This window comes from Arthrobacter oryzae (assembly GCF_030812315.1).
GTDB lineage: Bacteria > Actinomycetota > Actinomycetes > Actinomycetales > Micrococcaceae > Arthrobacter > Arthrobacter oryzae_B.
On sequence record NZ_JAUSSM010000008.1, the window covers coordinates 227,947 to 285,617 of the forward strand.

A 57,671-nucleotide genomic window follows, 5' to 3' on the forward strand; every position below is an offset into this window, starting at 1 on the left:
GGCGGGGACTGCGATGACGCGGACAAACCAGTCGGTTGAATACGTGCAGTCGGGAGTGAACCGCAAGGAGCGGAAGGAACGGCGGCGGGCGGCTGCCGCTGGCGGCCGACCGTGGGCTGCCGCTATAAACCGGGCTGGCGAGATGGTCGGCACCCGGCTGGACACCGCCGAGCACGGCGGAGACTGGGGGAGCAGGGAACCTGTCTCGCTGCGTGGTCCGCATCGCCTACGGCCGGCACCACACCGCGCGTCCACCCTGACCTTCGCCGCGGCTTATCCATTCATCACAGAATCGGGGCTCGGCCACGAAGGCACCTACATCGGCACAGACGTCTTCGGCTCGGGCGCGTTCTCCTACGATCCGTGGATTCTCTACGATAAGGGCGTCATCAGCGGACCCTCGATCGTTGTCATCGGCACTGTGGGGACCGGAAAATCCATGTGCGGGAAGTCCCTGGTGGCCAGATCCATCACGCTGGGGCGGAAGGCCGCCGTCGCCTCCGACCCCAAGGGCGAATGGGTTGCCGTTGCGAACGCGGTTGGCGGCAAGGTCATCTCCGTGGGCCCTGGCCGCGCTGCCCGGGTCAATCCGCTCGACGCCGGGCCTCGGTCCAGCGCACTGAGCGAGGCGCAATGGCAGGCTGTGGTGCGGCAGCGCCGTCGCTATCTGTTGGTGGCGCTGGTTTCCCTGATGCGGCAGGGCATGCCGCTCCGCCCAGTCGAGCACACTGCCTTGGACATGGCTCTCATGGAGACGGTGGCCGAGAACTCGAATCCGACGCTGCCGATGGTTCTGGACCATCTCCTGAATCCGTCGAAGGAAACTATCGGACTGGTGGGTAAGGATGGGGGACTGGCCGTCAGCCACTCTCTCCGTCGGACGGTTTCCGGTGACCTGGAAGGCATGTTCGACGCTCCCTCGACAGTCGCCTTCGACGCCGATGCGCCCATGATGGTGATGGACACATCTGCCCTGATCGGCGCCTCGGAGCAGGCGCTGTCCCTGGCGGCTGCGTGCGGTGCCACCTGGCTGGAGGCCGCCGTCACCAATCCCGACGGCGGCAAACGGCTGGTGGTCTACGACGAAGGCTGGCGCATGCTTGCCGACCCGTACATGCTCGCCAAGATGAGCGAACAGTGGCGGCTGGCCCGCACCTACGGCATCGCCAACCTGCTCATCATGCACAAAGTCGCCGACCTCAACGAGATCGGCGACAGCACCAGTGGGCACCGTCAGAAGGCCCTTGGTCTGCTGACCGAGGCGGACACCAGGATCATCTACAGGCAAAAGCACGACGCCATGCGCCTGACCAAGGAAGCCCTAGGGCTGTCGGAGGCCGAATGCGAGCACGTGGAGAACCTCCCCAAAGGTGTTGGCCTCTGGAAAGTCGGGAACCGATCCTTCATCGTCGCGAACCGGGTCACGACCGATGAACTTGAAGTCTTCGGCACCGACGACCGGATGATCTGAATGCGACCGATGAATTCGCGGCGAGGCTCCGACAGCCCGTTGGTCACGGCGGGGCTTATTGCCGTTGCCGGCTACGTCTCCCTCTGCTTCCTGGTCCAGGGCGCAGCGAACATGGTGGTGACTTGGCGCTGCGGCGGCAGTCCGCCGTCGCCGTTCAACCCGGCTGCCGCCGTCGGACTTTTTATTGGCCGGATGGATTGGATTGTGCGCAAACCGCAGGGCTGCGACGCCGGCGCCGGCAGTATCTGGTGGATCGTCGGACCGGTCCTCTTTCTGGCAGCTGCGCTCGCCGTCGGGTCTGTCTTTGCCTGGAGGAGGTGGAAGCAGTCCGGCGCCTGGCTTCGCCAGGACATTCTGAGCCGCGAGGGCATCGCGCGCCGTACGGAAGTCCTCCAGGATTTCGGGGCCCGGGCCGTCCTGAAGCGCGGCAAGTTCACACGGCCAGGCTTGGCGAAACCACGGATCCAGGACGTGGCGTGGACATTGGGCCGCTCCCGCGGTGTCACGGTTCATGTCTCAACGGAGGAATCGATGGTCATCCAAGGTGCTCCGCGATCCGGCAAGGGCCTCTACGTGGTCATCAACGCCATCCTCGATGCGCCGGGCGCAGTTGTCACGACGTCCACCCGAGCCGACAACCTGGTGGTCACCATGAAAGCCCGCGCAACGCGTGGCAGACCTGTCACCGTGTTCGACCCGCAAGGCATGTCCGGATTGCCATCAACACTTCGCTGGTCTCCTGTCCGCGGCTGCGAGGACCCGGACATCGCCACGCGCCGCGCTCTCGTCATCACCGCGGACACGGAAATGAAGGGAGAGAACGCTGCGTGGCAAAAGCGCTCGCTGATCATCCTGCAGTGCCTCCTCCACGCCGCAGCCTTGTCCGGAGAGGGCGTCCGCGCGTTCCGTCGCTGGTCTTCGAGCCCGGTCCTGGCGCGCGAGGCGCTGGAGGTCCTGAGCCAACCGGCGGCCGCGCTGGGATGGCAGGCGGATCTGATGGGCATTCTTGAGGATGACCCCCGGAATACGTCCAACTCATGGATCGGTGTCTCTGCTGCCGTCGCGCCGCTGTCGTCGCCTAGGGTGCTCGCCGCGCTGGATCCCCGGGACGAGTCTGAGGAGTTCGATCCGAAGAGGTTCATCCGGAACTGCGGGACCCTGTATCTGATCGGCACCCGTGCGGGTGCGGCTGCAGCCGGGCCGTATCTGTCAGCGCTGATCGACGACATCGACAACGCCGCTCGCGAAATGGCGTTTGTCTCTCCGGGAGGAAGGCTGGATCCGCCGTTGTCCCTCATCCTGGATGAGATTGCCAATCTGGCACCGTGGCCGGGTCTGCCCATCGCCCTCTCGGACGGCGGTGGCATCGGCATATCAACCCTGGTGGTTCTCCAATCCCTGTCCCAGGCCCGTACCGGCTGGTCCATCGAGGAGGCAGCCACGATCTGGGACTCGGCCATCATCAAAGTGATCTTCGGCGGCGGCTCCGACGAACGCGACCTGCGCTCGCTGGCCGGGCTGCTGGGGGAGCGGAGTTTGACCCTGAATACCCGTTCCTGGTCTGCGCAGGGCAGGCAGGACGGCGAACAGATCAGGGAGAGCCCGGTCCTGCCACTTGATGAGATCAGGCGCTTGCCCGCGGGCACGGCCCTGATGCTGGGACGAAGAACGCGGCCCACTCTGTTGGATCTGCGCGAATGGCACAAACGAAAAGACGCAGCCGAGCTCGGTCGGTCAAAGCTGGAGCTCGAACGGGCCTTGGCTGATGGGCACCGTCTGAGACAGGCAGCAACTGAGGAGCCGGCCGATGGCGAGCCATGACGACGTCGAACGCTTTGAGATCCCGTCAGCCGGAGCGGACGACGACGAGCTGACGGCTGAGCTCTTCCGCTCTGCATTCCGGCCACCGGGGCGGGCATCCGGCGTGACGTACCGTTGGCGGGACATGACTTCTGAGCAGGCCGGAAGTGTGTGGCGTTCTTTGGCGGCTTGGGTCCGCTGGCTTGTCGCGACGTACCAGCTGACGACGTCGGTGGTTCCGGATTGCTGGTGGCGCCACACCGAGATCGTCGCCGAGCTCTATGCCCTGCAGCGTGCGGAACTGGCCTCCTACGCCAGCGACGACCCCGGGTTCGGACCCCTGGCTTTTCACGAACGGCTGCCGCACGCCGTCGAGCGTCTGCGGATCCATACCCGGATGGCTGGGTGTGTCGGCCTACAGGCGCACAAGGAGTCCGCAATGAGAACACTCCGGTTTGACGCGCCCGAGTTCGTTGAGTGGCAGGCGGCTTCCCACCAGCTCGGGGACTAATTCTGAAGTCATGCTGTTGGCCCTTCCTTAGGACATGAACAAGTATCCGCGGAGTGGTTCCGGCGGGACTACAAAGAAGCATGGAGGCGGCTGTCGTGGCCCCTGAATCTGAAGACGTATCGAGTGCTGTGCCGGCAGATGCCTCACCAAGCAGGGGTGAATCGGGCAATTCCCGCATGACGCCCGAGGAGCGCATCTCTGCCTTGACGGATGGCCTCCATCAGATCCTGGAAAGTGCTGTTGAATCTCCGTCGCAGTGGCAAGTGCTGTTGGATGCGTCGGCAACGTTGTGGCGTTACTCGGGCGGCAATGTTGCGCTACTCATGATGCAGATGGCCCAGCGCGGTACCGACGAACCCACTCTGGTGGCCGGGTACAAGGAATGGGCCCGCCACGGCCGTACGGTGCTGAGAGGTGAGCATGCACTCTGGGTGATAGCTCCCCGCACAGCCCGACTCCAGCAGGTCACGCTTCCTGACGGTACCCGGCAACGGATCCCTGCGGGTGAGCGTGTGCCCCATGGCGCCGTCGACGATGGAAAGAAGACGGTCATCACGGGCTGGCGCGGCCAGGCAGTCTTCGACGTCTCTCAAACGCAGGGCACACCGCTGCTCGTTCCCCGCGGCGGCGCCGAGTCTGTGTTGGACGTAGCTGAGCTGTGCGAATCTCTTGCCACGGTGGCGGGCAGCCACGGCTTCAACGTTGACGTGACAGACGCCCAGTATGGGCTGACGAGCGGCTTTACGGATTTCACCCACCGCCGAGTCCAGGTCGGGGCTTGGCTCAGTCCGGAAGAGCGTGCAACTGTCCTGGCACATGAACTTGGACATGTGCTGCTTCACGGCCCGGACGATGCGGTCGGCCGACTGTATGGCAGCAGCGCAGACCATCGGGGACTGGCTGAGGTAGAGGCAGAATCAGTCGCCTACACGGTGCTGAAGGCCCACGGGATCGACCGCGGACCTCAATCCGCGACCTATCTCGCCGGATGGGCTGACGCCGTCATTGACGCGGAGAAAGACGCGATGGCCCACGACGCCGGCAGTCGGCTCCCGGCGTCCCGTGCGGATATTGCGAAGTCAGTACTAGGACGGGTCACTGCTGCTAGCAGGGGAATTCTCGAAATCACACACCCGCCGGGATTCGGCGGCAAGATCACCAGCTTCGATGTAGACCCACGTGTGAGTCCGTCCGCGGCATATGTGGGCGTGGAACAACCTTTGCGGTCGGTCGACGGACCCGTAATGGCCGGCCCGTGAGCTCGACTGGTATCAATTTGTCCGGCGGGAGAGTCCCGCCGGCTTTGGAAAGGACAAGAACCATGGGCACTAAAATCCCGATCAGCATCGCCGGCAACCTGGTTGCCGACCCCGAACTCAGCGTAGGCGAAAGCGGAGTGGCTCACGCTAAGCTCCGGGTCGCCGTCAACCAGCGAATCCAGGGCGCGGACGGCACTTGGCAGGACGGAGAGCCTGTCTTCCACAATGTCTCTGCATTCCGTGCGCTGGCCGAGAACTCGGCGAGTTCACTGCGAAAGGGCGACCCGGTCACCGTTGCGGGCGAGCTGGAATTTCGCTCGTACGAGAGGGACGGCGAACGCCGCGAAGCCCGGCGCATCGTCGCCGACACCATCGGACCGGATCTTCGGTTCGGGACTGCGGTCTACCAGCGCGTGTCTCATGCCCAGCTTGCGGCGCCGGAGGCTGAAGTGCGTGCAGGCGTTGAGGCGCCCGTCGCGGCAGAGGCTGCTACGCCGGCTTACAACGTCACGGCAAAGAGCCCAGTGGTGGTGCCCCCTTTCGCGGCCGCAGCAGGGAATGAAATGAGTTTCTGAAGCAGGGGGCGTTCGGATGACGGACGGAAGCGGGTTGGTGAGCACACCAACCCGCTTTCCTTTGCGGCGAGCGCCGGCGTGCCTTGGCCACTTCGTTTGAGAAAGTTCACGCTAGCAGCACGGCTGTCGTCGTCGCCGAGGGTGCGTGCACGGTAACTCCACCGTCGAAGTGGTGAGTTAATCATGACGTGTACTCAGGGCAGCACCCGCCACAAGCATCCGCGCACAGAGAACCAGCATGAACGCTCAACGAGAAGGCGCCGGTGCGCGCGCCGCCATCTACACCCGCATCTCCAAGGATCTCCAGCTTGAAGGGCTCGGCGTTGCACGCCAGCTGAAGGACTGCCGCGTCCTCGCAGCGAAACACAACTGGGAGGTCGTCGCAGAATTCGAGGACAACGACATCTTCGCCTCAGGTGGGAAAGTACGGCCGGATTATGATCGGCTCAAGGCGCTGATGGAGATGCGGCCGGTGGATGTCGTTGTCGTTTATTCGATGGACCGGCTCCACCGAAATTCGCGTGAGCTCGAGGACTGGATCGACTTGACTAAGGCGACGGGCATTGGCATCCACTCGTCGACCAACGGACTCATCGACATCAGCACTCCAGACGGACTGACCCTCGCCCGAGTCGTAACGGCCTTCGCCGGCGGGGAAGTGGCGAAGACACGCATGAGGCTCATCCGGAAGCATCTCGAACTCGCCGAGTCCGGCGCATGGCCCGTTTTTTGGTTGTTCTTTGTCGCACGAGCGCCCATAAGGGGATCACTCAATGCAACAGCATCATGGCGCCGCTCAGTTTTCACGTCAGCTCGGTCGCACAGCCGACGGCGGCCCCTAGCGCCGGCGCGTGCTTCCAGGAGTACAGTTGGGACGCTAAAGCGGACGTTGCCACCTTTCGGCTGTCGCGCATCAGATTCTTATCGAGCTCCCGCGCTCCATTTCAGTGGAGACTGTCCGTGGATTCCCTAGAGTTGGACCACTTCACATTACTTAGCCGGAGGAAGATACTGGACGCAAGTCGGGCTACAGAGGAAGTCCGGGTCTTCCTGCCATTCGGCCCGCGGCGTCTGGAGTGCATCAGGTTGGAACTTAGTCAGGATGCGGCGACAGTATTAATAACGTTCGTGCTGGGTTATGTCCTCAGTAGCCTTGATAGGTGGCGTGAATCCTTGAGGAAGCTGCGCAACCTGAAAAGCGTTCTATACGCTGAACTGGTAAGCAACTACGAAGACGTTATCCAGATAGTCCCCGGCGAGGATGGCCTCAAGACAAGCCCATATGCACTGGCGCGCAGTTCTCGACGCCTCTCCCTAGACGTCTACGAAGCGTATTTAGCACGAATGGACTCTCTCGACGGAGCCACGATGCTCGCTGTCTTTGATGCCTACAATGAAATCCGGCTACTCCAGCGCAAATCTGAAGAGTTGCTAAATGCTCCCGAGCCTACCGACGAGAATCGATGGAGGATTGTTGCGGCTCTCGGATCAAACGTCCAGTCGGCAGCAGAGAGAAGCTGCGACGCGACCCGTAGGGCTATTGAGCGGTTCCCGACTGGCCGTGCACGTGTTGCAGCTTCCGAGTCCAGACGAGGCTTTATTCCGCAACAAGAGAAAGTTCTGAGGGAACGAATGAATGTGAACGATTCAAGCAAACGGAAGCCCCTCATGCCCACTGCTTCCGAAAAGGGGAACGCTATCAAGCTTGGATATCTCATCGGAACACTTGAAGTGTTACTTCGCACAGATGAATATCTCCAACGCCCCGCGCCTCAGTCCTTACTCCTAAACATTCGGGCACTCGCGGATCAACTTGGAATCTCATTTATGCCTGAAAGCATGCAATTGTCCGTGGCAGAACTTCGCGATGATGTAAGGGCAACTTGGGAGGTTGGCTACGGCGTTGGGCGCTTCTACGGTTTAGGGTTTGCCTTCATCGCTAATGGACTCGTCCAGGGCGAGACTGTCACTGAGATTCTCGAAGATGCCGAACGACGCCTCCCTGATGCTGGCTTATCACCAGATCTATTGGGACCGGTGAGGCGCCATTGGGAGAGTCTCTCTGAATCGATTCGCTCATCGGGCGCACTTGATGCTAAGGCAATAATCGATGCGCAGTCTGAAGCTGATCGAATCATTGACACGCTGGGATCCCAGATCACTTCTTAATAGGGCCGACGCGGCAGCTCTTTGCTGCCTAGCGTGTTGAAAAACAAAAGCTTTTCAAGACACTGTTATGGACCTGAGGAGGGGTTAGCGGCCGGCTGTGATGCCCGAAGATTTGCCAGGCCATCAACAAGGCAGCGAGAGTCAATACAATGTCCCGGAAAAGGCTCCAATGCCAGCCTTGGCGGGAGGGATGGCCCAAAGAACTCGGCGCCGGCCTCCGCAGAGTGCGAGGCTTCCCCGCTCTAAACTGAGCGATTTTCCGGGAACCTTGTCGAGTCACATCTTGCTTCATTTCAGAAACTCTATGGGAGGTCAACCACTCCAATTTTCCATTCCCAGTGGCAGCTGCAACTTTCGTTCGCCAGACCTCTATCCAGGAGTTGCCCCGGTGGCTCGTCCTCAATCAGCGGGCGTCAATAACGACCGTTTTTGACCGGCCAGCGGCCAGCCTCCAAAAAATTTTGTGAACCGCAGTGATAAATGGCGGCATTTTAGTAACGCTAAATGTCGCCCCTAGTGCCCCGTAACCGATTCCTTAGCGTGCTTCGGAGCAACTTCGGACATCGACATCTGACGTCACGCAGACTTGAGCTGTGAGGCTACCGACTCACGCATCCTCGGCACTTCAACGTCGCGTGCGGGAAGCCTAGTCAGGTCGGCAGCTGTCAGAACGTTCCCTAGCTGTAGGTAGTCCGGGCATTCCTTCCAGCGTGCCCTCGCCTAGGTGATGCCGGAGGTGTATTCCTGAAATACACCCAGAGAGACGAATCGGCGGCTCGTGGGCCTATGCTCAGCCGTCCGTGGCGGTGTATTCGGTTCTCGTCAGCCCGGTTCGCCACTTCCCACGCCCAGGTAGCGGCACGGTGGCCCGACTGGCCCGATGATTTTCCCCACGTCGGCCGGCGTGAGCCCCTGGGCTTTCAGGGTCACGGGCGGCTGTTGTCTCCCGCCGTCCAGCCTTTCGCCCGGCACCGATCAGGAGAGGCTTCCCATCGCCTCGCATCAGAAGAATCAGGCCGTTCACAGCCTGCAATCTCCCTTTCTAGAGGTACCCACCTTCTCGAGCGGCTTCTGGAGACAGATGAACCGGGTGAAGGGCTTGACCCGCGCTAGGAGCGGGGAGCACTCTGAATGCCACGTCCACAAGACGGGGCAAAAGAATGGACAAAAAATATCGGTTGAGACGTACCCGCCCACCAAATGGGCGGGGGGCGGCCACGATGGCGTTGCTGTCGCGGCCAGCCAGAACGCGCGTCAACGCTTCATCGACCATTGATCAGTTGAGGAGGAGCGCATCTGGAGCCAGAGCCGATGGAGGCTGGACGCTATTGATGCACTTATCTCGAGGGCCCAGCGCCCATGGACGGACAATCCACAGGAAGGACGACCCAATATGGAAGCCAATCGTGTGGTGATGATCCTTTATATGAATATGGATGAGCCTACGGTCGGGTCCGGCTTGCGGATCGGAGGCAACAAGATCCTGACGTCCGATCTGGTGGCAACTGGGACGCAGCATAAAGTGTTGTTGGCCTCTAAGGAGGTGTCAGCCACAATCCTAACCAAATCCAACGATCCCATGGTGGATCTGGCGATCCTTGAAATCTCCGGCGTGGAGGAGTTGCCTTGGCTGGATTGCGCCCGCGTAGACCGAGAAACAGTTGCCACAGTGGGATGTCGTGCTGTTGGATTCCCGAGCTTTGGCAGACTAGCAGACAAACGCCACAGCGCCATCCAAGTCGAAGGGTTCATCCCGACGGTCGATGGGGTATCGGCGCGCTATCTGACACTGAAAATCACTGGCCCTGGAATCAAGGATTGGCCGCCGACGGCCGGCAGCGTCCAGGGAGGATCCCCGTGGGCGGGCATGTCCGGGGCAGTCGTAGTATCCGAAATGGATCAGATACTGGGTGTCATCTCCCGCCACAATCCCACAGAGGGCAACGGAGCCCTGCAACTAACGCCGATTGATTCCATCGATTCATTGCCCACTCGTGTCAGAAGCATGTTTTGGGCGGCCCTCGGAGTCACCGATCCCTTGGATCTGCCCCTGCTTCCGAAGTCGCGGGACTCAAAGCGGCTAGTTGGCATCACATCTTCCAATACCACCTCGGTGACTACGCCCCCCACGTGGGAACTGAGGCTGCTGGCTTCGTGGACCCCCGCGTCAGAGATTAGATGCTTTGAGTTGATATCTCTGAACAATCTTCTGGTTTTGGCAACAGGGGACTCGGATGGAACGGTCCTTTTACATGACGTACTTCTCGCCGGTCCTGGTGATCTTCTCTCTGTCCGCGGGAACCCTCTTCTCGGACATACAGGTCCCATACTCTCTCTAGCAGGGGGGCAATTGGGGGATACACCGGTCGTTGCATCGGGCGGGGCAGATGGGACGGTCCGGATCTGGGACCTGGCTACTGGAACCCTCCGCACCACTTTCACGGGCCATAGCGCAGCAGTTAATGCACTGGCAATGGGGCAGGTGGGCGGTGCGCCGCCGGACGCCATCTCGGGCGGGGCCGACGGTACGGTCCGGATCTGGAATCTGGCTACTGGAAATCTCCGCGCCATTTTGACTGGCCATACTGACGCGATTAATGCACTGGCAGTCGGGCAGGTGGACGGTACGCCGGTGGTCATCTCGGGCGGGGCAGACAGGACGGTCCGGATCTGGGACCTGGCTACTGGAACCCTCCGCACCACTTGGACTGGCCATAGCGAAGCAGTTAATGCACTGGCAATGGGACAGGCGGACGGTACGCCGGTGGTCATCTCGGGCGGGGCGGACGGGACGGTCGGGATCTGGGACCTGGTCACCGGACGCACCCTCAACCCAGTCGCATCTCCACCACAAGAAGGTCCCCTAACGGTGCAAGCAGTCGGGCAGGTCGGCGATACACCAGTCGCGGCAATTAGCAGTCCGGACGGAACAACACGGGTGTGGCGTATTCAGGACTGGAAACAGTTAGCGGAATCTCAGGGCTACAAAACTAGCACTTCACGGGCTTTCGATTTTGTTCGCTTCACTCCCCATTCAGAAAACGAATCTCTGCTGGTCTGGGTGGATTCAGAGGGGCATATTCGCGTCGGCGTCCTCGGTGAGCAGACTCTTTCCGATCAGGTGGAGTGGGTCACTGATGCTCCCGCTCAAGCTGATCTGCTACGCAGGCGGCCCTTGGCCAAGGCCCTGGCTACACGATTGAAGAGAATGAATTCAACGGAACCAGAAACGTCTTTTTTGGTACAAATTGACGGACCTTGGGGTACTGGGAAGAGCACGCTGGTCTCTTATCTTCGCGAGGAGCTAGCAGATGATTGGTTACCAGTCGAGTTCAACGCTTGGAGGCAGGCGGGCATCGGGCCACCTTGGTGGGCTCTTTTGGTGGCTCTCAGGACCTCGTTTGTGCGGAACATCCCTTTTCATAAGCGTCTGTGGCTGCGCATATCGGAGTCATGGGCTCGGCTAAAAAGATTGGGCGGACCCTTCATTGTGGCGGCGTCGATCATGATCGGGTTAGCCGTTTCCCTTTTCTGGATGTTTATGCCCTCAGACTTTAAAATGGCTGGCTCTGGCGAAGTTGCCAAGACCATTACGGCGGTTTTAGCAGCGGTCGGGACCCTGTGGACAATCTCGCTTCTAGCCGGTCGGTTTTTATTCTGGGACTCGGCCCGAGGGGCGCGGAACTTCGAACAAACCAGCAAAAATCCCATGCAGGAAGTCGCCGAGCACATTGCCTGGCTCATTGACAGAATACAGCGGCCTGTGGTGTTCTTTATAGACGATTTGGACCGTTGCGGTCATTCGTACGTTGTCGATCTAATGGAAGCAATTCAAACCCTCATACGCGATCCCGGGACTGAGCAGACGAAGATCCTTAGGAGGAGCAGCCGACGTCCCGCGCCGGCAGTGTACTTTGTTGTTGCCGCAGATGGGGCTTGGATTCGGCGCAGCTATGAAACAGTTTACGAGAAATTCAGCACTGCTATCGCCGATCCTGGTCGACCCTTGGGTTATCTTTTCCTAGACAAGCTATTCCAATTGCGTGTGATGGTGCCCAATTTTGATGCGCCGCGAGGCGACCAATATCTCAGGCATTTGCTGCGGCCAACGGGCGTTGCTGAAAGCAAAGATCAAGTCAGCGCCGAAGTAAAGGCCGTTCGCGCTCGGTTGGCAACCAGCACATCGGAATCTGAAATCATGGATGCGTATCGTTCTGCAAGCCCTGAAGCCCGCGATCGGGTGTCTGAGGAGACGGTGGAGAGGCTCACTGCGCCAGAAATTGAAAGGGAGACCGAACACAACCTGCAACGTTTTGCGCCGCTGCTCCAGTCCAATCCACGCAGCACCAAGAGATTCCTAAATAACTACGCTATGCATCGGTCCGTCAGCGTTCTCGAAGGGAACCCTCTGGCCAGTGAAACGCTGGCCTTGTGGATCATTCTGGAGACACGGTGGCCAAGCTTGGCAGACTATCTGCGTGAAAGTCCAGAGACAATAGCCTTAGCGGACGGTGACAATGGTCCTGATAGTAAACTCCCACCCGAAATCAAACTTCTTCTGGCAGAGCCGGCCGTGCGTCAGCTGATTAGCTTCGAATACGGTGGGCCGCTGACTCCTGACCTTGTTCGATCGTGTTGTGGAGGATAGTATCCTCAGGCGAACTTATTCGACGCGTGCGCTCCTGAACGTGCGTTAAATAGCTGCCTGACCAAACGCGAGTCCTCAGCAAACGCCTGTCTTAGAAAATAAAAGCTTTTCAAGACACTGTTCCGGACCTGAGGAGGGGTTAGCGTGTGAATGGCAGTCGTATTTGGCCTGTTTTTCCCGGCACTAAATCGCCTGGACGGGGAAGAAACTTTACCCCAGTGTCCATCGGCGCTCAGTCAACAGCCGATCGACGATGCAGGCCGCGATGGTGGCGCCGGACAGGATGACCCAGGGTCCAAGGGCACCCGCAATCTCCTACCACTCAGCAGGAGCTGTTTGGACGATGATGCGGATAGGCTCACGTGCCGGTGTGGAGCTCATGACGTCAGCCTCTGCCGCGCTCAGCGTGTTTTGGATGACATCAGGAGTGTCTAGGGAGCAGGTGCCGAAGCTTTGCCGCTCCACCCGGTAACCTCTAAGTCGACCCAGTCGTGCATTTCGTGCAGATGGGTCTTTTGGCGTACTTCACCTAGTTAGGCTCAAACATGTCCGCGCACCCTTCAGGCGATGCTCCTAACTCGAAAGAGTTGGCCATGGTTCGCGCCACCATTTATCCGCGCCTTCGGTACATGGGATCAAAATACAAGCTGGCGCCGACCCTGGCAGGGGTGTTCAGCGAGCTCGGGGGAGAGTCCCTACTGGACGCTTTCAGCGGAAGCGGATTTGTTGGCTACCTGGCGAAGAGCATGGGGTACGCCGTGACGAGCAACGACTACCTCCATTTTCCGTCCGTCATATCGAGTGCGGTCATGGTTAACGACTCCGTCGTGCTCTCGGATGAACTGATCGCGAAGATCACGGGGCCCGCGGCAGACGACCGGGATTTTATCCGGCGCACGTTCAAGGATGTCTTCTTCACTGACGACGACCGTGCCTTTCTTGATTCGGCCTGGTCTCACATTGCCTCGCTTGATGGTTTCGAGCGCGACATCGCCCTGTCGGCTTTGATCCTTTCGGCTGCCCGCAAGCAGCCTCGAGGCGTGTTCACCATCTCCGGTGATCTGGAGAATTACAACGATGGCCGGCGAGACCTTCGCATCTCATTGAGAGAGCACTTTCGTGAGAGGGTCGCAGAGTACAACCAGGCAGTGTTCGCGTCGGCGAAACCTGCGCAGGCCCTGACCGGCGACGTCTTTGACCTGGAGAAGACTGATTACGACGTTGTATATCTTGATCCGCCGTATGCGCCGCCGAGCGATGATGCGGATTACACGAAGCGATACCACTTCCTCGAGGGCTTATCCGATTATTGGATTGGCCGAGAGATCATGCATGAAACCAAGACGAAGAAGATCCCCAAGAAGCACAGCCTTTTCGCAAGCCGGTTCTCCATTGAAGATGCCTTGGAACGAACTTTCGACAAATTCAAGGATGCTGGTGCCATCGTGATGAGCTACTCCAGTAATGCGGTTCCGGACGATGCCCGGATCAAGGAGCTGCTTGGCGCGGTCAAGCCGAACGTTGAGATTCGGCAGATCAGCCACCAATATCACTTTGGGACGCACACGACCGCCACCCGTCGTGCCGCGCAAGAGTACATTTTCATCGGAAGAGACTGACGCTTTGCACACGAACATACCGAGCTATGAGGAGTACAAAGAGCTCCTCAGTGCTCCGGCTTCACCTGTCGATCCAACACTCGAATCAGCAGAGGGAGTTGCTCTCAGCGCGGCCGCGAAGTCGCTGAAGGGCCTGGATCATTTCACTGTCGAGACTCTCGACGCTTGGCTGGCAAAGCACCCGACTGCGATCAATGTGAGAGCCCTGGCACTGGCCGTTGGCCTGACCCAGGAGAAGATGAATGCTTCTTTTAAGCGGGACTTGAAGACCATAGGCCTCCTGACCTTGGCCCGTACTCGCTCGAAGGAACTGATCGAGTACATGAATGATCAGTTCAACCTGGCAAAGCTGCTGGAAGTCCAGTTCAACCGCGACTACGACTTCGGAGACATCCTCGTCACACGAGCCGGTTCGAGAGCCTTTGCGGTAAGGGCTGGTGAAGCGGGTCGAAAGTTAGAAGACCACATCGAGGACGTGGCGAAATCTCTGGGCGTTCAATATCAGCTCAGAACCAAATTTGTAGGTAGGAACGGCCTTGAGGCCCCTTGCGATCTCGCAATCCCCGCGGGTCTTGACCAGGCACAAATCGTAGTGGCCGCGAAGAATTTCGACTCAGGCGGTAGCAAGCTCAGCGACACGGTACGGGAGGTTGCCGACATGGCTGCCGTGAGGAAACCCACCCAGTTCGTTTTTGCCGTTATTGACGGCAATGGCTGGCTGCAGCGCGAGTCCGATCTGCGACGCCTATATGAGATGTGGAAGACAGGTCAGATTGACGGGATGTACACGCTGGCAACTCTCGGGCAATTTCAAGAGGACCTAGCTGAGGCCGTCAAGATGCGCGGCATCCCCAGCACTTCCGTCACCTGACGAAGCAGTAAGGGGCGTCATGTGGAAAAGTGACACCTATGTTCAGAGGTCCCGCATAGGGACTTCCATGAACGAAGATGCGAGTGTACTTGAATGGGTGCGGGCCACCAGGGCTGCACAGGGAATGCCGCCGGTAATTGAGAATCAGGCGTCAGCGGCTCGCGTGCTGGCTGCCGTCGACAACATGAGAGGCCGGCAGGCAGCCTAGTGGCGCCCATGCGGATCCCAAGCGTCCCGGATCAAATACCTTTCGCCGCTACCTGCATGTCGGGCCACGCTGCCTTCAGCTCAGCACCGGTGGTTCTAATCCGCTTTGCCTTGACCCGAGGCTCTGGAAAATGGCGGCACGAGTCTTCACTTGTCTGCTTAGGTGCACGTCATGAAAGTGCCGTTTGTACGCGCCGTAACTCGCACACGACTGCGGTTTTGCTCAGGCTTGCGTGGGAAGACCGTCCGCGGTTTCGACTTTGCGGCATCCGCTCGATGAACTGAGCCATCGGCCCTCCCAGACGTCCGAAAATTCCAACTCGACGAGATCCGGAATCATTGACTCCCCGGAGTGGGTCGGCAGATTGACGGTGGCTCTCCCCTCGGCTGTTCCTCCCGCCAAGATCACCGGCATGGAGATCGACTTCAATGGCGGAGCAGGTGTCGTGGAGGATAACGTCGAAACATCGCGAACTCTTACTACGGGATTGAATAGGGGATAGGGGCTGCCATTTTGCACGGTGAAGGTGACCTTTCCATCCCATGGGCCTTCGTACGAGTCCAGGTGAACTCGTTCCTCAACTGACGGCAGGCCAGTGTGTTCCCGCCAGCCCTTCCATGCGTCCTGGTGCGCCTCCCAGAAAAGGGGGTCCCGCTCCAGAACCATATGAGAGGTGATGCCCACTCGCCTCGCCTGGGCGAGTCGTTCAGCGTCTTCATCATCGCGGCGCGCTTTTTCATTGTGCCAAAGCGTCGCAATAGCGATGGTAAAACCCAAGATTGTGCCGCCAGCTCCAACCCACGTGGCGACGTCACCCCATTCAGTCTTAAGGGGGGCCAACTGTCGACTCCAGCCGACGGCGCAGACCACCGTTGAAGCCACAAGCGCAACGATGATGCTGATGTAGGCAAAATGGAAGGGAGTTATCTTCATCTTCTTGTTGCTCCTGGGTGTGCCCATAGCTGCTGGTTCCTATTTAGAGTGTTCTCAGTCGGCTAGGCATGTGGGCGTACTGACCGCCAAATTTTAGCTGGTCGAACGTCGTACTTTTCACACTCCGTTGCGCCCGCTAAGAAGACCCAGACCCAACTCCAGAGGTCTGCCCTATGGGACGGATGCTTCGCTCTCCAGCACGATACCTTGGTTCCATGACGCCAGCCGAAATCGCCAACCTGACCGTGGCCCTGATTGCACTACTAGTTGCTGTGGCAAGTTTGCTTTACGCGTGGAGAGCATTTGCTCTGCAGCGCCATTCGAGCTCGTCCTCGGGTCTGCACTTTCTTCATGTCGAGCGTGCTGAGAAACGGAGAGAGGAATCACCACCAGGGCTGGAGTACCACACGGCTCGGCCGTACTTCGTTTCACAGATCCTCTCTCGTGGGCCTGGGCTGCGCTACGGGGCGAGAGGGGCGGTCTGGGGTGACGGGGAATTCAAGGTCATTACCCCACAGGTCCAAGTCTGGGGTCCGGGCGACCCAGGCATCGAGTTCGACTTGAAGCCAGGGCAGGACGACCAGTGGAAAGACGTCTACTGCGGTGTTATATGGGAATCACCAAGAATGTTCAGAAAGGGATTCGAGACGCACGGTTACCGCGTGAAGTTGGAGCTCCCCGGCAGCGGCGGCAAAGACCTCGTTACCGAACAGTGGATCGCAAGAAAGAAGGCATGGCGCTCTTTGAAAGTGGGGGGAGTCGTCGAGGACGATCCAATTGCGTCCGCGGCTAAGAAAGGTGCGTCTTTTAGTCAGCAGCTTGGCGAACGTCATCCTGATTTTGACTTGCTCGCAGACTTGAAGCGCGTGATGTCGGCTGGCGGCGAGTAACCGTACTCCAACAGAAACAACACAAAATCGAACATCTGCCGCGTGTATCGCTGCAAAATAGCGAATGCTTGGGTACACGCTTTTCTGTACGCGCCACTGATGGTGTCACGAATGTCTGCACCCTCTCACTTTCGGCCGTTCACGCCATATCCTGCCCATGCATCCAGTGCGCTTGGCTAACCGGGACCTCAGTCCTGAGCTCGAGGAGAATCCTGACAACTAAGCCGTCGCCCGCCCCAAGGGTGGGGCTCCGCCTTGATCAAACCTCGCTGGCCGGCGCCCAGGCCAGGGAATCTGAAGCCCGAATGTAATAGGTTCCCGGCCACGGTACGCCAGGCCTGACTTGTGCCGGATCCGGTGAGATAAGCAAAACCGATCCAGGCCAGATCGGTTCCGGCAGAGCCTCGATCCATGCGCGCTGAACGTGGTCGAAGCGGTTCCATTTGATGGTGATCCACGACCCTGTGGGCTCGAGGGCGTCGACGCTCACGACGGTGATCTCTGCCGTCGTGCCACTGCTTTGCTTCATGTCGTTGAAGTGATCCCACTTTTCGTGAGCGCCAGCCATCCATGAACGCCGCCGGCGTGCTCGGAGCAACCAGACCGCCCCGATGACTGCGGCAGCGACGAGTGCCATGGCAGCGGTTAGTAGCAAGGACAACTTAGCCGACGCGTTGGCAGCCGCGGTCCCGACGAGGTAGACGACACACACAGCGGTTGCCACGCTGCTCAGGATCAAAGCAGGTGTTGCAAGCTTCGGCTTCAGGACTGGGTTCGCATCCATGCATTACCTTCCCGACCAGTTTAGAGTTGCCACCCGACATTGATAAGGCGGTCTTCCCAAGTCACCGGGTCATCAGCCCGCGTCGGAGCGTCTACAGGGCTGTGGGAGGAGACACCTGCTTGCTCAACGAGTCGATCGATATATGCACGCTGCTCCTTCTGCTCCCACTCATAAGCCTCAGGAACTGGCCCCAGAGGAAGGGGCGAATTTTCTATGCCCCACCGATCCCGATAGATGGCAGTTCGGCGAAGCACCCCAGTTGCCTCTTCGGGGGTGACGTAGGGTCGCAAGGCCTCAAGGAGGTTCCGTTTCCACTCGGCGTCACCCACCATCACGGCCAGGGTGACGTGGTCCATCCTCTGCTGCATCCGCTCCCGTACCTGGGTGATCATGTTGGCAAGGTCGGGACGAACGGTGCGGAGTTCCTCGGTCAGGGGATCAATGTCTGCGGCGGGCATCGCGGAAAGGAACTTCCGGAGCCGGGAGTGGACGACTGCCGCTGTGTCTCGGGCGGCTGCGCTTGGTTCCACGGCGGCGACAACAACGCGTTCCGCGCTCGGCCGGCTGACGCCAACTGATCTGCGCCACGCAGCTACAGCTGCACCCCACGAAGGCGATTGCTGAAGCTCGGAGACCCTGCTTAGTGAGTGCGCCTCAAGGAACTCCCTCAGATCCTCAGCCGCTGCCAGTTGTGCGAGGTAATCGTACTCAGCACTGAGGCGCGCCAAGCTATCCGCCTTCGACTGCTCGGCATCACGGACTTCGTGAGCCGTTCGTTCGGCGCCTTCGGCGGCAAGGATCTCGCCGAGGATCTGGCGCCACGAGGCTTGCATAGCGGGATCCATGGGCTCGTCATCCAAAGGATCATTCTCGCTAACGTACGCGTGGTTCCCTGCGCGTCCCCGCGTCATGCTCACGTACAACAGCTCACGCGTCAGCCTGCCTTGTGTCACGACTGTGTGGCCGGTGTCCACGGTGATGCCCTGCGAGCGGTGGGCCGTCGTCGCATAACCCAGCTCAACGGAAGCCTCAACGTAGTCACGGCTCAAGCTAATCGTTGCGCCGGTGTCCCGGCGAACCGCGGTCAGCGAGCCATTGCGCCTGCCAGTGCGGACGACGTCGAGCATGGTTCCGTTCCGGATGAAGTCACCGCTGCTATCGGTTACGGCCCGGACATTCTGGCGGGCAATGACCGTGTCGCCAGTGCCGGCATGAAGTCCGTCGCTGAGCGGTACCGAGTCTTCCGCATCCACGGCACCTTGGACCACCCGATCGGCCTGGGCGCGCTGGTTGAGCATGCCAACCGTGTCATTGTCCGCTGCGATGAGAATAGACGACTTGCCGGCGTGAATGTCGGTCTGCCATCTGAGGTACGCCTGGTCGACCATGTCGAGGTGCACCCCGTGTTGAATGCGCCCGTGGCTGTTGTAGTCAGCAATGGCACCGAAGTCCCCAGCACGAAGCTTCAGCGATGCGTCTTGCTCCCAGGCCTCCTTGAACCGCCAAATCGTGCTTAGCCGCACCGTCTTGCCTTGCCGGTCCAGCCAGCCGAGGACACCGCCGGCGTCGATGGCGTCCAGTTGCCCCGGGTCTCCCACCAGGAGCACCTTGGCTCCGGCATCCCGTACCTGCTGTACCAGTGCAGACAGCTGCAGGGTGGACACCATGGAGGCTTCGTCGACGATGACCAGCTGGTTGGGGTGAAAACGCCACCTGTCCTGTTCGGCGGCAAGCCGCGCGGCCTTCTGGGCGAGGCGAGTGGCGTGCGGTCCCATGGCTGCCACCTGCTTTTTAAGCCGCTGCTCGGTGTCGAAGAACTGCGCGGCCCGGTTGCCGCCACCCTGACCGACAGATTCGTAGAGCCACTTGGCTACGTTCTCCGTGGTCAGTGCAAGCTCCCGCCCAAGAACTTCGGCGCTCGCCGCCGCCGGAGCCAATCCGACCACGGTACCGGCACCAAAGGCGGCTTCCCAGGCCGCCTTGACCGCGCCGAGGGTTGTCGTCTTGCCGGTTCCGGCAGGACCGACGATGGCGTCGAGCCTGTTGCCGCTGAGCAGAACGTTGGCTGCCGCCGCTCGTTGGTCGGAGTGCAGATCTAGCCGACCACGGTGTTTGTAGTTGGCGAGTGACTCCATGGCGACGGCCGCGCTCACGGCCGGGCCGCCGTTGTCGTTCCGTGCTCCCAGGACGACATCCTCGTTGGCGAGGGTACCCGCGTCCGTGTAGAGGCGGGAGCCGTGGAAATCGAAGATGCTGTGGTCTCCGAAGCGGAGATCGGCCTGCGCGTCCGCAGGGAGGGTGTACCGGTACTCATTGAGTGGGACGGACTGGGCTTCTGCGGCGGTGGCTACGATGTCGATCATGGTGTGACGGTCCGCCGGTGTGTGGCACCGAATTTCGGCGCAGACACGTTCGGCTTCTGCGAGGAGGTTCCACCGATTCCAGGTGGCGCGCTTCGTGGCGACGAGCACGCGGGTCAGGGAGCCCACCGCGTCCACCCAGTCGGGTGTGAAGTCGCAGGTGTGGAAGGGCGCTGTCCGGGAGCGCCGAATGGTGTCGGCGAGCACTTCTCGGGATTCGAAGCCCTTGGCGGTCGCCCTTGCTCGCCACTGGGCGGAGAGCCGGTGGAGCGGGATGGCTGTTTCCGGTTTGGCAGTCCGGGTCGCGAGAGTTGCCTGCTGTCGGAGTTTGATGGTGGCTGTCGCGGTTGGGGGAGCGCCGTGACTGGCTGTCCATTCGGCCACGAGCCGGTCTGTTTCGAGATCGATCAGGCGCGAGCGGTTGGAGAATTCGCGGATCAGCGCATCGTCAACGCCGGTCAATTGCTGGCTGGGGTTGTGGATGTTCGCGGCCGGCTGGCGGACCTCCGTGTCGGTGCCGAGGTTACGGTGGAGGGCGTCGAAAAGGAGGCCGTTGTAGTGCTCGCTGGCAGCCACCGCCGCCTTGTAAAGAGTCCGCGAATCGAGCGTGACCCATGCGCCGTCGGTGATGCGCTGGATGCGGTTGGCTATGACCATGTGGGTATGGAGCTGCGGATCCCCGGCCCGCGACTCCCAGTGGTCGAAGGCAGCAGCGATAGCTCCACATGTGCCAAGGTGGGCGACACCGTTGCGGCCGGCCCTCGTGTGGATGACGTAAGTTTGGAGCCACTCGAGGGTGGCGTTGACCGCCTGGTGGTGGGTCTCGAGGATTTGGTCTTGGAGTGTGCGGGGGCTCAGCGCCCAAAGGACGGAGACGGATTTGGGGACGCTGAAAGTGAGGTCAAAGCCGACGACGGCGTGCCGCGTCTCTGCGCGGCCCTGGCTGTTTTGCACGATGGTGGGTTGGCCGTGGGGGCGGCCCAGGGGAGCGAAGGTGTCCGGGTGAGTGGCGTGATCGAAGATAGCCTTGGCGTCCGATTCCGTGACGACGTCTCCAGCGGTCCGGTTGATGCCTCGCACGCCGGACCCGAGCCAGCGGCCCTGCGGTGTTCCGGCTTTCATGTAGTACGTGGTCGCGTCGGCGGGGGTGATTGTCAGATCGTCCATCATGGTGGTCTTGAAGAGATACTTCAGGCCCGACTTAGCGGAGAGCCGGGCGATGGACATGGTCATTGGCTTTGGGTTTCTGGGTTCCGTTTGGTGGCCGTCCAGCCTCGACGGCGGAAGAGTGCCTTGGTGCCGCTGTGGAGCTCGACGCCGGTAGCCTGGGTCAGGGCCAGCAGCTTGCCGCCGAGGTGAACCAGGTCGTGGGAATCGGTCTGCTGGATATTTTGGAGCCGTGCCAGGTCGGCACGGAGATTCCTGATGACGTCACGCTGCTCGGTGTTCTCGGCTTCGAGCCGGTCGATGTCTACAGCTTGCGATCGGAGTTGGTTGCGGAGGGATTCTTGGTGTTGCACGCTGCCAGCGAGAGCGGCAGCCAGCTTGGCCCTCGACTTGCAGTGGGCGACGACCGGGCCGGACTCGGCAACGGTATCCCGGAGTTGAACGGTCGTGGCGGGATTCGGGCGTAACGCGGATACTAGGTGCCGCCGTCGTCGGTCGCGTTGTCTGTTGGCGCAGCGCGTGGAACAGAAGCGCTGTGATGAGCGCGAAGGCGCGAAGCTCCCGCCACATTCCCCACAAATCTTCCCGGTCACGTTGGTTCATCTTTGATGGCTCTGGTTACGACATGACTTGCCGTGAGTCCGCGCCTCACGGTGAATGCCTTGGATGCCAGAGGTGTGAGGTGCTTGGCCGCTAGCTGCCGTCCGAGGTGTGAGTCGCCGGGAACCGCATGCCGGGGAATCGATGGTTCTGATCGGCTCTGGACATGTCCAGAGCCTGAGCGTTCAATGGAAGTGTTGCGACTATTGACGGTCCTAGGAAGACGGGGCCGTTGGATCAAACGGCGACTTGGCGGCACATGCCGGCGGCCGCGGGATGGGGTTCCGATGGACGGCACAGCTTCCGCCAACTATCCGCCAGCGCGGTGCGCTGCAGAAGGTTTCCTCGCACTCAATTTGCCGAGCCATCTTTCGTTGGAACGGCTGATATCGATTGTTGAGATCCTTCGGCACAGGCGGATTGAGGTCGACGTTTCCGAGTCCCTAAACGGAGGATCGGTCTGCGGGCTGTGGCTGTCCACGGACAGCACGGAGATAATCCTGCACGCACCGACGCCGTCGGCACTTCATCGCCAGCAGTTCATCCTTCACGAACTGGGCCATATGGTGCTCCGCCACGATGAGCTGGTGGTGTCCTCAAACTATGCGGAGACCTTGTTTCCGAACCTCTCCGGCGAGAAGGTGTCGCGGATCCTGGGGCGCAGTGACTTCGTGGACCATATCGAGGCCGCTGCCGAAACCCTGGCGGATCTCTTTGCCGCTGCAATCCGGGACAGCAGCCTGGAGCCGCGGTCGTTTGAACGGATCTTCGGATGATTCAGGCGATTGCCGCAGCCGTGATCTGGTGCCTGGCGCTCTGCCTTCTGCCGGATCTGAAGCGGCGCAAGGACCAGAGCATCCTCGTGGCGGCCGTTACCATCGCCACTGCACTGACGCTCAACGTTGACGGAATTTACCGTGCGGGGGATTCCCTTCTCGGGAACCGCAATCTGCTGGACCTTGTGGCCAATGTCTTTATGGTTGTCGGCATCTACTTCCTGTCCCGTGCGATCCTTCGCGCCGCCAATGTCAGTGACACGGTGGACATCCACAACAGAACCGGGCAATCGGTTCTCGGGATGGTCGTTGTGGCCTTGATCGTCAGTTTCAGCCTGGTTGATGCCCCGCAGACGTCGACCTCCTTTATGAAGGACTTTGGAAGCCAGTGGCCGGCCGCCGCGTACTCGGCTGTTCAGTTCCTGTACATCGGCGCGGTGGTGGCCATCACCGGCGTTACCTGCTTCAAGTTCCGCGGCGAGATGGCAAGGCCGTACTTTCGCGTCGCTTTTGTGTTCATCGGCCTGGGCTGCGCCCTGGCTGTGGTGTTGGTCCTTGCCGTGTTGGGGATGGACGTTCTACATCTCATGGGTGAGCGTGAGGCAATGACGCGCCTCTCCTACGTCTACGACGCGGCGTTCCTGGGCGCGATGGTTTTCCTTTGCGTGGGTCTGGCCTTGCCGCCTGTCGCGCGTCGGCTGGAACGCAGGTCCGATGCCCGGGCCGCGGATGTCCTCGTGGAAAGACTGTCCGAGCCGTGGGACCGAATCACGTCGGGGCGCTCCGAGATCCGACTCAACGTGGTTCCAACTGCGATTGACCGCCAGGATGCCCCCAAGCGCCGGCTGCACCGGATGCTGGTAGAGATCCAGGACGCCCTATTCGTGGACCCGAACCTTGCCCAATCGCTGAGCCAGAATGACGTTGACGTTCTGCGAGCAGCGGAGCGGCATCTCGGAGCCCGGTCAACAGGAGATCGACGGACGAGGCGCCAGGGAAAGGAGGCATGAATCCGTGACCGACATCGACGGCGGGACACCCGAGCAGCCCCAGGCGAAACTCGCGCGGAAGCTGAATCTCCTCCTGGATCTCTTTGAGGCCCAGGGGTCGTCGCCCCTGACGTATCCGCAGATAAGCCAGCACATGTCGGACCGGGGAACGCCCTTGTCACGTTCGCGTTGGGCCTACATGCGTGCGGGGGACGGTCCCATGGCGACGGATCCGGCACTCCTGCAGAACCTTGCCGAGTTCTTCGGCGTTGACCCCAGATACCTTTTGGACGACGACGGCGACGTTCCCGACTTGGTGGACGCACAGCTCCAACTGCTGCGAACTCTGCGGGAAAACCGCGTCAAGAACTTCGCGGCACGGCAACTTCAGGGGATTTCCCCGGAGACGCTGGTGCGCCTTCGTCAGGCCATCGACGAACGCCTGAAGGCTCCCGAGGACGACGCCGATGCGTAGGGCTGTCCTAGGTGTCGCCATCGGTTGTGGTTTGGTCAGCGCCGCGGCGTTTCTTGGGGCGGCCTATTTTGCTCGGGAAGTTGTAGTGCCGAAGACGTGGCGGAGAGAGGATCTGCAGATCCGTCGGGTGTTCCGCGATGCAGACGAATCGCCGCTGGTAGAGCTGCCGGCGTCGGCACGGACCACGGTTCCAGGCCGTTACAGCATCTGGTTTGCCAACGGCACGGGCCACGCATGCATTGGAGAGATCGTGTCCAGGGACGCAAGTGCCGGCACCGTAACCCGACTTGTTGAACGGGTTGATTCGGGGGATCTGCTGACAGCCAGGGCAGGCATCTGGAGCGGGTACGTCTATCCGACGCCGGTTCCGTTGGGGCTGCCCTATTCGGACGTCGATATTCCAACCGATAACGGCATGGCTCCGGCGTGGAAGTTCGCGCCCACCCGTGCGTCCGGGGATTCCTCCACCTGGGCCATCCACATCCATGGCCTGGGTGGGTCCAAGGCCGGCGCACTGCGGGGTGTCCCCGTTGCCGACCGGTTGGGGTACACGTCCCTGGTCGTTTCATTCCGGAACGACCGGGATGCGCCTGCATCCGCGGACAGGCGGTACCACCTGGGGGAGACCGAATGGCACGATGTTGAAGCTGCGGTCTCACATGCTGTGAGTCAGGGTGCACACAAGGTTGTGCTTTTCGGCTGGTCCCTCGGTGCATCCATCGCCCTTCAACTGGCGGCATCATCGGAGTTTCGCGACCGTATTTCCCGGCTGGTGCTCAACGCACCCGTTATTGATTGGCGAAGCACGTTGTTGGCGAACGCCCGATCCAGCAGGCTTCCAGGTTGGGCTGCGCAGCTTGGGCTGCAGATACTTGAATCGCCGGGCGCGCGCTGGATCAGTGGTCTGGGCACTCCCTTGAGCTTTCATACCCTGGACTTCTTGGCCCGAGCGGACGAACTCAGTGTCCCGACACTTGTCATCCACAGTGAAGCAGACCGGTCAACGCCCTTTGCCATTTCCCGCGAGTTCGTCACGCGTCGCCCCAACCTGGCAACGCTGCTCACCTTCCCGTCCGCGGAGCATACGCAGGAGTGGAATGCCGACCCGGACGGGTGGGACGCGGCGGTGTTCGACTGGCTGCGGAACGGCCCGCCGTCGTCCACCGCCGTATCCCAAATGACTGCCGGCTTATGAGGCTTCGAGGCCCCGGGGCCGGAAGGCCCGGTCTTTGTCCATGTTCCAGCCGGCGACCATTCCGGAGCCGATCATCATGTCGCTAAGCCTGGCCAACCGGTAGGCGGGGTCGGCTTCAAGGGCGAGCTGCAGGAACTGGTGGGCCTTGCTGCCCCTGCCTTCCCACCAGTTGACGTAGGCGATCGCGGTGAGGATGGGGGCGGAGTGGTCGGTGCTGCTGTGGGTGTAGGCGTGGAGCAGCAGCTGCTGCGCCCACTCAACCCGGGACCACTGCGGTTTGCCGTCGGTTTGGGCGAGGAGGACCCGGTCCATGGGTTCGTCGATTCCCGGGATATCGGCCATGAGCTGATCCCGGACGGCGGGGACCTGGAAGTTGGCAATCAGACTGATGGTCTGATCATCGTCCGGGTAACTGATCGCCTCGAGCATGCCGGCCCACAATGCCCTGCCTTGCTCGAGCGCCTCGCTGCCGTTCATCCGGAGGATGGTTTTCACCCGGTCATCGACGGCGTCCGCGGTTCGGGTCTCTTTCTTGGAGGTCGGGAGGGTGATGCAGTTGGTCGGTTCGATGGTGCTGCCGCGGTAGACGAATTCTGCGTTGATCTGGCTGGACTGCGTGGCGCTCAACGGAAGAGTCACGCTGACACGGGGGTCGCCGTCGTACGGTGAAACGGTGTCGTCTCCGACGAGGAGTCCGTCGCGGAGGGTCATGCCGCGTTCGGCCAGCGCTCCGGTGAGTGCTGCGATGGTGGCGGCGTGCGGCCTGGGCTGGCCGGGTTTCTGAGGCTCGGAGGTGTACACGGCGAAAAGGACGCTGGCGGCGCTGGTGTCGTGGGCGAGGTAGTCAGCGACGGTGCGGGCATAACTAAGCCCGCCTGCTCGGGTGGGGAGATCGACCCTGAGGGTCGCTCCGACGCGGTTGGCGTCCAGGGTGATGCACACGAGGCTCTCCTGGGGCCAGAACCCGAGCGTGTGCCCGACGAAACTGAGGACGTCGGCGGGGGTTTTGATGGTGAGCGGTTCCATGATTCCTTCTCCTTCAGCAGCTGGCGGGCACCGGGGTGTGTCTGTCAGAGTTGTGCGTCGTTCTGATAGAGGAGTCACCGCTGGGTGTGAGGGTCCGGAGTGCAACTTGGGGAACCGGGAACGGTCCGGAATTTCGGGAGGGAATAAGAGACGGAGGAGCGCCGAACGAAATTACGGGCCGTGAGCGGCGCATGCCGCCCTGGTTGCGCGGAGGACCCGCCCAGCGATGATGGGCATCAGAATGACAAACAGCGAAGTTGCTTCTGCTGGTTCATGGACGCGGGGGAGTGCGGCGGCATGACGAAGGGTCGCGGGCCCGGAGGTTTACCAACTGTTGAAAGAGCTCTGGACAAGTGGGAAGAGACTGCAATACCGCCGTTAGGGCCACCGGAGCTGGCGGCGATGGCCGAAGGTCGACCGGTTGTAGGCGTGCTGATCCGAAGGCATTGTGCCGTCCGTGGCGCACTTGGCGCACCGTGAGCGGGTTAAATTGCTGGCAGGGCACATGCCTAAGAGGAGGCCAGGATTTATGGCGAAACCAGACAGTGGGGAAGTGGGGCCGCGGTATTGCGTTGGAGGACCCGCTTGGGACGCTCGCGACATATCACCGGTGGATTCATTCATCGCGACGCACCACGTAGGACCCACTCGCCCGGAAGCTCCCGATGGCAAAGTACTGCCAGCGTAAGATAGCAGGCTTCTCGCACGTCGTCCCTCGACCGCGTCCGTAAGCCGATCGGCTTACGGACGCGAGAGCAACATTGAGCGATCACATATGCCGCCGAGACACAGTCGTATCCATGGGACGAATCAAAAAGTGTAAGGCTGCAAACTAAGAGGTTCTGTAGCCACCGTCAGATTTAGAGGAATCGAACCCTATTCTGACAGCCTCAGCCTATCCACCTGACGTCAGGAAACGGTGTGCCCCAACCTGACGAGGTCAGCGACCCAGGCGATGTCGTTTCTGAGATCCTCCGGGCAGTGCGGGATCCCGTCCGTGCGGGGATAGTGTCAAATACGTCGCCGAAACCGGCGCTTCCGGAAGTAACGCTTGGGCTTCCATAGCAGTTCAAGAAGGAAGGGAAGATCATCATGGTCCCGAATAGAAAATGGGCCTACTGCGATAGTGCAGGTAGCGCTCACGGGCCTGCTTGTACTCTTCGAGGTCGTCCAACATGACCTTCATTCAGGAACACCATCTGAGGCAAAGCCGTCCGCGTTCGCGCAGTGAAGCTTGTAGGAGGATTGCGCGAGAAGACTATGTCGTGTCCGCGAACGACGTCGGCCTCCTCGTGCGCCGCACCGACAAATTGGTCCCCGGACATCTGCACCGTTCCGTTCTCCCAACCCGCGACATCCAAGCCGTAACTGGCACCGGCGGCCGCGATGGCGCTGGCGGCGCAGAACGCCGGGTGCTGTGTCCCCCCGTTACCCCCCCGACCGAATCGGCGCTTCGGCTGGCCCTACTAAGCGCTGGCTCTGTAAAGGACACCGCGGCAGCCAAAACCTAAGTCGAGAAACTAGTCAAGGCATCTGCGCGGCCGGAGGCGAACAGGCTCTACCGCACCGTCTGCCGGTGGTGGAAAGAGATCGAGGTGCTGATAATCCCCCGGCGCCACGACGGGCAAGGTCGAGGGGCGAATAACACCGCCATCAAAAACATCGAATGCACCGCCCGCGGGTACCGCGACTCAGACAACTGCAAATCGGTTCTTCTCGTAAAAGTGCGGTCCGAACGGCGGCATGACGCTCATTGCAAGGTTCCATCTCCTTACGAACCATCAAGAGCCGCCAAGGGTTCAAATACCCCGGTTGGACCGCCTCGCTCCAACAGGAACAGGTCGGGAATGCAGGAGGCCGCAACTACCATCGGCACGAGCCAACTGAGCAGCTTCCGTGGGTTAGTTTGAGGCTGAACGTGTCGCGGAGTACGGATTGGCCCTTGCCATGACTGATGAAACGGGTCGTGGGGTTAGATGTCACCAACTGTCCGTGTAGGCAGCAGAAGAGTGACCACCTCGTCTGAAGCGTCTCCCGCTCGGCGTAGCACAGGTGCGCCCGGGTCCACGGAATGATTGTCCCTCCGGAACGTCAGCACCAGCTCATGGTCGCCGACGACCGGAGCGATGCCAGCGGTGAACCCTAGGAACCAGCCGGTGCCGTCCGGCGCCCGCAGAGTTCGAAGGTTCGTGTCGGCGACGGCCCTCCAGGCGACCGGCGGGCGGAACCGGCGACCGTGTCCGAGGCTACCGTCAGGTGTCTGCAGCCGCAGGTCAACACCGTCCGGGGGGAACGTCGGCGTGCCCACCTCGTCGAACCGAGCGACGTAACGGTCGCTGGGTCCGGTGTTGGGATCTGCTGCACGGTTGCCTGAATGCAGCAGGATAGATCCGCCCGGCGGCACAGGCTCGGGACCGAAAGTGTAGTGGGTAGTCCAGGTTGGCCGCCCGCAGCGGAGCCGGATGAATGTTGCATCCGGGTCGCCGGCGCGGTGGGTTCCAAATTGCCCGGCCGTGAGGGCGTCGTCGTGCACGGTGAAGAGTCTCTCGCCGTCGATATAGCCGGACAGGTGTTGACCGAGGCACTCCAGCACCATCACACCGTCCCACGGAGCCATCCTGCGCGGTCCCTCCCATAGGGCCACGGGAGCACCGCCCGACAGTCGCTCCAGCCGAACCATACCTATGGGCGCGTCGATCGAAAAGCGGTAGTGGTCTTGTGGTCCCGCATACCGTGCTAAGAGCCCGACGACGCCGGTACCCGAGCCACGGACGTGCGCACTGACGCGGTAGTCGGTCCAAGCCTGGTCGCCGGCCACGACGTCGCCATCGGTTCCCGCCGGCACCTCGAACGGCTCGACCAGCCAGTCGTCGAACGCGAGGGACCCGTCGAACACGCGCACTTGTGAGAATCGGGCCGGTCCGGCGGCGTCGAGTGCGACCCGGCCGGCGGGCAGCGCGGCGTCATCGACCTCGAAGATCGGGATGTCGTCGACGAACCCTCGCAGGGTCGAGCCTGTCGCCACGATCGCGAGGTCGCGGCCGGCCGCCCACGCGGCGGCCGTAGTCGGCGTCCGCCAGAGCACGGTCTTGACGCCCCCGGACACTAACTCCAGCCGGTGCTCGCCCGCGCCGAGATCAACCCGCCACCGGTAGTGCGAGGACGGGTCGGTGTACCGGACGACGAGCCCGGCCACACCGCCCGGACCGGGCCGCAGCCGCGCGGTCAGGACGGTGTCGGTCCACGCGGATGAGCCCGCGACTGCGAGACCCGTCCCGGACGCCTCGCTCTGGACGAGGTCCGCCCCGTCCATCCGCCAGACAGCGGTCGTCGTTCCCGGCACGTCGACATCGGTGAACGCGGCGCGGTTCCCGGCGGCGAACCGGTCCCGGAGCAAGGCCAAGGACTCTCGTGGCGGCGCGGTGAGCTCGATGCGCTCGAAGCGCGCGCTCGGCGTGGTTCGAGCGAAGTGGCCGACCGCGCCGACCCTGTGGTCGCCGTGGTCCAAGTCAAACTGAGGTGACGCGCCGAGCCAGCCGCGCAGCCGGGTGCCGACGGCGTCCACTGTGAGCAGGTATGTCTCACCTGCGGCGAACCCGCCGGGCCGCTCCCACAGCACGGTCTCATTCCCCGCGGTGCGCCGCACTAGCCGGCGGCGGTCGGCGACGGAGTCCAGCTCGAAGCGGTAGTGATCGTTGTCACCGCGATACCGGAACACCGCACCGACGACACCGGGGTCGTCGGAACCGAATTGCAGCGTCAGCCGGTAGTCCGACCAGCCGCGCTCGTCCGAGATCGCGGCGGTGTCCACCGATCCTGGGGCCTCTTGGGTCAGGACGCCGCGGGCCAGCCGCCAGTCGGACGACTGGCCCGGCGCGAGGTCGCGGATCACCCACGGCCCCACCCGGCGGGTCCGGTCAAACACCGTGAGGCCGGTGAAGCGCGCGTGTGCAGCGTCCCGGCAGTACAGTGCCACCCGGCCGCGGGCCAGCGACGCGTCCGAGACGGTGAACAGCGGCTCGCCATCGAGCACCGCGCGCAGTTGAGGGCCGATCGCCGTGATGGTCAGTGCGTGATTCTGTCCGGGGGACTCCCGCACGGCGTCGCGCCACAGCACTGTCGCGACGCCGTTCTGCATCCGCACCAGCCGTCGGCCGGCGCCACGGTCCAGCGAGAGCCGATAGAAATTGGCCTCATCCTCGTACCGGAACAGAAGGCCGACGGCGCCGCCGTCGCTGGTTCCGAGATCACCGAGTCGCAACGCGACCTCGACGTCCTCCCAGTCGTCAGCGTCCGCCGGGCCGCCTCTTAGATGGGTGCCGGGACGGGCGGCACTCGGGCCGCTGAACCGGACAACCGCGCCAACGTCGTCAACGGTCCAAACGCCGCCCCCGGTCACCGCGGCGATCGCCACGGCGCCCCGGCCGGTGGGCTGCCAGGCCCTGCCGTCCCAACGCAGCAGGGCATGGCCGCCCGGCGCCGCGGTGGTGCCGATCATCCAGTGCCGGCCGCTATCGGCATCGGGCGCGATCGCCCGGGCGCTGCCCGGGAACGGCTGCCAGGCGGCACCGTCCCAACGGAACACTGCGTTGGTGTCGTCGACGATCCACGGCACGCCGTCGGACCCGGCGGCGACAGTGACCGCCCCCTGGCCGTCCAGCGGCTCCCACACCCCGGTGGATTTGCGGTCGATCTGCACCTGTCCGCCGCCGGGTACGGCGACGGTGGAGACGAGGAACAGCGCCCCACCCCCGGCGGCTATGTCAGTACCCGTACCGGCGCTTCCGATCCAGTGCAGCGGACCGGGGATCTGCGGCATCCAGAGCCAGATCTGTCCGGTCGCGTCGAGCGCCCACAGCCCGCGGTCCGTCGCCGCGATGGCGGCCACGCCGATGCCCGGCGCCGGCACCCAACCGGCGCCCAGCCGCCGGTGTGCCGTGAAACCACCGGCCTGCGGCGGATCCGCGCTGAGCCAGACCGGCCCGCCGGGCGGTGCCGAGACCTCGCGCGCGTACGGGGCCGTAACGTCCGCCCAAGTCTCGTCCTCGACGCGTACGGCCGCCGACTGCGTCACGACGCCGGCCGCTGCTGCCCACACCGATGGCCCCGAAACCACGCCCGGCGCGTCGACAGCGCTGAACCCTGCCAGGGAGCCGAGCTCGGGGCGCCACAGCACGGGGTCGCCGGACAGGGCTGTCACCTGCAGGGCCTCGAAGTGCGCCCCCATGTTCTTCCATGCGTAGAAACCCACCCTCCCGGCGTTCAGGTCGCCGTCGCGGACGGCGAACAGGAGCTCGCCGTCGAGCCAGCCGACCAGCTGCTCGCCGAAGGTTTCGAGAACGACTCGGTAGGAGTGGCCCCGCCGGGGCAACCGCTCGGCGTCCTCCCACAGCACGGACGTGATGCCGCCGACCTTCTTGGTCAGCCGCCGGTAGCCGTCCAAGAGAGCCATCGAGAACCGGTAGAAGTTCTGGCCGTCGCGGTAACGGAAGACCAGTCCGATCGCGTCGAAGTCCTCGCTGCGCAGCATCGCCTCGATCCGCGCAGCGGACAGCACCGGCGCATTCAGGATGGCCATCGTCCCCGGCTTATCGGGGTTGTTGCTCGCAACGAAGTACTGTCCGGTCTGCACGATGTGGCCGTCCGCGACGGCCCAGGCAGACGGGAACAGGCTGGCGTTCTCGTCGTCCACGATCGTGTACCGGTCAAGCGCGTTCGGCCCGAAGTCCTCGGTCAAGACGACGCCGGCCGCCGCGTCACCGGCCGTGGCGCGCAGCAACGGTTCCACCTCGCGTATGGCCAGTGCGCCGGGTATCGCACGCCGCTCGATCCGGTGACCATCGAGGTCCGTCGCCGCCCTCGAGAGGACCGTCACTGTCTCGCCGTTGGCCGAAGTCGTGCTGAATGTCGCGCCGACCAGCTTGAGTGCGGCCGGTGGGTCGGGCGCCGGGGCGGTGTCGTCCGTGGCGTGGAGCGCGAGCGAGACCCGGCTCCAGTCGACGGGTTCCGGACTGCGGATGAGCCAGCCGGCGAGCCCTGTCGCGGGCTCGATTCGGGTCACTTCGACGGCCTCGACGGCCGCGGTGGCGGCGCCGCCCAGCACTGTCTGGGCGAGTGCGGCGTAGGCCCGGTGCTCAGGCTCGGTAGGCGCACTCGCCGGCGGCACCGCCGCGGCGATCGCGCCCGCGGCCGTCGCCGTCGAGCGCCACACCTCGTCGGGGTGGCTGTGCACCTGGTGTTCGAAGGTGGCGAACCGAGACGTCGTGAACGAGAACCGGTGCACGACCGGTGCGTCGTGGCTCAGGTCGTCAACCCGGACGTCGGAGAACAGGGCTCCGGGGTTGGCCCGGCAGTACAGGCCGATCCGGCCGGTGGGCAGCACCGCGTCGCGCACGTCGAAGACGAGGACGCCGTCCTGATGCACCCGCAGCGCGTCACCGACCGCCTCGACCGTGATCGCGTAGTCGTTCCGGAGGCCGTAACTCCACCGGTCCTCGGCGAGCACCGTGTGCACGCCGTCCAGTACCCGGACCAGCCGCCGACGGCCGGCGGCGCGGTCCATCGAGAAGCGGTAGTAGCGCGACGGTCCGGCGACCCGCACGACAACGCCGATAGCTCCGTCGGCGGCCGACCGCAGGGTCACGGCGAGCCGCAGGTCGCTCCAGGTCGCCGCGCCGCGCAGCAACATCGTGCCCGGCCGTACCGGGTCGCGGGGATCGTCGCCCGTGGTGCGGATCCCCGAGGTCTGCGCCACCCCGATGAGCTGCGGAAGCTGCCAGCCGCTCGTTCCGGTGACCGCCGGGACGCCGTCCACGGTAAGCGTCCGGGCGGCGACATCGACGGCGGCCACCGGCCACCGGCCCGAAGGGCGGGCGGTGTCCGCAGCGAGCACCACGACGTCGAGTCCCGGCACGACGCCGGTGAGGTCCGGTGCGCCGTCGAGCCGCACCGCCGAACCGGTAACTGTCGCCGACGTCCCGGCCAGCCGGGGGTGCCGCACCGCCTTCCACACGGACGGGCCCTGGGCCTGCCCCTGGTCGAGCACCTCCCAGTCGCCGGTGCCGGAACGGAAGTCGTCGTGCAGCAGCAGCGGGATCAGCCGCGCCTCGTGGACGGCGTCGGCACCGAGCACCGTGCCGGAACCGACGGTCAGCTGACGGTCCGGTGCGAAGGTCCGGGTGAGGGCAGGGACACACGCGCTGCCCTCGATGAGGGTGCTCCATTGCCGCTCCGAGCGGGTCAGATCGTGCCTGGCGTCGGTCCACTCGGGGGTCAGCGCGAGCAGCCGGCCGCCGGTGTCGCGGGCGGGCTGGTTGTTGGAGTCGAATACGTACAGGCCGAGGTCGCGCCCCGCGAGCCTGTACATCAACTCGGCGTAGTCGACGTCGAACCGGATGGCCACATCGTAGCCCCGGTACACCGGGCGGGGGAGCGCGGGGCGGTCGCCCGCATCCGGAACTGTCGGGGGCATGGTCTGGCCCACGTAGGGCGTGAGCGTACCGAGCGCGCCGCTGTCGTCGCCCGTGATCGCGGCAAGTCCCGGGGGGCCCTCCGTACGGAAGTAGCCGTACTCCAGCTGGTCGCGGTCCAGCCCGTAGCCACCGCCGGCGATCGATGTGTAGCCCGCCATCGGGTCGTCGCTACGGGCCTGCAGCAGGGTGCCGACCGTCAGCCGGTAGACGGTGTCCGGGTACAGCACCGCGCCGGTCTCGGACCACCGCTCCAGCTCCGACACCAGGTGCTGCACCAGCTCCTCGCGGCGGGCGACCTCGGCGGGGTCCGGCGGCAGCGTGAAACACACCGATGTGACGCAGACCCGGTCGCCCGGGTTGCCGATCACCACCGACCCGAGGTCCGAGCCGGTAACCCGCACGAGGCCGTCGGCGCCGACCGATGTTGCGGTCTTCGTGCCGTCCGCCGTGACGGTGGTCGCGGGCGCCGTGCGGCAGACTTGGTGCAGCGCAGCCTCGTCCGACGGCGCGTCGACCACTACCCGGATGATTCCCGTGCCGCGCAACGTCAGGGTGGCGGCGGTGACGCCGGGCGGAGTGCGGTCGACGGCGACCCCTCCGCCCAGGGCGTCTAGCCCGGTCGCGGTGACGGCACCACCGAACGCGGAGACGTCCAGCTCCACTTCGACGGCCGGCCCGTCCAGGTCGACTTCCAGACGACGGCCGCAGTCCAGGCCCACCCGGCCGCCCCGTGTCACGACCGTGATGGAGGCCGCGCCGGGAACCTCGAAGCCGAGGCCGTCTCGCGGTAGCGGGTTGGCGGTGACGCCGGGAGCGAGTCCGGTCAGGTCGGTGCAGCGACGGACCGGCCGCACGGCGTCCGGCGGCAGCTGCACCGTCACCGTGGTGACTCCGGGGGTCGAGCAGGTGACGGTCACCGGGTTCGGGTAGGTGCCTTGGGAATCGACGTAGCTGCCCGATCCGCACAGCGCCTTCGTCATCCCGCCGACCGGCCGGTCGAGCAGCACCACCTCCCGCGGTCCGCCAGGCCACGACAGCGTGACCTCCGGATGCGCGGGACAGTGCCATGGTGACGCGACGAGGTCGCCGACCCGCAGGTCGCGGAAGTCGCAGCAGAAGCGTCGCGCCGGCACGGGGGGAGGGCACGGGTAGAACGGGAACGCCGCCGTGAACCACTCGTCCCACGCCTGCCCGGTCTGCCGGCTGGCGTCGAACGGCGTGCGGGACCACACGAGAAGCTTGGTGTTGCCGACCGCGGCGGGATCGCCTGCGGGCAGTGCGGGGACCGGCGCCCAGGCCCCGTACATCGTAGGCAGCGCGGGGCGGGCCGGATCCAGCGGGGAGCGCGCCACGGCCTCCCACGTTCCGCCCCCACCGGTAGCGGGCCGCCATCGGCTCAGCTCGAGGGAGCGCAGCACCGTGCGGATCTGCACCGGACCCTCGCCGGCCACAGGATCCCCGATCCACTCCCAGCCCTCCTCGGCCCCGGCCGCCCCGGCGTTCACGCCCAAGCCCGCGGCGTCCACCACCGGCCGGCCGAAGGTGAGCTGGGGCCGCACGTCGAGAGGGACGACCGGCAGCCCCGCCGGCGGGGCGGCGGCCGGGTCGAGCGGCGGGACTGCGCCCACCGGGGCGAGGAACCCCGTGCCGTCGTCGACGTCGGGACGCAGCAGCGCCACGCCGTCGCGCGGCAGCCGCCACGTCGTGGTGACCTTGGGATGCGCGAGCGAGAGCTCGGTCAGCGGCGTGGACAGTGGCGGCGGGTCGGGGCGCGGTCCCCACTGCTTCGTGAACGTCTTGTGGAAGTCCGGCAGCGGCCACGGCAGGTCCACCGTGATCTCGAGCTCGAGCCGCAGGATGAGCGGCTCGAAGACGTCGGCGTCGAGCCGGGCGTCGAGGCCGAGGCCGAAGCCGAAGCCGAAGATGGTCAGCGCGAGCTTGCCGTGCAGCCAGAGGCTGCCGTGGAAGTGCGGTGGCTTGAAGCTCAGCAGTGCGGTGCCCTCGATCCACGCCTCGAACGTCAGCGCGAGGGGACCGAAGTGCTCGTCGGCCGTGTAGCCGACCCAGGCCCCCGTGTAGAGCCGGTGGGCGTTGATCATGAACCAGGCTTCGGCTTGGAAGATCTGGAAGATGCCGGCGCGGATCCGCTTGTCGCGCGGCTTGTCGGAGCCGACGTTGAGGTACCAGGCGCTCCCGTCGTGGAAGTCAAAGAACGATTCAACGCCACCCCGGATCTCGATCAGCTCGCCCTCGTCACCCGTGCGGTAGAAGGCGTCCAAGCCGAACATGAGGCTGCCGGAGCGGAAGTCGAGGACGGCGAGGGACCGGAACGTCGGCTCGGCGGGCCCGCCCAGCTCGGCCCGCTCCTTGAGCAGGTTCGCCTTACCCTCCAGCAGGATGATCGGACCGGGGAAGGCGATGACGAGCAGGATTCGGCCCGCGAACGTGTATCCGTTGTCCGACTGGGTGCCGAGTGTGACACCGGCCCCGAAGGCCAGGCTGCCCAGCTTGTTGTCCCACTTGTGCGCCAGGTCCGCGACCCCCGGCGTGGGTTTCTTGTACCAGTCCTCGTACCAGTTCTGCTCCGGCCGCCGGTTGGGCTCCATGTTGAGCGCGAAGAGCCCGGCCATCCCGTAAAGGCCCAGGCCCGTGCTCAGCAGCGGGATGCCGACCGGCAGCTCGACGCCGATGTAAATGGCGAAGAACCCGTACATGTCGCCGCTCGCGGAGTCGAGCGCGCGTCCGATCACGAGCTGGGCGTCGACCTCCAGGTCGAGCGCGATCAGCCGCAGCTGGATGGCGCCGTCGAACCGCTGGCCGCCGCCGGGCAGGTCGCGGTAGGACACCAGGCCCTTGAACGAGACCGCGTCCGGCACCTCGAACTCAACCGAAACGCCGTCGAGGCTGACCCCGACGTCGCCGGCGTCGTCCCAGCTGATCCGCAACCCGTCGACGGAGGCCCCGGCGGGCATCCCCTCGAGCAGCTTGAGCCCGCCGGAGAAGCCGACCCAGTGCCGTGCGTCGTCGGTGACGCCGAAGCCCAACCGGGTTACCTCCAGCGCGAAGCCGTTGAAGTCCAGGACGACCTGGTCGGGCAGGTCGAGCCAGCCCCCGGCCAGCTTGACGTGCCCGGCGGTGTCGATCGAGAGCTCCTTGACCGTGAAGGTCGGCCAGTTGACCGGCTCGACCAGCGGCGTGACGGCGCCGCTCAGCGAGAAAGTCGCGAGCCCCTGCTCGACGCCCACCTTGAGGCCGTCCAGCCGCAGCCGGAGGACGTCCTCCAGCTCGACCTCCGCGAGGCCGCCCTCGGCGGACAGGCCGATGGTGAACGCGCCGTCGAGGCCCAGGGCGAGCTCGACGTCCACCGGCTGGTCGAAGAAGGGCAGCGTGAGGCGGGCCTCGATGCCGAACTCGACCGGGGTGTTCTGCACGAAGCGCACCTTCGCGGAAAGCAACTCGATGTCCACGCCCAGCAACGATCCCCTCGCGCTGCCGTCGTCCCATGTGACGTCGAGCTCGCCCGAGAAGCCGCCGCTGCCGATGGTGCAGTCGACGAAATCCAGCCCGCTAGGCACGGCGGGGAAGTCCAGGTGCGGCAGGTGTACCGCTGCGTGAGGAATGTGCACGCCGCGCCACCCCTGGGGGCGCCCGGGCGGCGGCTGCGCGGAGTCGTCGACGTGCAACCGCACCGCCTGGTCGGCCTCGACGACGATTCCGGTGTCGCCGATGCCGAACGCGTCGATCTCGATGCCTGGCGCTCCGCCGGCAAAGCTCAGCTCCACCGCGCCCGTGGTGTCGACGGCCAGTCCGAGGCCGTCGAGGCGGATCTCGAACGGCAGCGGCGCTCCGGAAGGGTCCGTCCGGACCATCCACCCGCCGTCCTCGTCCCACTTCATCGGGCGCAGCAGGTCTTGCTGCATCCGCAGCGCAACGTCGACGTCCTCGACGCTGAACGACGTCGGGTCGCCGAACGCGGCCGCGACCGTGAACCGCGCGCCGGGCGGTGCGAGCCCGGTCTGCGGGTCGCGTTTCGGCGCGCCGAACACGACCGAGAACCCCTTGAGGCCGGGGATCCAGAGGGACAGCTCGTCGAGCAGGGCGACGCCGAGGCGCAGCCGCGTACGGCCCTCGGCGTCCTCGTCGTGCCGGAAATCGGTGAGCCCGATCCGGTCAATCATCGGCAGGTCGTCGTCCGTGTCGCCGAACTCGACGAGGTTCGTGGGCCAGGGCAGCGTGTAGCGCAGCGGCACGAAGCCGAGGAGGTCCTCTTCGTCAGTCGACATAGTCGAACGTTCCGGTCGCGGGCAGGTCGGTGTCCGTCTTGACCACGGGCACGACCTGGTCGTGGAGGTAGAGGCGGGCCGCGCCAGGAAAGCTGCTGGTGTTGGTGGCCCCGAGCGCCGCGGCGGCGACGGAGATCGTGATCGGTTGGCCCGTGATGGTCGGCGACACCCGTGTCGCCCGCCGTGGGCCGGTGAACCGCAGCACGTACAGGCCGCCACCCTTGCCGGGGTCACCGGTCTGGCCGGGCAGCATCACGGCCTCATTGCCGGCGATGCTGCTCGCCGCGTCGATCTGCAGCACGGCCCGGTCGAAAGCGAACAGGGCCGGATCAAGCAGTACGTTGTTCCAGTCGAACGGTGGCTGGGTAATGAAGGGCGGCCATCTGGAGAGCAGGTCCCCCTCATCCGAGGAGATGAAGTAAACCCCGCCACCGGCGAATCCCCGGGCGTGGTTGCCCTGCACGGAAACCCCCCGCAGGTCGAGCAGGGTTGTGTTCCGGCTGGAGATCCCCCCGCCGCCGCTGCGGTTCGTCACGACGGCAGCGACGTTGGAGGTGTTGTTGCTGACCCTACCGCCGCGGATCCGCAGCTCGCTGCGCATCGTGACGCGGATGCCGCCGCCGTTGTTCGCCGACCGGTTGTTATTGATGACCGTGTCGATGAGCAGCACGTTGGCGGCGATCGAGACGTACAGTCCGCCGCCGTCATCGCCCGCGTCGTTGTTCTCGATCCTGGTGCGGACGATCCGCACGTGGTTCGCGCGAGCCCGGGCCAGCTGGGCGGGGTCCCAGCGCGTCGGTAGATCCGGGAGCGTCGTCCTGCGCAGTGTCTCCAGATCCTCTTGGGAGTTGACGCAGACCGTCACGGCGATCCCGCCGCCGTCACCGCGTAGGTTGTCGGCCAGCGGGTCGTTCAACGATCTCGGGTTGTCCACCTGTTGGGGGAAGTTGCGCTGCACGGTGCAGTCGAAAATGGACGGCCAGCCGTAACCCCACACCCCGATCCCCGAGCCGCGGCCCATCGCGTGGTTGCGTTCGATCAGGCACCCGACAATCGCGGGCGACGCGTGGTAAGCGCAGATGCCGCCGCCGTACCCCTCCGCGAAGATGCCACCACCGCCGGCGACATTCTCCCGCAGCACACAGCTGGAGATGACCGCGTTGTGCACTCGGTCGACCAGAATCCCACCCCCGGCCCCTTTCGCGTTGCGGTGCGGTGCGAGCCCGTTAACCACGGTCAGGCGGCTGACGTGGGCGATGCCGGCGGTGACACCGCTGATTCGGATCGGGCGCCGCACCATGCCGCCAGTGATAGTCGGGTAGCCCGGCGACGGGTCGGTCGCCTTCTTCGTCGCCGTGCTCGTCAGCGACACCGCTTTGGTGATCTCGACGCTCTCGGCGTACGTCCCCGCATCGGCCACCAGCACCGTATCACCGTCGGCGGCCGCGGCGACCGCGGCAGCGATCGTCTTGCTCGCGGTCGCCGGGGTGGCGAACGGTGGCACAGCCGAGCCGGCCTTGGCGACGAACAGCACGGTGCCGGTGCCGGCCGGCGGGTCGCCCGTGTCCATCTGCGCCGGCAGCAGCGCGTTGCCGGCAGCGATCCAGCCCTGCGCGTCCCAAAGCGCCAGATGGTACGCGAGGTTGTGGAACAGGACGGGCGCCGGGTCGACGCGCTCGACCAGCAGGACGGTGCAGCGACGGCGCCCTGTCGCGCCTGGGCCGCAAGTTCCTACGCGCGTCCCGGCCTTCACACTGACGCCGAGCGGGATCCCATCCGCGAGCCACAGGTCGGCAAGCTGCTCGACGGTGGCAGCGGCCGGACTCCCGGCGTCCGGAACTCCGGCATCCAGAGCCGCCGCCTTCAGCCGCTTACGCACTCGATCCCGTTCCTTGTCCTGCTTCAGCGCGAGAACAACGGCAGCCCGGGCGCTGTCCGCCGGGACATTCTCGTAGACGACGAACGCCGGCTGCGGGTACCAGGCGGGCAGCACGCCCTGCGCGCGGGCGACGGTCGTGGACGGGCCATCGCCACGGGCCAAGACCACGCGGCCGGGGGCGCCCGAGGCTCCGGCTAGGAAGCGGATGGAGCCCACGGTCATCGCCAGCAGCGGCGCGGACGGCGACGCCTCGGGCATGTCGAACGAGAGACCTCGGGAGAACTTCCATGTTCCGTCGAGGTACGGGCCGAACGGCCGAACAGTGACGGCCGTGGCACCCGTGAGGGCCGAGGCGTCCCCGATCACCGGCGCGGAGTATTTCGCCAGCGAGGTCAGCGCCTCGCCGAGCCGGTCGAACCAGATCTCCTTCGGCATGTTCAAACCCCTTCGACGGGCCGCTCATCGTACGCGGCGTTGAGGTTGCCGGCCGGGCTCTCGACCTTCAGCCGGTAGGTCGCCGTCGTGGCCGGGTCGGCGCCGTCATCGTAGTGCCGGTAGCTCCAGCCGCCGCCGGAATGCGGTCCGGTCGGCCCGAGCCAGGCCGAGACGGCGCGCCATGCAGCGTCCGGGTCGGTGCGCCGCTGCACGACCGCTCGCACCGCCTCGGTAGCCGTCCACTGCAACGCGACAACGGGGGTGAGCGCCGAGGCGGCGCCGGTCCACGCGTGCTCGACGCCTTCGGCGTCCAGACCGACCCAAGCGAGGCGTTCCCACTCCGGCGGATCCGGTGGGCTCTCGTCGTAGCCGCGGCCGACGACGGCCGCACAGGCCGGGGACTCGTTGCCGGCGGTGTCGACGGCGCTGATCCGGTACCAGTGGTTCACCAAGCCCGGCACCGTGTCGGTCCAGCTGACGGCGGCCGGACGGTCGGTCGGTTCGGTGGCGTCCAGCGGGATGGTGTGAATGAGGGCCATCAGCCGCACATCCCGAGTTCGGGCGGGGTCGTCTGACCGGTAGACCCGGTAGGCGGCGAGGTCGGGCTCACGGTTCGATGCCCAGCTCAGCACGATTGACCGGTCGCCACCGAGCACCTTTGTCACGTACGGCGTGCGCGGGGGCACGACGTTCGGCAGCCGGACGGGGGCGCTCGCGAGGCTCAGCGGGCCGCGGTTGTTCGCCGCGTCCACGTAAGCGGCGCGGTACAGGTACCTGTTGGTCGCCCGGCCGTCGAGCGTATCCGTCCAGGCCCGCAAGGCGGTCGACGGTAAGTAACCGGCCGGGTCGTCGAGACCGCGGCGGTCGGCAGTGGCCGGGTCGGCTGGGTCCAGCGGCTGGATCGTGAGCTGGATAAACGCGTCCTCGTTGCCGGCCAGCCCTGCGAGCACCCGGAGCCCGTCGTTGCTGAGGGCGCGGTAGCTGCGCAGTGCGACCGCGAATTCAGTGCCGGCGCTCTTCAGCTCGTTGAGGGCGTTGAGCTCCGCGGCGACCTGCTGCCGCTTCGCGGCGTCCCAGCGCGGTTCCGCCGCGGCCGAGGGGAAATAGGCGAGATGCGCTGGCGCGCCAGATGGGTCGAGTGTCAGGCGGCTAGCGCGTGGCCGGTTCCAGTCGGTAGTGAACAGCGTGTGGTCCAGCGCACGGGACACGTGGGTGAGCAGATTCGGCAGGGGTAACCAACGGAGCGAGTAGAACGACTCGCCGCGGTAGTCGGCGGGCGTGGCGAGCACGGCGTCGCCGTCCGCGGGCGGGACCTGCGGTGCCGGCGGCGGCGTGCGCCGGACGAGGTAGACGGTCGCGGGCTGCCCGGCCGGACCCTCGTTGCCGAACCGCTGGGCGCCGCCCCACGGCGTCCCGGTCCATTTCGTGGCGTCGGCCGTGTGCGTCCGCGAGTCGGCTGTGCTGACGCAGATCTGGCCGTATGCCACGGGCTCGGCCAACGAGGTGGCCAGCGCGGGCGTCGCGGGCAGGCCGGTCGAGGGCAGGAAGACCTCGTAGCGGCGTACGGCGCTACCATCGGGGCTGACCTCGGTCGTGACGTGTTCGGCTAGCCCGACGACGGCGATCCGGTTCTGCCAGGCGGTCGTGACGGTGAAGTCGTTCGCGAGCGGGTGCCTCTTCGGGATCGCGACGGTGCATAGCCGCCGCGGCTCGGGCGCGACATCGTGCTGGAATCCGCCGCGACGGACCCGCAGCCGCAGCGGCGTCCCCGCGTCACTGCCCAGCACGTCGAAGCTGGACGCGCCCAGCTGCAGCCGGGTGCCGGCGTAGGCATCTGCCGGCCGGTCCGCGTCGATGTCGGTCTGCACCGTGCATCGGTCGGTGCCCGTGATCGGTGTGACCTCCACTGTCCGGCCGGTCAGGGCGTTGAGCCGGCCCGGCTGCAGGTACACTCGGAACTCCCGGGCATCCGGAGCCTGCACGCTCAGCGACTCCGGCCAGACCCATCTCACGCGCAGGCCGACCACGCCCGCATTACCGGCGCGCCAGGCAGTGTAGGCCGCGTCGGCGACGACGAGCGGATCGTCCGGGTCTAGCAGAAAGGCCTCGATCGTGGCGGGTGGAGGTGGGGCGACCTTGTCCAGCAGCCCAACGGCGAACGGGTGCACTTGCGACTCGGCGACCGGGTCGCGGTAGTACCAGGGCCGTGGCGCTTGGGACTGAAGGGCCCACTGGTGCCAGGGTACAGAGCCACCACGCGGGCTGTGCCGACCGAACAGGTCGACTGAGCTGACGCCGTAGGCGTACCACCCCTCGGTGAGCCCGCCGTCGACCGAGTACAGAGCGAACGGCGGCCAGTCCGCGGGGTACGCGGGCGCGACACCGCCGGTCTCGATACCGCCCGGAACCAGGACTGGCCGGTCCCTTGTCACTGGCTCGAAGTCATGCGGGGCCGGCGCCACGATAGGCGGGTGGGTCTCGGATGCTAGCGCGCGCCAGACGTGAAACAGTACCGGAGAGCCGGGTCGCAGGCCGCCACCCGCCGCAGCTCCGCGGTCCCACAGCAGCCCGGCGCCCAGCCCGTCGTCCCCTGCGGACGACGGTGGCTGCCATGCGGCGGGCAGCGCGTATGCCCTAGCCCCCTCCGGTGGCAACACCGGGGGGCTGGGGCGGTCGAGCCGCAGATCGAAGGCAATAAACGCATCGACATCGTCGAAACCGTTCTGCCGCAGGTAGTCCAGCGCCTTTACCGAATCCCGCCCGAGCAAAGAACGGTGGTCGGCCACGATCATGTAGTCGAAGGCAGCGTCGGACTGCGGGGGCCTGTCCACCCAGTACAGTCCGATCATCTGTGCCATGCCCGGGTCGAGCGTCCCGAGCAGCACCAGGTCGAGGGGTGCTTGGGCCGGCATCACCTGTGCGGGCGGGCCCGCAGGGCCGGAGACCGCTCGCCGACGGTCGGCCATCGGCGGCCCCGCCGGTCCGCCCCGCACTAAATCAATGAGCTCTTTGTGTAGCTCTGCAAAGGTGGTGCCGGACCAGTCGTGGGTGCCGTACATCACTCGTCCGGTGCCACGGGTGCGTGCGGCCGCCTCGTCCACCGAACTAGGGTTGGCCGGGTAGTCGGGGTGAGATACCGGCAGGGTCAACGGGTATGGGAATCCCGGCACCGCGGTCCAGCCCGCGAGGATTCCACTCATGACGGCGACGTAGCGGAGGTCCAGCAGCCGGGCTGGCCCGCCAGACACCTCGACCCGCGAGATGGCATCGAACGTCAGCTCATGGCGGACCACGTCGCCGGCAGTGCCCTTGAGCACGGCACCTGTCACCGGCATGTGTTGCAGGTACGCCGTCACTGCGATCTCAGCGTCGGTGCGGAACGCGATGGTTACCTCGACCCGCGACGCGAGATCCGCGGAAGCGAACGTGAGCCGCTGCCGGTTCTCTAGGTCGAGCTCGAGTGTACCGATTGGCGGAAAATCGTCCGTGATCACCAGTGGGACGTCGCTGGTCAGGGATCCGGCCATACCGGTTAGGGTCGTCAATCCGGTGGCTCCGGCCGAAAGGTTCTGCAGCGACATCCGGATGGACGCGGGGTCCGCGGCTTGGCGGGGCCGCCGGAAAAGATAGTAGCCGCCCCATGGGAAGGCCACCTCACGGGGGAACGACCAGCGCAGATGGATACCCGGCCGCAGTGGGGTTGGCTGCAGGTCGTGCGGGGGCAGGTCCTCAAGAACGGAGATGCCCGTCATCACAAGCCGGTCTGTCTGTATACCCATCAGGGCCCTTCAAACGTTGAAACTACCGCGTTATATAAGAGGGAGGCTATTATCGTCGCGTTACAGCAGCGTTATCGTTTCCAAAACGACATGATGAGCCACCTGGGGTCGAGCTCGAAAAAGGCCAAGTTCGAGGCCCAAAGCACTACTCGCAGGGAGCGAGCTTCTTGGCTTAAGACGTCTGGCATTAAGAGGGCTCGCTAGCAAGGTTGCTGCGTGTGCGCCATGACTCGATTATGCGCCGCCTAGGGATGCCCTGCGATTTATCGGTGGCACCCCATGCATCTCGGATCTCTGCGGCACATCGAGTACCCGGGCAGTGACTGCATCGACCGAGTTAGGCTCCGTGTTGAGGCGCCAGAAGGTGCCGGAACAATCGGAGGCATTAGGAGGTACTTCACGCGGCGGGGCAGTGCGTAGGCTGGCGTTGAATGTATCGAAGGTTTGACCGATGGCTCGTGAAGAGCCAAGCTTCGCGCAAAGGGCCGCTCACTGAGCTGGTGCCAAAAGTTTGGTCGGCGGCGATTGCCTGTGCACGACCTTCAAAGCTTGGCGATACCGCCGTGGGGCAAGCTCCACTGAGGCGGATATGCCCGAACGGAACGCCGGTGCAGACGACCGCGTCCTGATTGTGGCGAGTGATCTCACTGATTACGGCCTCGCATTGAGCGACTGCGGAGCCGCATGCGATCCTCAATGTTCGGCACGTGTTCCTGGCGCCCGGGCGAGGATGACTGCTTCGACTGCTGACAGGATGCTTCTTTCTCCGAGCGCTCGAACTCACCTCTCGATCAGCCTTGCCGTGTGAGGTGCTGCCCTACAGTGGTCTAGCGATAACGCTGCAGTAACAGGTGGCATTGATAATGTGCCTGTCTGCTCGCTCGGAGATTTAGGAGTCCGACCCTCCATCGGGCAAGTGGTTGCCCGGGTGGGAGGACTCCTGCATGGCTACAACACGAATCGTGGGGAGGAGGCAAAGGTGGCTGAGCCTGCAGTGCATGGCGACCGTGAAGTGATGCTGAAGGATCATACGGCTACGACAGAGCTTTACAAGATTCTCCTGGATATTAGGTTCAAGCTTCTGACATTCGTGCCGACTGTTACGACCGTGGCAGTAGGAGTTCTCGCGTCGAACAAACAACAACAAATAGTCGAGAAAGGGACGACGCTTTTTGTTGGTGGGGCAGGACTGCTGATGTCGCTGGCCATCATCGTGTACGAGATCCGAAACTCGCAGATACACGACCGTGCAGTACACCGCATCAAACACTTGGAGAGACTATTAGGCTTCACACCTTCATACGCGGGCATATCATCTCGAGGCATGTACCAGGAGCGGGGAACAGGTAACCGCTTCATCGGGCTCTTCATCGTGCAGCACGACCGTGCACTCTCCGTTGTCTATGGAGTTGCAGTCACGCTATGGACTTGGCTTCTGTTGACAGGTCTAACCGATTTCGTGGGGTGGTTCAATGGACAAAACGAGTGGCCGGGGACTTTGGGTAAAGCCGTCATATCAATCGGTGTCGGGTTAACGGTCGCCGCCGAAATCACCCGCCATGGCGGGATGGGGCGGGAAAAGGCTATCACCTACACCTTGGCGGACATCCTTCCAGCAGGAATAAAGGAAAACGCTACCGACCTCAACATAACCGCAGGCGAAAGACTATGGAGAGAGTTCACGCGCGTCCATGACTTGGTTCCGGATGCAGCGTTCAAGATGTCGCTCTATCAACTCGTGCAGGACGCGAGGAATAAAGGGGGCAGTGACAAGGATGAGGCTTACAACGCGGAAAAACTGGTGGATCTCGCTATTGCCAGTGGCGCGCTCTCTGTGCGACAGCGTTTGAGACCTCCCTGGCAACCTGGGAGGGGCGAAAAGAGAGATGAAGAGCGGAACCGAGTGCTGAAGATACGAAAGGGGGAACTCCCATCCCCTGCACAACTTTGTGCCGCCATCGCGGGTGGACAAAAGGTTTTAGATCACTTTCCGCAGAGGAACGAGTTTGCCCTGAATAGACGGCGCAGGCAGGAAAAAGTCATTGCGCTCATTCGTGCCGATTTAATATCGCAGTACGGCCTCGACGCACCGTGGTGTTCCCTTGAGGAGGTTCGATTGCGATGGGAACTCCTCACGGCTGCCGCGGGTAGTCGGAAGGGGCCTTATCGGAGGGGTTCTCCGTGGCCAACCACTCATCTGTGACGGGCCGGTGACATAGGGCCATCGAGCTGTGGTGCGGCGCACTGCCCCTTCCTCAACTCCACAGCAGCCGGCTCCATAACGGGAACTTACGCGGTCATTGTCGCATGCGGCCATTTTGCCCGACCCCAGTAACAGGCTGGCCTTATCGGCTCACCAGTTGGGCGGCGGTGTTTTTCTCGCTGCGGAAAGCGCTAGATTCCACGCCAAGCCAGTTCACTATCTAGTCCAAGCGTCCATGATCTCCAGCCGAACAGTTGTCACCACCCAGTCCCGTGAAGGTGTGTGGGATCCGGACTCTTCTTCCGGGGCCGGCCCAGGTTTGGCTGATCCGTAAGACCTGTCAATGGTTGGACGCGCGGCTATCGTCTCCTCCCATGTAAAGGGTCAGTGCCCGTTCCCGCTAAGAAGGGTGCCCGCGCAGACTTGCGGTAGCCGAGGCGGCTGCCGCGCCTCTCAGAGACGGGCCCGTCACCGACGGTCATTCCGCTGAACACGGCGACGATCACGCTGGCTGCACTGGCGTCGTGGACAAGGTAGTCGGCCACTGGCGGGTACCGGTTGTGTCTGTCAGATTTTGGCGTCGTTCTGATAGCGGAGTCACCGCTGGGTTTGAGGGTCCGAAGTGCAACTTGGGGAACCGGGAGCGGTTCAAAGTTTCGTGAGGAAATAAGCGACGGAGGAGCGCCGAACGAAACTTTGAATCGAGCCCGGCGCGGAGGGCCCTGGTTGCGTGGAGGACCTGCCCAGCGATGATGGGGATCAGAATGACAGCGAAGTTGCTTCTGGTGGTTCATGGAGGCCGATGCTCAGTGAGTTCTGCCCGTCATAAACGTAGGTGCATCGAGCGGGATTTGAACGTGCCACGTGCCCTAGAGGGGGCTGTTCCATTCAGCTGAGCTATCGAGGCGGGTCCTGCTGACGGAGATCCTTCCGTCCATGGTGGCAGCGTCTTGGTCGAGGGCATCGTGAAGTTTCGTTCACCTAGGATCCTGGTATGCCGTCGGATGGCGGCCGGGACCTTCGTTAGGTGGTTGTCCTTGGTGGGGAGCAGGAAAGTACGGCGCCTAGTGATGGCGAGTGCTGTTCACCAGTGCTAGTTCGATCCACCAGGTAGACGACGGCAGCACCACCGGCGTAGGCCAGCAGATCCGCGGTGCCGAAAGTGGTTCCAAGGACCAGCCGAAGGGTGGCCAGGATTCTCGGAGTTCGGCAGGAAGGCCGGTGAGCTGGAACAGTTCGATCATCACACAGACCTAAGGGCCTGCGGCTGCAATCAGTACTTTGGGCCCCGATAGCTCAGTGCTCTGTTGAGGTAGACGAGCCGGCCGATGACGGGGAGTCCGCCCGATCGGCGGGGCAGTTCGGTTTCTTCGGCTGTGGCTTTCCCCTGCCCGAGAGATCTGGCTGACATTGTGACGGTGCTGGGGGCCAGCGAGGGATCAGGTCAACAAGCGAGGGTTTGAAGTGGACACTAGGGGCACGTAGACATGCGTCTGGCGCGCACATAGAGTCGATATTGCTCCAGTACAGCGGCAGGGACTGGGTATTGGAATGAGTCCTCATCGTATGACAGCGCCGACGGGTACGGTGACCCGGATCTTGATGTCGTCGCCACCGCCCTTGACCATCGTGTGGAACAGGTCTGGGCGTGCCGTCACCTCGAAGCTCCGGCCCTCATGCAAGGGATTGACCACCTCAACCCGGATGGGAGGGAAACCCCGCAGGTAGATCGGCGGCCGGATGAACACCGCGACCAGCCTCGGGGGGGTGTTCGCACCCGTGGTCCGAGAGCGGACTATGCCTGTACCGCTACCAGATCGTGGGCAGCGTTCTCCACGAGTTGTCTTTGTCGGTGACATAGACCCAGCCGGCGTTCCTCTCGCGCGTCAGCTGGAGTGTGGCCGGTATGGATTCCGGAGGGACTACGTTATATACCATGTGGGCAATCTTTGCGTAGCCCGCCTCGTACACCCACTGAGGCTGCACCCACTCGCGGTAGGACTCCTCGCTAGAAGGGACGACCGCACCTCTTTCAATGACGCTGACAATGTCGGCCGCAGGGGTGTCCAGCTGCCACGGCCCCTGTTCGGAGGCGTTTCCGGGGTTGCCCACCACTTGCTTATCCGCGCCCCAGTCCTTGACCTTTTCGTACACTGAGCTGTAATAATCTTTAGCATTTGTCGGTACGTTAAGGCAGCCTATCAATGGAACGTCCCAGCATCCCCAAGCGAGGCTGCCGGGGTTATTTTCCATCTCGTCAACGAAAATGCCGTCCAGACTGGGGTACCAGCTTCGGTACTTAGCGATGTCCTCCCGAACCTGCTTTTCAGATCTCGCACCCCAGCCGCTTTTGACGTAGCCGATGACTCGCCAGTCCTGCCCGTGGCAGAGATCAATGGCATCCTTGTAGTTCTGATCGAAAGCGGCCCCGGGTCCATCCCCCGGGTTCATGATGGCAATCGAGCCGCCCCGCTCTTCGATGCACATCCTGGGCCACCAGTTGATACCGGAGACGTCAGCCTCGCTTGGGTAGAAGTATGCAGGAACGAGACTGCGCTGGGCCCCTGGTGGCACTAGCGCTTGCAGGGCCTGCGATACCGGCTTGTCCAAGGACGGCGCTGGACTTGCCCCTGACAGGGTCAGAACAAGGGCCATGAGCGTGACAACGGCCGAGCCGAAGATGGCGGGCCTCGATGAATGAATGTGCAACATGGTGAGCTTCCGTGCACCTAGGCTGTTCAGATTCGTTCTGCCGCTATTTGCGCGGCGTACCGTCGGCAAGGCCTGTGATGGCCATGACCGGCATGCATCAGGGCCGCCCGGTAACGGACCGGCCCAAGTTTCATCATCCCGCAACCGGGCGGGCAAGGGAACTCCTGGGCAGCCTAGATCCGCGGCACCTCGGCATCGGGGCATCGGTCAGAGGTGGGACCGCCGTCGGGCTAAATGTGGTCGAGATGCTCGTTGGTTCAGACGAGCAACTTCCAGGACCTGTCCCGTGCACTACAGCCAGCTACTATCATCCATGCCTAGGCCAATGGCCCTCTCGGAGCTGAGCCTCCTCAGGTCCAGGCCAGCGAGGAATTGTCACTCCGACAACAGTCAGCGGTGACTCGTCACCAGCTAAAAACTGAAATTGCGTGCCAACCGGGATAGTCAGGGATAGCCCCGGATTCAGGCGAACGATCTCCTCCCGACCTTGCGCTGACCGCCATATCTCCCCAGACCCGGAAACTACATACCAAATCTCTTCGACCGTGCGATGCTCGACGGCTCTGGAAACTTTCCCGGCGGGAAGGCGGAACTCAGCCATGCCACAGCTTGCCAGTTGAGCCAGAAGACGTACTTCAGACCCGTCAGGAGCCATGTCATCCGGTTTGGTGGGGGTGGCCTGGGTTGTAAAATTCGACATCGTGATCTCCTGTCTCAGGACTACGCCGTCAGATTAGGCATCGGACTGAACTTGATGTAGGATCTTGCGCCCACAGATGGCAAGAGCTCCAGGATCACCTCTCGGGAGGCCCTGTAAGTTGCGAGAGGCATAGGCATTGGCTTTACACCGGTTGAGTCGGTCGCGGTCAGGGCTACGATCCCTTCAGCTTTCAAGACAGGAATTCGATTCACCAGAAACCATGGAGAGCTGCTTTTAGCGAGAGTGTCGAGCTCGAATTCACCCTGAGGCGGGACCTGCCGCTACTTTGCTCTCTTGAGTGCTTCTTCCAGAAGAGGGACCGCCCATGGGGCCCCGAAATACGAGGCTACCGCATATTTGAGGACGTCATCCCCATACTCATCAAACAAATCCCTCAGGGCTTTGCTGAATTGAGCGCCCCAGCGTTTGCTGTTATGCCAGCCGATGTCTCCTCCGAGGTTGCGATCGAAGTGTATCCAAAATAAATCAACTGTGTCATTCCATATTGCTACTGGCGTATCTTTTTGAACGTCAGTGCCAAACTGGCCTCCTAATATTACCCACTCAAACTCGGGAGGACCAGACCAATCGAGATTGATGCCCAGTTTACGACCCGTGTAATAGAGAAATGACCGATGTGTCCCATAACCTAGCGCAACCCGCTCACCGTAGGTTATGGGGCTTCCCATCCCATTCTGCCTGGCGACGAACCAACGCGTTGTGCGCGTCGCGTTAGCTTCCCCCGCATTGCTGGTCCAACCGAGATTGATGCCCCATCTCTGCTCTTCATATTGAAAGAACAAATCGGAATCGGTGTTGTAAAGATTACAATTGCGTTCAGCATTGCGCTCAAAATTTGGCTTCGAAAGAATGTCGCCATTCTGACCCCGACCAAAAATCCACTCTTGGTATTTACTAGCGAGCTCTTGAACTTCTTGTGATTTTGGATCAAAACCGTTCATGGTAGGTATTCCTTAGATTTCGGAAATGAGTGCTTGGTTTCGGGAGGTGACCCCCGAAGCCTTGCGAGAGAAGCGTGGAGAAAGCGGACGATGCCTCAATTATTGGTGCTCGGCGTTACTCCGGCGTTACTCCGGCGTTACTCTGGCATGTCGTAGAGGGAGGGCGCCCGGGCAGGCCCCTCCCTCTACGACGGGCATTTACACTCCCTGAGTTCTCACGTCAGGGAAAAGCAGCCCTCTCGGTCTTTCTTCGGCTCCAGGTGTTCGGGGTCCAACGTAATTACTCACTGCAATTCCTTCCCTACAGGCTATCCAAGACACAGGGAACCGCGGGTTCGAGCGGCCCGGAATGAAAAGGCTCCTCGAGTATGCCGAGTAGGGCGACGCCGCCTCGAGAGCGGTAACAAGGTGCCGGACGAGACATGGCGACCGCAACCGGGGCATGGGTGGCCGTCCATTCGCTCCAGCACGGGGTTCTCAGCCAAGCAGCGCTCAGTGGCCATGGTCACTTCCTGATGGGTCATGGCCAGCATGCCTAAAGTTTGCAGGACCCCCGGCAGTGCACGCATATCAGTCCGAAGTCGCGCGTGCAGCTCCAGACCCCGGCCAGATCCCCGGGTATTCATGTCTTAGGCAAGCTTCTGTCGCCGGCAGGCAGGAAGGTACCTGACGGCACTCGAATTTGCAGTGTGTGCTCTTCGTAAAGGTATGGCCCGGACGGTGTTTCTCGGCCAACGGGATGCGGTAGCGGTATGCGGGTACAGCTTGATTCCAGCCTGCGTTCGCGGAGAGCATCGTCGATTTGGGCGCTACGCGATGGCCGCGACCAGAAACGCTGACACCCAAGCAAGCATGGCCAACAGCCTGGTACCTACCGGCACGGCGATGGCCTTGATCAACTCTTCGGGCGATACTCCCGCCTTGTACTGGTTGAACATCTTGATTGCGCACGCTGACCGAGTTGCGGCCTGTCCGTTCGAAGGATGAGTGCAGGCATCAAGCCAGAACTCGAGTGATTCGCATTCGGAGCCCTCGCCAGACTCCAAGAGTGGGCTCTCTCTTTCGGACTTGGGCGTGACAGGTGTGGCACATGACATCCAAAGTTGCTTGAGATCTCTCCAAGTTTTCTTCACCAGTTCTCCGTATGACGCGTCCCATTGACAGCCCGCCCATGACTGCGGAAAGTCGTTCCTAGATCTGTTCCAGCTCTTCAGGCCCACGCTGGATTTGGGGGTACCCATGGGCAACAACGGCTATGGCTGTTTTGAGTTGAGCCTGTTTCAATCGTGGCAACTTCGCAGCGATACCGGCGTGGTGCACGTCGCAGCGCGGCAACAGCGGCTTATTACTGCGCTGGCTATCAACGGTCCGCGTCCCCGGAGTTATCTCGTCGGTCTGTTGTGGCCTGAGTGTGGAGAGTCCAAGGCGCTCGACAGCCTCCGGGTTGCTGTGCATCTCGTTACGCGAGAGGTCCCTGGCCTGCTCATCAATGGGGGGAGCGTGCTGGCTCTCAGCGACCTGGTCGACGTCGATCTTTACAATGTACGGGCCCAGATCCGGGAGCTGAGCCGAGCCGGACTCAATGGAAACGTGGCCTCATGTCTGCACCAGCTACGGGACGCCGAACTGCTCCCGGGCTGGTATGACGACTGGGTGCTCTTTGAACAGAGCAGGTTGCGGCAGGACCGGCTCCACGCATTTCAGATCATTGCTCGAGGGTCGCTGGCTCGCTGCGACTATGAATCTGCCTTGGAAGCCTCGGAGGCAGCACTGGAAATCGAACCGCTCTATGAAAGCGCCGTTGGACTTCTCATTAGGGCTGAAAAACAGCAGGGCAACAATGCTTCCGCACTTCGGGCCTTCGAAAAGTATCAAGCAAAACTGAATGAGGACATGGGGCTTGAGCCTTCGGAGACCATTCGGCGCCTCATCGCTGATATTTCGTCACAACCAAGCGGCAAATGAATGATCTAGGCCTTGTCCGGATGGTTTGTTTGGCCAGACAACCACTGGCGCACAACACTTAGCACCTTTTCCGGATCCGCGGTGGAGACAGTTCTGCGTTCACCGCTTGGCTCTTCGCCATAAGTAATCCTGGCGCGAAAACTTGGCCTCTGGTCTGGCTCGTGCCACGTGCGGATGACTAGCGTGCCCATGGATGGCATCGCCGGATCCGACTCATCGTCATCGGAGATTTCTGACGGACGATCATCGTTTGTCATGGCAATTCACCTTACTCTCAATCAGCGACAGCCATATGGCGAAGGATCGCGGACTTTCCACCGCCGAATCCGCCTCGGTTGCGAGCCGAAAGACTGTGGACGTTCTGCTATGAAGGCCCTCGATATCCGGCAGTCCCTGGCTGCATTGATCCTGCTAAACAAGAATCAGGAAACGGCCTAGGTTCGCGAAAGGTTCGCTCAAGACCGCCGGCACGAGGGTGAATCAAAACGAGCTAAAGCTGTGGCTATCTATGATCGGACGCCCTGACGGTAACGCCAAGAGTGGTCGAATGAATGAGGTCTCAGACGCTGTTTCCGATGGTGCTCAACAGGATGATGCCACAAGCTTTCGACATGTCAGCGCCACTCACGAGCATTTAGCAGTCACCCTTCTACAAGCGGGTGGTTTGCACCATAGAGACCGGGTCGGGGAGAAAGTCGTGAAGGAACTAGAGGCTCGTCAGAGACTAACTGAGAACATTGAGCAGCGACAGTCCCGATCGCTTAAGCGCTCATTATCGGCTCCCAGATTATGACGGCAGCTGTCTGATCTTCGATCTTCGTAGTATCGGCTTGTCCCGGGTACCTGCGGCATGTGCCGTCAGTTTCAGAGCCATGGTCTTCTGTAGGTTTCGGCTCGGTCATGCCCCGCCGTTTCTAACCATTCGCTGGTCGCATTCCTTCGATATCGAGTTCCAGGTCATTTTCGCGTCCTCGGTTGGAGGTGCCACTGCCTTTTCGAAGAGGGCAATGCCGGCTGCCCAGTTTTCCAAGCATCCATCGCTTCGGAGTGATCCGGGGAAGCGGAGCGCTGCTGCAACCAGGATCGCTCTGCGGGGGTTTTGATGGTGAGCGGTTCCATGATTCCTTCTCCTTCAGCGACTGGCGGGCACCGGATGTGTCTGTCAGGGTTCTGCGTCGTTCTGATACACGGAGTACCACTGGGATCAGGGTCCGGAGTGCAACTTGGGGAACCGGGAACCGTCCGGAATTTCGCGAGGAAATAAGCGGAGCGCCGAACGAAATTACGGGCCGTGAGCGGCGCGTAGCGCCCTGGTTGCGCGGAGGACCCGCCCAGCGATGATCGAGGGTCAGAATGACAAACAGCGAAGATGCTTCTGGTGGTTCATGGAGGTGGGGGAGCGGGGCGGCATGACGGACTAGGTTGACCCGATGTTCGCTGCCGTCAACTGCCTCGGATAGGCACGGCATGTGGGTCCCTGGAGCTTCCAGGCGACCCCTCGGGACCGGCCGGGAGCAGACGCGAGAGGTCGACTGGGCGGCGGGTGTGCAGGCGTCGAGTCTCGATACTGGTCATCCTGCTCATAACGCGACTCGCAGCGTAGCCGGTACGAGGAACTGCAGAGTTCCGGTGATGACCAGCCGCGACCCTAGCCCAATCTATTGAGGACCTCTTGGGCGCCGTTCTTGGTGGCAGTCGTGCGTCTTGTTTCTCGACGGGTGTTCGGACTCACAGATCCACTGATCTGCCCACCACTGGGTGTCAGATTGAGATCTCAGAATTCAGCCGCTGGGTGTCAGGGAAAAGCAATTTGAGTCCTATCTTGACGCATTTTTGCGGCTCGTCTGACGTCAGGTTTGGGTGTGCCCCAACTGGCCGACCTGCCCGTGTTCAGGTGGGGGCCCATCGTCTAATATGGCAGGATGCAGGGTGCGCTCTACTACCCCTTTATCCGCGTCCCTACCAACGCTTGGTGGACGAGGACACTTCTATATTGGGATTCTGTTGCGACCATCACCCCCATGGAGTTCATACATGAGCCTGAACTTCACGACCCAAACACCCTTGAACTGATCCGAGCCGGGCTGGTCTACCAAGTTGAACCCTTCGAGGCTGAGTACACCTTTAGTCACAACTTCCCACGTTTTCTCGGTAACTTACATCCGGATGAACTGGCTAGACGCCGGAGCAGGTTCAGCAGCGGGTCGGCCGTCCGCGTACATATGGACAAATTTTTCCATGAGTACGGCCTTTGGATGTTGACGGACCTGGGGCTCGCAGCACAAGTGGATGGGCAATGGGCAGAAGTGGAGTTAGCAACTGCTGACGAATTTATGGCTGCTCTCGCTTTCAGCCTGTGTCAAGCTGCGGGTGAGAACGGCTGGAATCGGGGTGGGCACCAGGCCAAGGAAAATTGGGTACCGGTTACAGACGCTCGCTCATCCGCTCAGGCGCTTCTGTCTGGTCTTGCTCCCACCGACGGGACTGCGAACCCCAGCGAGGTCGAGCTGCGCGTCAACGGGGATCTTCAGCTGGCACATATCCGCTCCGTCGCATTGGAGGGCCTTTTACCCGTTCCAGCGGAGCCCCTCGACGTCGATGCCATCCTCCAATTTCGTCGACGACATAAAGATCTCCTGCCACAATTTCGTCGTGACATGGAGAAGCGGCTCGGGGATATGTCAAACCTCGACCCTGTGGCGCTCAGAAGGGAGCAAGACCTCCTTGAAGGGGAGGCACAGCAGCTGAGCGGGCAAGTCGAAGCATATCTGCACGAAGTGGGCGTTCAGCGCCTAATAAGAGGACCCATCGTCGCATTGCTCAGCCTAATTCCAGTCATTGGACCCCTCGTCGCCGGAGGAATCAAGGCTGGCACTGAACCGCGTCACGCTGGCTTGATCCGCGAACCTCTGGCCTACCTCGCTTTCGCTAAGGCTGAATTCGCTCCCGTTTTGGACTACCGCGTCGACCCTCAGACTGGCCCGCCGCTACTGGGGGCATTGAGCGGAAACTGAAGGGTTAGTAAGAATCAAGGTGTTATCGCTGGCTCCAAGGCGCCATGTCAGGTGAGGTGTACCCCAACTGTCCGCGCCCGCTCCGCCACGAGTGGTCTGGATGCGGCTATAAAGTCGACCGGCTTCGGACGCGCAGGTGACATTTCGCTGTCCTTCCTTCCTTCCTTCCTTCCTTCCTCCTGATTTGAGCCTCAACGCTGGTGCGGTCGTTCAGGGAACAAGAGAAGGGGGCAGCATCAGGTCCCATTCCCTGGTTCGCCTATAACAAAGCAAGCGAAAACATCGCCAAAGGCGGACAGAGCTACGCTGTGGACGCCCAAGCGCGAGAGAGGGCAAAGTGACTTCCTCTGATGAGAACGCAGGGTTCAGCGCGACATAATGTGGGCCCTCAGGTCCGTCGCCGCTCGGCTTCACAGGCAATCTTCAGGATTAGGCGCCCGTAATGGACCGAAGCTCCGGTCACCGCTATTTGACCGGAGCTTCGCCAATTGCAAGATTAACGGCACCGTGGCGTTGGCCTGACCCGTGATGAATCACCACAGCCGATGCAGCTCCCTGGTTCCCTCCACGAGGCCGTCTTGTCGTACTGTCACGCCGAAAATCCGCATGGGTGGCCGAAATAGCCGGCTTCAATGTGCCTTTCGACCCTGTCTTCCTGTAACAACCGGCAGCCACTAGCCCAACCCTCGGGCTTTGCATAGGTCAGCCCCTACCGCCCTGGCTTAGCCGGAGTCCGCACTCCTACAAGTAACGGGTCGACCGTTGCTGCCCCTAGCGTCCCACTTTGTAACGCACAGGTAACGCGGGGGTAACGGTATACGCCCTAACCTTCCGAGTATCTGATCTCAAATGGTCGGCTAAAGACACAGACGAACGGGAGTTGTTAGAAATGACCGAACTAAACGAAGCGATTAAACTGGCAGTAAAAGGCGACTTCCCGCCAAGTGCGAGTCAGATTGATGGCCATGAGTTTTACATTCGCGCCGTAACAAATAAAAACCTACTAGCAGACGGTGAAACGTCGTACTTTAGGCATGAACATGTTGGCAAAGACGATCGGTCTTCTATTCCGTTGAGGCCGGGGGTCCGCTGGGATACATTGCCAAACTTACCAGAGTTCAGTTCCGTGGGCCATTTGTCAAGAACGGCTTTAGGCCGATAGGTGACCGCGGCATTGATATCACGGATGCGGTGAAAGTACTGGCGGCAGCGGGAGGGCTTACCACTGGGGTCCCTGCTTCCTGGGTTCCATTTCTCCTTGTCGTTCGAGAACTAGACTTGCAAGGCTTTCTTGACGGCAATTGGATGCCAGCAGCCGCGAAGGTAGCGGATAAAATTGGAGCAGAAATGCTCGCACAAGGGGCCTTGCAATAACTAAAGTTTGTTCAGTCCTAACTTTGCCGGGTTGTCTCCTAATGGGATGACCTACTATTTATCTTCGGCGCGAGTCGGGTTACGACGGCCGCGGGGATGGTTGGAGACGCTGCCACCCTCATTGAGTCCGTCGTGCAAGAGCTAGGAGCATCACCGGCGTTGACGCGCGGTGCTTGCACTCAGTCTTATCCGGTACTGGAGGAGAGACCGATCGCAAAGATATGACCGGATGAATACTAGGAGGTTTCTCATGTCCCTGATTGTCAAAGCAAGTTCATTCAAATGCATTGATGAGTCGGGATTTGGTATGTCTGGGTCCGACCGTTTGAAGTGGCGGTGGACCTGACTATGACCTGAACCTGGAGCTAACGTACTGGCCCAGCCCTATAACCAGGGCGGCCGTAGATCAACTTCAAGGCGCAGAGCCGGCTCCCTCGGGTGGAATGAACCCTCCGGCCGGAGCTGTCGAGGAAGTGCAGGCAAATGGCCAGCAATCAGCGCCAGTAGGATAACGTCACGAATCGCCTGGAACGGCTCAGAATCCGTGATAGGCATCTGAACAGCAAC

Annotated in this window: 30 protein-coding genes and 1 pseudogene (1 of these 31 running past the window's edge); 21 read left to right on the plus strand and 10 right to left on the minus strand. The window is 62.7% G+C overall.

The window, feature by feature from the left end:
• The 11 genes from J2S97_RS17025 to J2S97_RS17075 all read left to right on the plus strand — a co-directional run.
• On the plus strand, positions 1 to 17 hold the 3' end of the coding sequence (locus J2S97_RS17025; protein WP_307051120.1) for an SCO6880 family protein. 1,474 nt of this gene lie to the left of the window's left edge; 17 of the gene's 1,491 nt are visible here — the last part of the coding sequence; its start codon lies beyond the left edge, outside the window; its stop codon occupies positions 15 to 17.
• Positions 14 to 1,471, plus strand: coding sequence for an ATP-binding protein (locus J2S97_RS17030; protein ID WP_307051121.1), 1,458 nt, complete (start codon positions 14 to 16; stop codon positions 1,469 to 1,471). Before J2S97_RS17025 ends, J2S97_RS17030 begins: the two co-directional genes overlap by 4 nt.
• Positions 1,472 to 1,480: 9 nt before the next feature.
• On the plus strand, positions 1,481 to 3,292 hold the full coding sequence (locus J2S97_RS17035; protein ID WP_307051122.1) for a type IV secretory system conjugative DNA transfer family protein: 1,812 nt from the start codon (positions 1,481 to 1,483) through the stop codon (positions 3,290 to 3,292).
• Entirely contained in the window at positions 3,279 to 3,782 is a 504-nt protein-coding gene (locus J2S97_RS17040; RefSeq protein ID WP_307051123.1) for a hypothetical protein, read from the plus strand. The genes J2S97_RS17035 and J2S97_RS17040 overlap by 14 nt, the downstream gene beginning before the upstream one ends.
• A gap of 95 nt (positions 3,783 to 3,877) precedes the next feature.
• Positions 3,878 to 5,041, plus strand: coding sequence for an ImmA/IrrE family metallo-endopeptidase (locus tag J2S97_RS17045; RefSeq protein ID WP_307051124.1), 1,164 nt, complete (start codon positions 3,878 to 3,880; stop codon positions 5,039 to 5,041).
• A gap of 62 nt (positions 5,042 to 5,103) precedes the next feature.
• Positions 5,104 to 5,616, plus strand: coding sequence for a single-stranded DNA-binding protein (locus J2S97_RS17050; RefSeq protein WP_307051125.1), 513 nt, complete (start codon positions 5,104 to 5,106; stop codon positions 5,614 to 5,616).
• 238 nt (positions 5,617 to 5,854) lie between these two features.
• Entirely contained in the window at positions 5,855 to 6,589 is a 735-nt protein-coding gene (locus J2S97_RS17055; protein WP_307051126.1) for a recombinase family protein, read from the plus strand.
• Positions 6,577 to 7,785, plus strand: a complete 1,209-nt coding sequence (locus tag J2S97_RS17060; RefSeq protein WP_307051127.1) for a hypothetical protein — start codon at positions 6,577 to 6,579, stop codon at positions 7,783 to 7,785. Before J2S97_RS17055 ends, J2S97_RS17060 begins: the two co-directional genes overlap by 13 nt.
• Before the next feature lie 1,393 nt (positions 7,786 to 9,178).
• Positions 9,179 to 12,433, plus strand: coding sequence for a P-loop NTPase fold protein (locus J2S97_RS17065; RefSeq protein WP_307051128.1), 3,255 nt, complete (start codon positions 9,179 to 9,181; stop codon positions 12,431 to 12,433).
• 593 nt (positions 12,434 to 13,026) lie between these two features.
• The gene (locus tag J2S97_RS17070; RefSeq protein WP_307051129.1) at positions 13,027 to 14,052 is read left to right on the plus strand and encodes a DNA adenine methylase; all 1,026 of its coding nucleotides are present in this window, start codon (positions 13,027 to 13,029) and stop codon (positions 14,050 to 14,052) included.
• 4 nt (positions 14,053 to 14,056) lie between these two features.
• Complete coding sequence (locus J2S97_RS17075) at positions 14,057 to 14,923, plus strand: DpnII family type II restriction endonuclease (protein ID WP_307051130.1); 867 nt, start codon at positions 14,057 to 14,059, stop codon at positions 14,921 to 14,923.
• Positions 14,924 to 15,353: 430 nt separating this feature from the next.
• Here J2S97_RS17075 and J2S97_RS17080 read toward each other — a convergent pair whose 3' ends face one another.
• Positions 15,354 to 16,091, minus strand: coding sequence for a hypothetical protein (locus tag J2S97_RS17080; RefSeq protein ID WP_307051131.1), 738 nt, complete (start codon positions 16,089 to 16,091; stop codon positions 15,354 to 15,356).
• 188 nt (positions 16,092 to 16,279) lie between these two features.
• Between J2S97_RS17080 and J2S97_RS17085 the strand changes: the two genes are divergently transcribed.
• Positions 16,280 to 16,954 (plus strand): hypothetical protein, encoded by a 675-nt coding sequence (locus J2S97_RS17085; RefSeq protein ID WP_307051132.1) that lies wholly within the window; start codon positions 16,280 to 16,282, stop codon positions 16,952 to 16,954.
• A gap of 259 nt (positions 16,955 to 17,213) precedes the next feature.
• Here the strand turns inward: J2S97_RS17085 and J2S97_RS17090 are convergent, their stop codons facing one another.
• A complete protein-coding gene (locus J2S97_RS17090) occupies positions 17,214 to 17,738 on the minus strand; it encodes a hypothetical protein (protein WP_307051133.1) in 525 nt (174 codons plus the stop codon).
• Positions 17,739 to 17,758: 20 nt separating this feature from the next.
• Positions 17,759 to 21,331, minus strand: coding sequence for a MobF family relaxase (mobF, locus tag J2S97_RS17095; RefSeq protein WP_307051134.1), 3,573 nt, complete (start codon positions 21,329 to 21,331; stop codon positions 17,759 to 17,761).
• A 71-nt stretch (positions 21,332 to 21,402) separates the two neighbouring features.
• Here mobF and J2S97_RS17100 point away from each other — a divergent pair, with 71 nt between their 5' ends.
• The 5 genes from J2S97_RS17100 to J2S97_RS17120 all read left to right on the plus strand — a co-directional run bounded on the left by J2S97_RS17100 (position 21,403) and on the right by J2S97_RS17120 (position 25,300).
• A complete protein-coding gene (locus J2S97_RS17100; protein WP_307051135.1) occupies positions 21,403 to 21,732 on the plus strand; it encodes a hypothetical protein in 330 nt (109 codons plus the stop codon).
• A 420-nt stretch (positions 21,733 to 22,152) separates the two neighbouring features.
• Complete coding sequence (locus tag J2S97_RS17105; protein WP_307051136.1) at positions 22,153 to 22,641, plus strand: hypothetical protein; 489 nt, start codon at positions 22,153 to 22,155, stop codon at positions 22,639 to 22,641.
• Entirely contained in the window at positions 22,638 to 23,651 is a 1,014-nt protein-coding gene (locus J2S97_RS17110; protein ID WP_307051137.1) for a hypothetical protein, read from the plus strand. Before J2S97_RS17105 ends, J2S97_RS17110 begins: the two co-directional genes overlap by 4 nt.
• Before the next feature lie 4 nt (positions 23,652 to 23,655).
• Positions 23,656 to 24,105, plus strand: coding sequence for a hypothetical protein (locus tag J2S97_RS17115; RefSeq protein ID WP_307051138.1), 450 nt, complete (start codon positions 23,656 to 23,658; stop codon positions 24,103 to 24,105).
• 127 nt (positions 24,106 to 24,232) lie between these two features.
• Positions 24,233 to 25,300, plus strand: coding sequence for an alpha/beta hydrolase (locus J2S97_RS17120; RefSeq protein ID WP_307051139.1), 1,068 nt, complete (start codon positions 24,233 to 24,235; stop codon positions 25,298 to 25,300).
• On the opposite strand, the gene J2S97_RS17125 is transcribed toward J2S97_RS17120, so the two are convergent.
• Entirely contained in the window at positions 25,295 to 26,326 is a 1,032-nt protein-coding gene (locus J2S97_RS17125; protein ID WP_307051140.1) for a DUF4192 domain-containing protein, read from the minus strand. The two genes, J2S97_RS17120 and J2S97_RS17125, sit on opposite strands and share 6 nt — an antisense overlap.
• 1,577 nt (positions 26,327 to 27,903) lie before the next feature.
• On the opposite strand from J2S97_RS17125, the pseudogene J2S97_RS24015 reads away from it, so the two are divergent.
• Positions 27,904 to 28,236 (plus strand): annotated as a pseudogene (locus J2S97_RS24015) (hypothetical protein); the annotation flags it as partial.
• A 62-nt stretch (positions 28,237 to 28,298) separates the two neighbouring features.
• On the opposite strand, the gene J2S97_RS17130 reads toward J2S97_RS24015, so the two are convergent.
• The 3 genes from J2S97_RS17130 to J2S97_RS17140 are packed head-to-tail and all read right to left on the minus strand — an operon-like array spanning position 28,299 to position 44,147.
• Positions 28,299 to 38,081, minus strand: coding sequence for a hypothetical protein (locus tag J2S97_RS17130; protein WP_307051141.1), 9,783 nt, complete (start codon positions 38,079 to 38,081; stop codon positions 28,299 to 28,301).
• Positions 38,071 to 40,395: a right-handed parallel beta-helix repeat-containing protein gene (locus tag J2S97_RS17135; protein WP_307051142.1), complete on the minus strand. Its 2,325-nt coding sequence runs from the start codon at positions 40,393 to 40,395 to the stop codon at positions 38,071 to 38,073. Before J2S97_RS17135 ends, J2S97_RS17130 begins: the two co-directional genes overlap by 11 nt.
• Before the next feature lie 2 nt (positions 40,396 to 40,397).
• On the minus strand, positions 40,398 to 44,147 hold the full coding sequence (locus J2S97_RS17140; protein WP_307051143.1) for a hypothetical protein: 3,750 nt from the start codon (positions 44,145 to 44,147) through the stop codon (positions 40,398 to 40,400).
• 1,006 nt (positions 44,148 to 45,153) lie between these two features.
• On the opposite strand from J2S97_RS17140, the gene J2S97_RS17145 reads away from it, so the two are divergent.
• Positions 45,154 to 46,377, plus strand: coding sequence for a hypothetical protein (locus J2S97_RS17145; protein WP_307051144.1), 1,224 nt, complete (start codon positions 45,154 to 45,156; stop codon positions 46,375 to 46,377).
• 1,809 nt (positions 46,378 to 48,186) lie between these two features.
• On the opposite strand, the gene J2S97_RS17150 is transcribed toward J2S97_RS17145, so the two are convergent.
• On the minus strand, positions 48,187 to 49,089 hold the full coding sequence (locus tag J2S97_RS17150; RefSeq protein ID WP_307051145.1) for a spherulation-specific family 4 protein: 903 nt from the start codon (positions 49,087 to 49,089) through the stop codon (positions 48,187 to 48,189).
• Positions 49,090 to 50,070: 981 nt separating this feature from the next.
• Positions 50,071 to 50,751 (minus strand): hypothetical protein, encoded by a 681-nt coding sequence (locus J2S97_RS17155; protein WP_307051146.1) that lies wholly within the window; start codon positions 50,749 to 50,751, stop codon positions 50,071 to 50,073.
• Positions 50,752 to 51,990: 1,239 nt separating this feature from the next.
• On the opposite strand from J2S97_RS17155, the gene J2S97_RS17160 reads away from it, so the two are divergent.
• Positions 51,991 to 52,716: an AfsR/SARP family transcriptional regulator gene (locus J2S97_RS17160; protein ID WP_307051147.1), complete on the plus strand. Its 726-nt coding sequence runs from the start codon at positions 51,991 to 51,993 to the stop codon at positions 52,714 to 52,716.
• Positions 52,717 to 52,721: 5 nt separating this feature from the next.
• Here the strand turns inward: J2S97_RS17160 and J2S97_RS17165 are convergent, their stop codons facing one another.
• On the minus strand, positions 52,722 to 52,973 hold the full coding sequence (locus tag J2S97_RS17165) for a hypothetical protein (protein WP_307051148.1): 252 nt from the start codon (positions 52,971 to 52,973) through the stop codon (positions 52,722 to 52,724).
• Positions 52,974 to 54,638: 1,665 nt separating this feature from the next.
• Here J2S97_RS17165 and J2S97_RS17170 point away from each other — a divergent pair.
• Positions 54,639 to 55,730: a hypothetical protein gene (locus J2S97_RS17170; RefSeq protein WP_307051149.1), complete on the plus strand. Its 1,092-nt coding sequence runs from the start codon at positions 54,639 to 54,641 to the stop codon at positions 55,728 to 55,730.
• Positions 55,731 to 57,671 lie beyond the last annotated feature (1,941 nt).

What these genes read in the sequence shown, in the direction of transcription:
- J2S97_RS17030 (WP_307051121.1), top strand. Translation starts at nt 14, where the DNA reads ATGACGCGGACAAACCAGTCGGTTGAATACGTGCAGTCGGGAGTGAAC.
- J2S97_RS17035 (WP_307051122.1), top strand. Translation starts at nt 1,481, where the DNA reads ATGAATTCGCGGCGAGGCTCCGACAGCCCGTTGGTCACGGCGGGGCTT.
- J2S97_RS17040 (WP_307051123.1), top strand. Translation starts at nt 3,279, where the DNA reads ATGGCGAGCCATGACGACGTCGAACGCTTTGAGATCCCGTCAGCCGGA.
- J2S97_RS17050 (WP_307051125.1), top strand. Translation starts at nt 5,104, where the DNA reads ATGGGCACTAAAATCCCGATCAGCATCGCCGGCAACCTGGTTGCCGAC.
- J2S97_RS17055 (WP_307051126.1), top strand. Translation starts at nt 5,855, where the DNA reads ATGAACGCTCAACGAGAAGGCGCCGGTGCGCGCGCCGCCATCTACACC.
- J2S97_RS17065 (WP_307051128.1), top strand. Translation starts at nt 9,179, where the DNA reads ATGGAAGCCAATCGTGTGGTGATGATCCTTTATATGAATATGGATGAG.
- J2S97_RS17070 (WP_307051129.1), top strand. Translation starts at nt 13,027, where the DNA reads ATGGTTCGCGCCACCATTTATCCGCGCCTTCGGTACATGGGATCAAAA.
- J2S97_RS17080 (WP_307051131.1), bottom strand. Translation starts at nt 16,091, where the DNA reads ATGGGCACACCCAGGAGCAACAAGAAGATGAAGATAACTCCCTTCCAT.
- J2S97_RS17085 (WP_307051132.1), top strand. Translation starts at nt 16,280, where the DNA reads ATGACGCCAGCCGAAATCGCCAACCTGACCGTGGCCCTGATTGCACTA.
- J2S97_RS17090 (WP_307051133.1), bottom strand. Translation starts at nt 17,738, where the DNA reads ATGGATGCGAACCCAGTCCTGAAGCCGAAGCTTGCAACACCTGCTTTG.
- mobF (WP_307051134.1), bottom strand. Translation starts at nt 21,331, where the DNA reads ATGACCATGTCCATCGCCCGGCTCTCCGCTAAGTCGGGCCTGAAGTAT.
- J2S97_RS17105 (WP_307051136.1), top strand. Translation starts at nt 22,153, where the DNA reads ATGGACGGCACAGCTTCCGCCAACTATCCGCCAGCGCGGTGCGCTGCA.
- J2S97_RS17110 (WP_307051137.1), top strand. Translation starts at nt 22,638, where the DNA reads ATGATTCAGGCGATTGCCGCAGCCGTGATCTGGTGCCTGGCGCTCTGC.
- J2S97_RS17125 (WP_307051140.1), bottom strand. Translation starts at nt 26,326, where the DNA reads ATGGAACCGCTCACCATCAAAACCCCCGCCGACGTCCTCAGTTTCGTC.
- J2S97_RS17130 (WP_307051141.1), bottom strand. Translation starts at nt 38,081, where the DNA reads ATGTCGACTGACGAAGAGGACCTCCTCGGCTTCGTGCCGCTGCGCTAC.
- J2S97_RS17135 (WP_307051142.1), bottom strand. Translation starts at nt 40,395, where the DNA reads ATGCCGAAGGAGATCTGGTTCGACCGGCTCGGCGAGGCGCTGACCTCG.
- J2S97_RS17140 (WP_307051143.1), bottom strand. Translation starts at nt 44,147, where the DNA reads ATGACGGGCATCTCCGTTCTTGAGGACCTGCCCCCGCACGACCTGCAG.
- J2S97_RS17150 (WP_307051145.1), bottom strand. Translation starts at nt 49,089, where the DNA reads ATGTTGCACATTCATTCATCGAGGCCCGCCATCTTCGGCTCGGCCGTT.
- J2S97_RS17155 (WP_307051146.1), bottom strand. Translation starts at nt 50,751, where the DNA reads ATGAACGGTTTTGATCCAAAATCACAAGAAGTTCAAGAGCTCGCTAGT.
- J2S97_RS17160 (WP_307051147.1), top strand. Translation starts at nt 51,991, where the DNA reads ATGGGCAACAACGGCTATGGCTGTTTTGAGTTGAGCCTGTTTCAATCG.
- J2S97_RS17165 (WP_307051148.1), bottom strand. Translation starts at nt 52,973, where the DNA reads ATGACAAACGATGATCGTCCGTCAGAAATCTCCGATGACGATGAGTCG.
- J2S97_RS17170 (WP_307051149.1), top strand. Translation starts at nt 54,639, where the DNA reads ATGCAGGGTGCGCTCTACTACCCCTTTATCCGCGTCCCTACCAACGCT.